We start from the raw sequence: 56,803 nt of genomic DNA, 5'->3' as shown, positions 1-56,803 counted from the left end.
GCCATCGCCAAGGCCCTGCTGCACCACCGGGGCCTGCGCGTGATCACCAACAACCTCAACGTGGCCGCCATCCTGAGCGGCAACCCCGAGTGCGAGGTGATCGTGGCCGGTGGCGTGGTGCGTGCCCGCGACCGCGGCATCGTGGGCGAAGCCGCTGTGGACTTCATCCGCCAGTTCAAGGTGGACATCGCGCTCATCGGCATCTCGGGCATCGAACCCGATGGCTCGCTGCGCGATTTCGACTACCGCGAGGTGAAGGTGGCGCAGACCATCATCGAACACGCGCGCGAGGTCTGGCTGGCGGCCGACCACAGCAAGTTCAACCGCCCGGCCATGGTGCAACTGGCCACGCTGGCGCAGATCGACCGCCTGTTCACCGACGCGCCGCCGCCCGAGCCCTTCCCCGCCCTGCTCCAGGACGCGGAGGTGATCTGCACCGTGGCAGAGTGAATAAAGCCCTCCCTGAGTCGCCTGCGGCGCCTTCCCCCGGTGGGGGACGACGCCCTCGCTGCGGGGCGGTCCTTGCCCGGCGTCCGAGGGCCTGGGCCACGCGCGAATCGACCGCCGCAGACACTCCATGGATTCACGAATTTCGGAGACCCCGTCACCATGACCTACCTGCTCGCACTCGACCAAGGCACCTCCAGCTCCCGCAGCATCGTTTTTGACGAAGGCGGCCAGATCGTGGCGCAGGCCCAGCTGGAGCTGCCGCAGATCTACCCCCAGCCCGGCTGGGTGGAGCATGACCCGCTGGAGATCTGGCGCACCCAGCTGGCCACGGCCCGCGAGGCGCTGGCCAAGGCCGGCATTGCGGCGAGCGCCGTGCGCGCAGCAGGCATCACCAACCAGCGCGAAACCACCGTGCTGTGGAACCGCAAAACCGGCCAACCCGTGCACCACGCCATCGTCTGGCAGGACCGGCGCGCCGAACCCGCCTGCGCCCAGCTGCGAAGCGAAGGCCATGCCGCCACCATCCAGGCCAAGACGGGCCTGCTGGTGGATGCCTACTTCTCCGGCACCAAGCTGCAATGGATGCTGGACCATGTGCCCGGCGCCCGCGACGCGGCCGAGCGCGGCGAGCTGGCCTTTGGCACGGTGGACAGCTGGCTGATGTGGCAGCTCACCCACGGCAAAGCCCATGTGACGGACGTGAGCAACGCCGCGCGCACCATGCTGTTCAATGTGCACACCAACCAGTGGGACGACGAGTTGCTGGCGCTGCTGCGCATTCCCAAGGCGCTGATGCCCGAAGTGCTGCCATCGAGCGCCCACTTTGGCGACATCGCGGCCGACCTGCTGGGCCACGGTATCCGCATCGGCGGCGTGGCGGGCGACCAGCAGAGTGCGCTGTTCGGTCAGGCCTGCTTCACGGCGGGCATGGCCAAGAACACCTATGGCACAGGCTGCTTCATGCTGATGCACACCGGCGGCAAGTTCCAGACCTCGCAGAACGGGCTGCTCACCACCAGCGCCGCGCAGGCCACGGCACAGCCGGAGTTCGCCATGGAAGGCAGCGTGTTCGTGGGCGGCGCCGTGGTGCAGTGGCTGCGCGACGGCCTGCGCGCTATCTCCACCAGCAGCGAGGTCGAGTCGCTGGCGCAAAGCGTGCCCGACTCGGGCGGCGTGATGATGGTGCCGGCCTTCACCGGCCTGGGCGCACCCTACTGGAAACCCGACGCGCGCGGCACCATCACGGGCCTCACGCGTGGCAGCACACTGGGCCACATCGCGCGCGCGGCCCTGGAGAGCATTGCCTACCAGAGCGCCGCCCTGCTGCTGGCCATGGGCCGCGATGCCGTGGCCGCCGGCGGCGCGCCGGTGAGCGAGCTGCGCGTGGACGGCGGCGCCTGCATCAACGACCTGCTGATGCAATTCCAGGCCGATCTGCTGGGCATACCGGTGGTGCGCCCGGCCGTCATCGAGACCACGGCCCTGGGCGCAGCCTACCTGGCAGGGCTGTCGAGCGGCGTGTATGGCAGCACCGATGAACTCTCGCAGCTGTGGCGCGTCGACCGGCGTTTTGTGCCGACACTGCCTCCCGGCCGCGCCCAGGAGCTGATGGCACGCTGGGAACACGCGGTGCGCCAGACCACGCTGGACTGACGGCGCTGGCCCGGGCACGGGCCGCAGCGCGCTACCATCGCAACCCCGACCGCTGAACCGCCCCACACCATGAGCCAGACCGCCTCCACCGCCCCCCGGAATGCCCCCGCCACCCTTCCCGTGATCGCCTTCATCGGTGGCGGCAACATGGCCAGCGCCATCATTGGCGGGCTGATCCACCAGGGCCACCCGGCCAGCCAGATCGAGGTGGTCGAACCCTGGGCCGAGGCCCGCGAGGCCTTGCGCAAAAACTACGGGATGGAAGCCCAGGCGGAAGCAGGCCCCGCACTGCAGCGCGCCCGTATCGTGGTCTGGGCCGTCAAGCCCCAGACCTTCAAGGACGCGGCAGCGCAGGCCAAGGCCCACACCCAGGAGGCCCTGCACCTGAGCGTGGCCGCCGGCATCCGTTCGGACAGCATCGCCCAGTGGCTGGACAGCGAACGCATCGTGCGCACCATGCCCAACACGCCGGCCCTGGTGGGCAAGGGCATGAGCGCGCTGTTTGCCCGCCCCGCCGTGAGCGAGCAAGAGCGCCAGAGCATCGAGGCCATCATGGCCACGACAGGCGATTTTTTATGGGTGGAGAACGAGCAGCAACTGGACGCCGTGACGGCGCTGTCGGGCTCGGGCCCCGCCTATGTTTTCTATTTCCTGGAAGCCATGGCCCGCGCCGGCACCGACATGGGCCTTTCTGCGGTCCAAGCCCACCAGCTGGCGGTGGGCACGTTTGTGGGCGCCTCGGAGCTGGCCCGCCGCTCCGATGAAACGCCGGCCGTGCTGCGCCAGCGCGTCACCTCCAAGGGCGGCACCACCTATGCGGCCCTGCAGTCGATGGAACACGATGCGGTGGCCGAGAAGTTTGTGCAGGCCATGCAGGCCGCCTGTCAGCGCGCGCACGAGCTGGGCGACGAGTTCGGAAAATAATGCCAGAACAGCCTGCAGCACCTGACATACAAGCGCGCAAAGCTATACATCCAATAGCAAATCAACGCAGCAGGTAGCTGCCGGCAATGCCGGCAAACAGCGTGAACCCCACCCAGTGGTTCAGGCGAAACGCCCGAAAGCACCCCTCGCGCGTGCGCGTGCGGATCAGCCACCAGTGCCATGCCACCTGGGCCAGCGCCGCTGCAATTGCTACATCGTAAATAGCACCTAGCGCGAGCGGTGCCAACGCTACCAGCCAAAAACCCAGGAACAACAGGTAGAACAGCACAATGGCGGCCACGTCGAAGCGCCCCAGCGTGATGGCCGAGGTCTTCATGCCGATCTTCAGGTCGTCATCGCGGTCCACCATGGCGTATTCGGTGTCGTAGGCCAGCACCCAGAACAGGTTGCCCAGCCACAGCAGCCACGCCATGGCCGGCACCTCGCCCTGCACGGCGGCGAACGCGATCACGATGCCGAAGTTGAAGGCAATGCCCAGCACCGCCTGCGGCATGGCAAAAAAACGCTTGGTGAACGGGTAGAGAACGGTCACCAGGAGCGCCGGCACCGACCAGGCCACCGCCACCCGGTTGGTGGTCAGAACCAGCGCGAGCGACACGAGCGACAGCACCGCGCCCACGGCCAGGGCCTCCCTGACCGATACCTGCCCGGAAGTGATGGGCCGCTGCGCCGTGCGCTTGACGTGGCGGTCAAAGTCGCGGTCGGCCACGTCGTTGATGCAGCAGCCGGCGCTGCGCATGAGCACGGTGCCCAGCACGAACACCGCCAGCAGATGCCAGCCCGGAAAACCGCCCGCCGCCACCCACAGGGCGCTGAGCGTGGGCCACACCAGCACCAGCCAGCCGGCCGGCCGGTCCCAGCGGATCAGGTCAAGGTACAGGGAGAAACGGCTGCGCGGGGAGGGGGTCATGCGGAAAAAAACCAAAAACGGACAAAACCGGACGAGAGAAGGTGGCAGCAGGAAAGCGGCGCAAAGTGCCACCCGCACGAAAAAGCGGGCTACCGGGGAAAAAGCGCTTTATACGCCACCCGGCACCGGCGGGGCCGATGGCGCGCCCGCCTGGCCGGCCGCATAGCCGCGCAAAAACTCCACGATGCCCCGATCCACCGCCAGGCGCTGGGCCAGCAGCCCGGCCTGCAGCACATCGCGCGATGCGCCGATGCCGGCCTGCACCTGGCGGGCCTGCTGCAGCCAGCGCTGGGCGCGGGCCGGCAGGAGCGGGCGCAAAGCATCGATGTTGTAGCGCAGGCGCTTGGCCAGAATGCGCGCGCGGTGCTGGCTTTCGGCGTGGGTGCTGTCGCGCAGCGCCTTCTTCCATTGCGCATGCAGCCGCACCATGCGCTGGCGCACCCAATGGCGCACGGCCTTGCCCGAGATGTCCTGCGCCCCCCAGGCCGCGGGCTGCGCAAGCTCGTCCAGCCACAGGGTGATGGCCAACAAGGCCGCGCCCACCGTGGGCTCCTGCAGAGCCCGGCGCACCGTCTGGCGCTGCAGCAGCGCGGCCTGTGCAAACGTCTGCTTCATGGCCTGCCAGCGCGGGGCCCGCGCTGCGGCATCGGCCACGAAGACGCCTTGCAGCGCAGGCAGGGTCTGCGTGCAGGCCACGTCAAGGTCGCGCAACTCGCCCAGCAATACCAGCAGGGGCTGCAGCCCCTGCCGCGAGGACTGCGCCTGCACCGGCAAGACAGTCCTGAACAGGCGCAAGGCACTGCGAAAGCGCCGCCAGCCCACCCGGGCCTGGTGCACCAGCTCCGGGGCATCGCACTGGCCCAGGGCATACAGGTTGGCGGTGAACTGGGCAAACATCTCGCCCAGCACCGGCTGCACCACGCCGCGCAGCGAGACCTCTCGGCCCAGCAACAGCGGGCGGGCACTCCGCGGGGTGTGGAGCGTGCCCTCGCGCAGCGCATGGCCGCGCTGCGCCTTGCTCGCGGCCAGCGGCAGCACGGCGATGTGCTGCGCGATCTGCCGCGCCAGATCGAACAGCGCGGCGGGTGCACCGGCCAACAGTTCCAGCTCCAGCTCGCAGATCGGCGCGCTGCGCTGTCCACTGGTAATCTGCCCGATGTCCAGCGCCACCTCGATGGCACTGCCATCGCGCCGGCGCACCGTCCAGGCGGTGCGCTCGAAGGTCGTGCCAAAGCAAGGCTGCAGTGCGGCGAACATGGCGCCATCGGGGTCCAACTTTTGCCAGGGCGGCACGGCCTGCAAGGCGGTCTGCACCAGCGCGGGCCCGGGCACCGGCACCTCCCACTCGCCACGCAGGCTCAGTGCCAGATCGCCGCCGTCACTGGTCTTGAAGGTCTGCAGCCATTGCGGCGCATCGCCCTCGCCCACACGCCGCAGGCGCAGGGCCATGCGCTGGGCGCGCAGGTCCTGCCCGGGAGTGTCGTAGTAGATGTTGTCCACCCGCTTGTGCACGGGCTTGCACCGCGCCAGGGCCGGCAGGCGCGCCAGCTGCCGGGCCAGGCCCGCGGAGTTGGCGGTGGGCAAGGCCAGCTTGATTTCCAGTTCGGCACCCGGGCCGGGGTAGCTGGTAGATGGCATGGTGTTCGTCTCTCCAGGTCAGGGCGCCACGGGGCAAGCCCGCTGCCAAAAACCAGCCCCGGCAGCAGACCCGCCCCGTGATGGAGCGAGGGGGCTTCAGTCTTCCAGCAAGGAGCGCAGCATCCAGGCCGTCTGTTCGTGGATGGTCAGGCGCTGGGTCAGCAGATCGGCCGTAGGCTCGTCGCTGGCCTTGTCGGCCAGGGGGAACAGGCTGCGGGCGGTGCGGGCCACGGCTTCGTGGCCTTCGACCAGGATGCGGATCATCTCGGTGGCCTTGGGGGGCTCGGCCGGTGCGTCCGGCAGGCTGGTGAGCTGGCCGAACTGGGCATAGGAGCCCGGCGCGAAGTGGCCCAGCGAGCGGATGCGCTCGGCCACGGGGTCCACGGCATTCCACAGTTCGGTGTACTGCGCCATGAACATGGTGTGCAGCGTGTTGAACATGGGGCCCGTCACGTTCCAGTGGAAGTTGTGGGTCGTGAGGTACAGCGTGTAGGTATCGGCCAGCAGGCGCGACAGGCCCTGGGCAATGGCTGCGCGGTCTTTCTCGCTGATGCCGATGTTGATGCGGGGTGCGGCGGTTTTGCTGGAAGCTTTGGCCATGTCATTTCTCCTGGAATGGTCGGGTGGAACAACGGCTGCGGGCGCCAGAAAGGGCGTGCAGCGCACTCATCCACTGTAGCGCAGGAAATTGCGGCACTACCTCCATTCCCCCCCCCCAAAAAAAAAGGCGCGGTGGAATCCGGTCAGGACAGCCGCGTGACGCCCGGCAGTTCGCAGGCATAGATGGCGTTGCGCAGCGCGGCGATGGCTTCGTAGCGCGTGAAGCTGCGGCGCCAGGCCAGCACCACGCGGCGCATGGGCGGCGGGCCGCCGTCTTCCTCGCGGATGGGCAGGTAGCGGATGTAGCTCTCGTCGTTCTTGCGGCGGCGCGACACGGTCAGCAGCGCATCGCGCGGCACCGACAGGCGGGGCACCAGGGTCACGCCCATGCCGGCGGCCACCATGTGCTTGATGGTCTCCAGCGACGAGCCTTCGAACGACTTGCGGATGCCCTCGGCATTGCTGGAAAAGCGCGCGAATTCGGGGCAGACCTCCAGCACATGGTCGCGAAAGCAGTGGCCCGCGCCCAGCAGCAGCATGGTCTCGCTCTTGAGCTCGGCGGCGGAGACGGATTTTTGCGCTGCCAGCGGGTGCGTGCTGGGCACGGCCGCCATGAAGGGCTCGTCATACAGCGGCGCCATGGCCAGGCCGGTGTCCGGAAACGGTTCGGCCAGGATGGCGCAGTCGATCTCGCCGGTGCGCAGCATCTCCAGCAGCTTGACCGTGAAATTCTCCTGCAGCATCAGCGGCATCTGCGGGGTGCGCTGGATCGATTGGCGCACCAGATCGGGCAGCAGGTAGGGGCCAATGGTGTAGATCACCCCCAGCGTGAGCGGCCCCGACAGCGGGTCCTTGCCGCGCTTGGCGATCTCCTTGATGGCCGCCGCCTGCTCCAGCACGCTCTGCGCCTGGCGCACGATGTCCTCGCCCAGCGGCGTCACCGTCACCTCGCCGGCGCTGCGCTCGAAGAGCTTCACGTCCAGCTCTTCTTCGAGCTTCTTGATGGCCACCGACAGCGTGGGCTGCGAGACATAGCAGGCATCGGCGGCATGGCCGAAGTGCTTCTCGCGCGCCACGGCGACGATGTACTTGAGTTCGGTGAGGGTCATGGTGTGTTCCTGCGAGCCACGTCAGTGTTGATCGCAGCGTCTCATGCTTTGAGGTAATCGGATTTTCCACCCAACCAGCGCGCCACGTGTTTGGCGGCCAGTGCGGGGTGGCGGTCCAGCATCTGCGGCGCCAGCTCACGCGCCCATTCGAGCAGGTGCGTGTCGGTGGCCAGGTCGGCAAAACGCAGCAGCGCGTCGCCCGACTGGCGCGCGCCCAGGAACTCGCCGGGGCCGCGTATCTCCAGGTCGCGCCGGGCGATCTCGAAGCCGTCGTTGGTCTCGGCCATGGCCTTGAGGCGCTCCTTGGCGGTTTCGCCCACGCGGCCGCTGTCGTTGGTGGCGTACAGCAGCACGCAGGCCGATGCCGCCGCGCCCCGCCCCACCCGGCCGCGTAGCTGGTGCAGCTGCGAGAGGCCAAAACGCTCGGCATGCTCGATGACCATCAGCGAGGCATTGGGTACGTCCACGCCCACCTCGATCACCGTGGTGCTGACCAGCACGCCCATCTGGCCACTGGTGAAAAGCTGCATCACGGCTTTCTTTTCGGCCGTGGGCATGCGCGAATGCAGCAGGCCCACCATGCAGCCCGGCAAGGCTTCGCTCAAATCAGCATGGGTGGCCGTGGCGTTGGAAAGGTCCAGCGCCTCGCTCTCTTCGATCAGCGGACACACCCAGTACACCTGCCGTCCGGCGGCCACCTGCGTGCCGATGCGGGCTATGACCTCTTCCTTGCGGCTGTCGGCAATGAGCTTGGTGACGATGGGCGTGCGGCCCGGGGGCAGCTCGTCGATGACCGACACATCGAGGTCGGCGTAATAGCTCATGGCCAGGGTGCGCGGGATGGGCGTGGCGCTCATCATCAGCATGTGCGGCTCCATGCCGTGTGCAGCGAGTTTCTGCCGCAAGGCCAACCGCTGCGCCACGCCAAAGCGGTGCTGCTCGTCGATGATGGCCAGCGCCAGGTTCTTGAACTGCACCTGCTCCTGGATCACGGCATGCGTGCCCACCACCAGCGCAGCCTCGCCGCTGGCCACCAGCGCCAGCATGGCGCTGCGGTCCTTCTTCTTTTGCCCGCCCACCAGCCAGGCCACCTTGCGGCCGCGCGCGGCCAGCAGAGGTTCGAGCCAGCCGATCATCTTGGCGAAATGCTGCTCGGCCAGGATTTCGGTGGGCGCCATCAGCGCGCACTGCCAGTCCGCGTCCATGGCCAGGCAGGCGGCCAGGGCCGAGACCACGGTTTTGCCCGAGCCCACATCGCCCTGCAGCAGGCGGTGCATGGGCACGGGGTGGGCCAGGTCGGCCGCGATTTCTTCGCCCACGTGGCGCTGGGCGGCCGTCAGGTCGAACGGCAGAACGGCCAAAAGCTGCTCGTGCAGCGGCAAGGCACCATCGGCGGCGTGCCGGGACCGCAGCACGGGTGCCCGCAGCCGGTCGCGTTCGCGCCGCGACTGCTGTTGCGACAGCTGCTGGGCCAGCAACTCCTCGGCCTTCAGGCGTTGCCAGGCGGGATGGCTGTGGTCTTCGAGCGTGGACAGCGCCACATCGGGCGTGGGGTGGTGCAAAAAAGTGAGCGCCTCACGCAAGCTGAAACTGCGCCGCAGGCCATTGGAACCATCCATCCGGGCCAGCGGAGGCTCGGTGCCGGGCGGCAGGGTGTCCGACAGGTCCACCCGCGCCAGCGCCCCCACCACGGCGCGGCGCAGGTAGGGCTGGGGCAGCCCGGCGGTGGTGGGATAGACCGGCGTGAGCGCGGCGGGCAGCTCGCCGCCCGCCAGCCGGAACGCCGGGTGCAGCATCTGCCGACCCCAGAAACCGCCCTTGACCTCGCCCCGGATGCGCAGGCGCGCACCCACGGCCAGCGTCTTCTGGTGCGAGGGGTAAAAGCTGAAGAACGTCAGATCGCAGGTACCCGTGCCGTCATCCACCTGCACCTTGAGCATGCGGCGCGGGCGCAGCTGCACCTCGCTGGCCGTCACCGTGGCCTCGATCTGCACGGTCTGCCCGTCGCGTGCGTTGGCCAGCGGGGTGATGCGGGTCTCGTCCTCGTAGCGCAGCGGCAGGTGCAGGGCCAGGTCGATGTCGCGGCGCAGCCCCAGCTTTTGCAGGGCCTTGTGTGCCACCGACACCCCGCTCTTGGCGGCCACCGGGGAGGCAGCCCGTGCGGTGGCGGGGGGAACGACTTTGGAAGCGGTGGGCATGGGGGAACAATGGGAGGGGGCGCGCAGGCAAAAGACAGACCAAAAAGGCTACCATGACTGCCTTTGCTCGCAAATTGTTACGGCGAACTGTCGAGTCCGGCGTTTCCGCCATGCTTCAGCGCATTCACATCCAACCTCTCACCCTGGGCATGTACCGGCGCGAATTCTGCGGCCCATGGATGGAGCATTCCCTCTGGCACGCCAGATGCCTGCTCCAGGAGCCCAAGGATCTGGCCCGCATCCCGGCCACCTCCCTCCGCGAGTGCGGGATTGACACCAGCAAGGGAGGTGGACGTGGCACCGGGCACCACCGCGGTATCGCGCGAGGAGGCTGGCGTACAGACCGAGACCGATTTCAGCCACCTGCGGGTGGCGCCATCAGCGTGATGGACCTGCGGTCGGGACGGACCGAACAGGTCTGGTAGTTTCGCCCCACCACCATTGCCAACCCCATCTGCCCGTGCCTGCCCTCATCACCCTTACCCTCAACCCCGCCCTCGACCTGGCCACCACCACCGACCGCGTGGCCCCCACGCACAAGCTGCGCTGCAGTCCGGCGCAACGCTTTGCAGGCGGCGGCGGCATCAACGTGGCGCGGGTGCTGCACCGGCTGGGCGCCGACGTGCAGGCCTGGGCACTGGCGGGCGGCGCTGCCGGTACGCAGATGCGCCAGTTGCTGGCCGAAGAAGGCGTTGCCACCGCCATCCAGCCGATTGCCGGCGACACACGCGAGAATTTCTCGGTGGTAGAGACCAGCACCGGCCAGGAATTTCGCTTCGTGCTGCCCGGCCCCACCCTGCAAGCCGCCGAATGGCAGGCCTGCCTGGATGCCCTGGCAGCACCCACCAACGCACCGCGCTGGCTGATTGCCAGCGGCAGCCTGCCACCCGGCGTACCACCTGATTTTTACGCCCGGCTCGCGCCCCTTGCCCGTGCACGCGGCACGCGCCTGGTGGTGGACAGTTCCGGCCTGCCGCTGGCAGCGGCGCTGCAAGCCGGCGTGGCGCTGGTCAAGCCCAGCCTGCGCGAACTGCGCGAGGTGCTGCAGCAGCCCCTGGCCAGCGCCACCGACTGGTGCGCGGCCGCGCAGGCGCTGGTACACGCAGGCCAGGCAGAGATCGTGGCACTGTCCGTCGGCGAACAAGGCGCCGTGCTGGCCACGCGTGAAGGTGTCTGGCAGGCCCCTGCCCTCGACGTGCCCGCAGCCACCGGAACCACAGGCGCAGGCGACTGCTTTCTGGCCGCGCTGGTCTGGGCGCTGGACCGGGGCGATGCGCCCGCCGAAGCCCTGCGCTGGGGCGTGGCCGCGGGCGCTGCCGCCCTGCTGGCCCCCGGCACCGCCCTGGCCCAGGCCGCCGATGTGCACCGGCTGCAACCCCTGGTCAGCGTGCAGGCATGAAGAGGCTGCGCTCCTGGAAAAGATCAACCGGCGCCTGGTGCGGCGGCGCCAAGGGCATCGGCCACCCAGACGCACCACCCTCACAGCGACGAGGTCCATGGGAAAATCGCGCCTTCCTTTTTTCTTGGCACGGGCCCGTTCGGCCCTCAAGCACATGACCGAATCCCTCCCCCACGCCCCGCGCGTCTTCACCCTCAGCGACTTCGACTTCTCGCTGCCCCCCGAACGCATTGCCCAGCACCCCGCCGCCGAGCGCAGCGCCTCCCGCCTGCTCGATGGCCGCGCCATGCAACCGGTGGACCGCATCTTTCGCGACCTGCCCGGGCAGCTGGCGCCGGGCGACCTGCTGGTGTTCAACGACACCCGGGTGGTCAAGGCGCGCATCTTTGGCGAGAAGGCCAGCGGCGGCAAGCTCGAACTGCTGATCGAGCGCGTACTGCCGGCCGAGGCCGGCAATGACACAGGAGGTACCGCAGGCGGTACGGGCAACGAAGTCGTGGCGCACATGAAGGTCAGCAAGAAGCCCCTGCCCGGCAGCACCGTGCACATGGCCGGCGGCCGCCACGCCGGCGGGTTTGACGCCACCCTGCTCTCCCGCTGGCCCACCGAGGACGGCCCGCTGTTCCGCTTTGCACTGCACGGCCCCACCGGCGAATCCCCCTGGGAGCTAATGGACCGCCACGGCCACCTGCCGCTGCCGCCCTACATCGAACGCCAGCAGCACACCGGCCACGATCCCGACGCGGCCGAGGACAGCCAGCGCTACCAGACCGTCTTCGCCCGCGCGCCCGGGGCCGTGGCCGCGCCCACGGCCGCGCTGCACTTTGACGAAGGCGTGCTGGCCGACCTGGCCGCGCGCGGCATCGAACGCGCCAGCGTCACGCTGCATGTGGGCGCGGGCACCTTCCAGCCCGTCAAGACCGAGAACCTGGCCGAGCACCAGATGCACAGCGAGTGGTACGAGGTGCCGCTGGCCACGCTGGCCGCGCTGGAGCGCTGCCGCCAGCGCGGCGGCCGCGTGGTGGCGGTGGGCACGACCACGGTGCGCACGCTCGAATCCTGGGCCCGCTCGGGCCAGGCCAGCGGCGACACCGCCATCTTCATCACGCCGGGCTTTCGCTTCCAGGTGGTGGACCTGCTGCTGACCAACTTCCACCTGCCCAAGAGCACGCTGATGATGCTGGTGAGCGCCTTCGCGGGCTACGAGCAGGTGATGGCGCTGTACCAGCACGCCATCGCGCAGGAGTACCGGTTCTTCAGCTACGGCGACGCAATGCTGCTGGAGCGCCAGGATTTGAAATAAAAAGGAACTCTTGCGCTTGATGGGCAAGCGCTAGCAGCTATTTAATCAGTAGCATTCGGCGCTTCGTGCGTCTGCCGGAACGCCCGCGCCTGACCGAAATGCCCACACCCGATGAACGGCACCGGCGGCCGCAGCGCCGACAGCGGCGAGGGGTGGTTGGCCGTGAGCACCAGGTGCCCCCGGTCGCGCGGAATCACGGCGCGCTTGCTCTGCGCGTGCGCACCCCAGAGCATGAACACCACGGGCCGCTGGCCCTGGGCCACGTGGCGGATGACGGCGTCGGTCAGCACCTCCCAGCCCTTTCCCGCATGGCTGGCGGGTTGGCCTTCTTCCACGGTGAGCGTGGTGTTGAGCAGCAGCACGCCATTGCGGGCCCACTTCACCAGGCTGCCGCCGGGCTCAGGCATCGCCGGAAAAGGCGTTCCCAGGTCGCGTTGCAACTCCTTGAAGATGTTGCGCAGCGAGGGCGGCAGCGCCACGCCCGGCGCCACCGAGAACGCCAACCCCTCGGCCTGGCCCCGGCCGTGGTAGGGGTCCTGCCCCAGGATGACCACGCGCACCTCCTCGGGCGGCGTGAGCTCCAGCGCGCGCAGCGGGCGCGGCGGGAAGATGGTGGCACCGGCAGCCAGCCGCGCCTGCAGAAAGGTCAGCAGCTTGCCGCCAGCGGCGCCGGCGAAAAAGTCCTGCACCAGCGGCTGCCAGCCAGGCGCCACGGGCCAGTCGGCCGGGTCGGCGTTTTGCAGTTGCGTGGGTGCATTTTGCAGATCATTCATGATCACAATGGATTCCTGCATTTGTCCAGAAAGCGCAAGCAACTATCGACTTTGCAGGTCAGGCGAACAGCTTGGCCAGCTCCAAACCCGGCTCCGGGGCGCGCATGAAGGCTTCGCCCACCAGGAAGGCGTGCACACCGGCATCGCGCAGGGTCTTCACGTCCGCAGGCTGGAGAATGCCCGATTCGGTGACCAGCAGGCGGTCTTGCGGCACCTCCTGGACCATGCCCAGCGTGGTCTGCAGCGTGACCTCGAAGGTGCGCAGGTTGCGGTTGTTGATGCCGACCAGCGGGGTCTTGAGCTTCAGGGCGCGCTCCAGTTCGGGGCGGTCGTGCACCTCCACCAGCACGGCCATGTCCAGGCTGCGGGCGATGGCCTCGAAGTCGGCCATCTGGGCATCGTCGAGGCTGGCCGCGATCAGCAAAATGGCGTCGGCTCCCATGGCGCGGGCCTCGTACACCTGGTAGGCGTCCACGAGGAAGTCCTTGCGCAGGACGGGCAGCTGGCAGCTGGCGCGGGCCTGCTTGAGGTAGTCCACGCTGCCCTGAAAGAACTGCTTGTCGGTCAGCACCGACAGGCAGGCCGCGCTGACCGTGCCGTCGCCATCGGCGTAGCTCTGGGCAATGTCGGCGGGGATGAAATCGGCCCGGATCACGCCCTTGCTGGGGCTGGCCTTCTTGATCTCGGCGATCACGGCCGCCTGGCCTTTGGCGATTTTGGCGCGCAGCGCGCCTTCGAAATCGCGCGTGAGCACGCGGCTTTCGGCGTCGGCACGCATGGCGGCCAGCGGCAGGCGCTTTTTGGCGGCGGCCACTTCTTCGTGCTTGACGGCCACGATCTTGTTGAGGATGTCACTCATGGTTTTCAGCCTTGTGGTTGTCGTAGCCAGGCTCCGCAGAGCCCTGTTTCAGTATGCGGGTGAACACGCGGTGCATTACCAGCCCCACCACCACAAAGAGCGCCGAGACGCCCAGTGCGATCCAGGTGCCGGGGTCGCGCCACATGCTGCGCTCAGGCCACGGGGGCCAGCGCATGCGTGCGCGTGACCAGCTCGCCCAGCTTGGCCTTGGCGGCGCCGCTGTCGATGGCCTGCTGCGCACGCGAAAGGCCGGCGGCAATGCTGTCCACCACGTTGGCCGCATACAGCGCGGCGCCGGCATTCAGGCAGACGATGTCGCGCGCCGCGCCGGGCTTGCCGTCCAGCACATCCAGCACGATGGCGCGCGACTGCTCGGGGGTTTCCACGCGCAGCTGGCGGGTGCTGGTCATGGCCAGGCCGAAGTCTTCGGGGTGCACTTCGTATTCGCGGATGGCCCCGTCCTTGAGCTCACCCACCAGGGTGGAGGCGCCCAGGCTGATTTCGTCGAGACCGTCGCGCCCATAGATGACCAGCGCGTGCTCGGCGCCCAGGCGCTGCAGGGCGCGCACCTGGATGCCCACCAGGTCTTCGTGGAACACGCCCATGAGGATGTTGGGCGCGCCGGCCGGGTTGGTCAGCGGCCCCAGGATGTTGAAGAGGGTGCGCACGCCCAGTTCCTTGCGCACGGGCGCCACGTTCTTCATGGCAGGGTGGTGGTTGGGCGCGAACATGAAGCCGATGCCCACCTCGGCAATGCACCGGGCAATGGCTTCGGGTGACAGGTTGATGTGGATGCCCAGGGCTTCCATGGCGTCCGCACTACCGCTCTTGCTGCTGACGCTGCGCCCGCCGTGCTTGCTGACCTTGCCGCCGGCCGCCGCGATCACGAAGGTGGCGCAGGTGGAGATGTTGAAGGTGTTGGCGCCATCGCCGCCCGTGCCCACGATGTCCACCATGTGGTTGGTGTCTGCGACGTGCACCTTGGTGGAGAACTCGCGCATCACCTGCGCGGCGGCGGTGATCTCGCCAATGGTTTCCTTCTTCACGCGCAGGCCGGTCACGATGGCCGCCGTCATGACGGGCGAGAGCTCGCCGCGCATGATCAGGCGCATCAGGTGCAGCATCTCGTCGTGGAAGATTTCGCGGTGCTCGATGGTGCGCTGCAGCGCTTCCTGGGGGGTGATGGGCATGGTTTTGTCCTTGCTGATGGGGTTTCAGGCCTTGGGGCTGTCAGTGAAGGCCAGCTTGAGTCCGAAGCCGATGAACATGGCACCCGCCACGCGGTCCAGCCAGTGCATGCCGCGCTGCAGTGTGTCCACGCGCCGGCCCATCCAGGAGGCGGCGAACGCCCACCCGGCACAGACCGGCAGCGCATTGACGGTGAACAGCAAGCCCAGCAGCAAAAAGGCCAGTGTCTTGTTGTCGGTGCCCGGGGCAATGAATTGCGGCACGAAGGCCAGAAAGAAAATCACCACCTTGGGGTTGAGCACATTGGTCCAGAAGCCGCCCATGAACACCGCGCGCAGCGATTTGCGAGGCTCCGCCGGACTTTGTGCTGCGGCAACCGCCGGCACGCTGGCGCCCGCCTGCGGCGGCTTGGCCAGCAGCATCCGCACGCCCATCCACAGCAGGTAGGCGGCGCCCACCCACTTGATGGCGGTGAACGCCGTGGCGGACGCCGCCAGCAACGCCCCCACGCCCAGCGCAGCCGCCAGCACGTGCACGCAGCACCCGAGCGCGATCCCGCACGACGCCACGATACCGGCGCGCGTGCCCAACCTGAGCGCATTCGAGATGATGTAGAGCACGTCGGGCCCCGGCGTGAGGTTGAGCAGCCAGCCCGCGGCGATGAACACCAGCAGCTGCTGCGGCTCGATGATCACGCGCGCTGCTCCAGGAAGTTGCGCAGCATGGCGTGGCCGTGCTCGGTGAGGATGCTCTCGGGGTGGAACTGCACGCCCTCGATGGCGAGCTCTTTGTGGCGCACGCCCATGATCTCGCCGTCATCGGTCCAGGCCGTCAACTCCAGCACCTCGGGACAGCTCGCGCGCTCGATGGCCAGCGAGTGGTAGCGGTTGACCGTGAACTTTTCGGGCAACCCGGCAAACACGCCCTTTTGCGTGGTGGTGACGACGCTGGTCTTGCCATGCATGAGCTCCTTGGCGCGCACGATGGTGCCGCCAAAGGCCGCACCGATGGCCTGGTGGCCCAGGCACACCCCCAGGATGGGCAGCTTGCCGGCAAAGTGCTGGATGGCGGCCACCGAGATGCCCGCCTCGGCGGGCGAGCAGGGGCCGGGCGAGATCACCAGCCGGTCGAGCAGCCCGGCATTCAGGCGCGCTTCGATGTCGGCCACGGTGATCTCGTCGTTGCGATGCACTTCCACATCCGCACCCAGCTCGCCGAAATACTGGACGATGTTGTAGGTGAAACTGTCGTAGTTGTCGACCATCAGGAGTTTCATGGCCTCACCCCTCGTGTGCTGCGGTCTGGCGCAGGCGCGCAAACTCGCGGTGTTCATGGGCGATGTAGGCTTCCATCATGCTGCGGTAGATGGCCTCCATCACATCGGGCTCGCCGCCCTCGCTCCGGGTACGCGCCCGCACGCGGTCCACGATGGCCTGGATGCGTTCTTCATCGCGCACCTGCGACGCATCCTGCTTGATGCGCGCGGCCTGGGTCATGTAGCCGCCGCGCGTGACCAGCAGCGGCACCAGCACGTCGTCCAGCGCATCGATGTGGCGGCGCACATCGTCCATGGTCGTGCAATGCTGCACGTTGTTGATGGCCTGGGTCATTCCAGCCCCTCCTCGACAAGTTCGGCGGCGCGCAGCAGTGCGCGGGCCTTGTGTTCGGTTTCCTTCCATTCCAGCTCGGGCACCGAGTCGGCCACCACGCCAGCGGCCGCCTGCACATACAGCGTGCCGTCCTTGATGACGCCGGTGCGGATCGCGATGGCCACATCCATGTCACCCGCGTAACTGAGGTAGCCGCAGGCGCCGCCGTACACGCCGCGCTTGACGGGTTCGAGCTGGTCGATCAGCTCCATGGCATGCACCTTGGGCGCGCCGGTGAGCGTGCCCGCCGGGAACGTGGCCTTGAGCACGTCCATGCTGGTCATGCCCTCGTTCAGCAGGCCTTCGACATTGCTCACGATGTGCATCACATGGCTGTAGCGCTCGACCACGAAGGCTTCCGTTACCTTGACCGAGCCGGTCTGTGCGATGCGCCCGATGTCGTTGCGCGCCAGGTCGATCAGCATCACGTGTTCGGCACGCTCCTTGGGGTCGTTGATGAGCTCCACCTCGGCGGCCTTGTCTTTTTCCGGCGTGGCACCGCGCGGGCGCGTTCCCGCCAGGGGCCGGATGGTGACCTTGGTGCCCGCATCGGTCTGCTCCTGGCGCACCAGGATCTCGGGGCTGGCCCCCACCACATGGAAGTCGCCGAAGTTGTAGAAATACATGTAGGGCGAAGGGTTCAGCGAGCGCAGCGCACGGTACAGACTCAGGGGGCTTTCCGTGTAGCGCTTGTGGATACGCTGGCCCACCTGCACCTGCATGAAATCACCGGCGGCAATGAGCTCCTTGGCGCGGCCCACGGCCGCCAGGTAGTCGGCCTTGGCAAAGCTGCGTTGCGCGGGATGGCTTTCGGTGGCCTTGACCACGGGGGCGCTCACCGAATATTTGAGCTGGTCCTTGAGCGCGCGCAGGCGCTTTTTGGCCCGGGTATAGGCCTCGGGCTGGGCCGGATCGGCATAGACAATGAGATAGAGCTTGCCCGACAGGTTGTCGATGACCGCCAGCTCCTCGCACTGCAGCAAGAGGATGTCGGGCGTTTCCAGCGAATCGGGCGGGCAGGTGGTTTCGAGTTTCTTTTCGATGTAGCGCACCGTGTCGTAGCCGAAGTAGCCCGCCAGGCCACCGCAGAAACGGGGGAGTCCCGGGCGCAGGGCCACCTTGAATCGTTTCTGGTAAGCCTCGATGAAATCCAGCGGATTGCCCCGCACGGTTTCCACCACCTGGCCGTCGGTGACGACCTCCGTGCGCGCATCGGCCCCGAACCCGCTGGCGCGCAGCAAGGTGCGGGCAGGCAAGCCGATGAAGCTGTAGCGGCCAAAACGCTCGCCGCCCACCACCGATTCGAGCAGGAAGCTGTGCTTGCCCCCGTCCTTGCTGTGGGCGAGCTTCAGGTACAGCGAGAGCGGGGTTTCCAGATCCGCAAAGGCTTCCACCATGAGCGGAATGCGGTTGTAGCCTTCGCCGGCCAGGCTTTTGAATTCAAGTTCGGTGATCACGGGGGAGACTCCCTGCTGGGGTGGCGCGCAGACCGCAAGAGAAGGGTCGGGCGCCGCTGTTCATCGGCGGGCCCCAGGCGGGGCCCAGACTGCACGCCGGGAATTACCCCAGGTGCCATCAGGTGTTCAGGCAGACAGGCTGACGCCAGGGCCAGGCTCCCCGGTCGCTGCGACCTGTGATGAACACGTGGTGTATGAACATGCCCAAAGTGTAGCAAAGGTCCTTGACCCACTGGAGGGCGCTGCATTGATTCCCCGGACATAACCTCTCGAAAACCCTGTGGTGACAACAAGCGCTTCTTGCAACAATTAAAAACGAACGATCGTTCACTTTCAGGAGTCCCGCATGAAATTCCTCCATCGATGTGCCTTGTCTGCCAGCACCTTTCTCCTGGCGACCGGCGCAGTGGCCCAGCCCGTCACCGTCGCCGACGTGAAATACGAAGAAACCAGTGTGGTCGCAGGCAGCACCCTGCAACTCAATGGGGCGGGCGTGCGCTACAAGACCGTCTTCAAGGTTTACACGGCCGGGCTGTACCTCGAAAAGAAGGCATCGACCCCGCCGGAAGCAGCCTCCGTTCGCGGGCCCAAGCGCCTGAGCATCACCATGCTGCGCGAGATTGACTCCGCCGAGCTGGGCAAGCTGTTTTCACGTGGGATGGAAGACAACATGGACCGGGCCGCATTCTCCAAGCTGATCCCCGGCGTGCTGCGCATGAGCCAGATCTTTTCGGAGCACAAGAAGCTGCAGGCCGGCGACCAGTTCATGATCGACTGGATTCCCGGAGCGGGGACGGTCATCACCGTCAAGGGCAAGCCCCAGGGCGAACCTTTCAAGGAACCCGAGTTCTTCAATGCGCTCCTGGGTATCTGGCTGGGCAACGTACCCGCGGACTGGAAACTCAAGGATGCCTTGCTGGGCAAGCCCGCCTGAGTCCCGCGGATTCACCAGCCCCCTCCCACCCTCCCGTCCCGCCAGGGCGGGCACCTGACGCGCCAGGTCAGGCCAGCAGCAACTCCAGCGAGTCCACATAACCGTCCGCATCCACGGCCTGCACCGGCAGGCCGTGGTTGTAGCCGTAGGTGACCAGCACCACGGGGCAGCCGGCGGCGCGAGCGGCCTGCGCGTCGTTGGAAGAATCACCCACCATCAGCGTGCGGGCGGGCTCGGTCTGCAAGGCCTCACAGGTTTTCAGCAGCGGCAACGGGTCGGGCTTCTTCCTGGCAAAACTGTCGCCACCGAACACCTGCTCAAAATAGCCGTCCAGCCCCTTGGCACGCAGGAGGGGCAAAGCAAACGCGGTCGGCTTGTTGGTCAGGCAGGCCAGCCGCAGGCCGGCATGGCGCAGGGCCTGCAGGCCCGCCACCACGCCGGGATACACCTGCGCATAGTCACCATTGATGGACAGATAGTGCTGCTGGTAGCTGGGCCAGGCGCGGGCGTAGAACGCGTCGACTTCAATCGCTGTTGGCGCTTTACCTGCCAGGCCTAGAACGTGATGGAGCACTGAACGCAGCAAATGCTCGGAGCCCTTGCCCACCATCTGCTCGATGGCCGGCGCGGCAATCGCTGGCAGCGCCAGGTCGCTCAGCATGCGGTTGAGGGCCTCGGAAAAATCGCCCAAGGTGTCCACCATGGTGCCGTCGAGGTCGATGATGGCGGCGCCGAGGGTGGCGTGGTTCGATCCAATAGAGTTCAGCATGGGCCGGCAGGGTTCGAGACAAAGCGCAGGATGTTACTGCGCCGCGCGTTCATCTGCCGGAGTGCCGCGCCATCAACTCCAGCACATAACGGCTCGGAATCGCATACGAAATGCCCGAGGGCTGGCTCAGGGCCGATTCGCGCGTGCTTTTGACCAGCACCATGTTGATGACGCCCAGCACGGCGCCGCTGCGCGGATCGAACAAGGGGCCGCCGCTGTTGCCCGGGTAGGCCGTGGCGTCGAGCTGGAACACCTGCAATGGCCCGGCGCGCAGGCTGCGGATGGCGCGTTCGCTGAGCTGCTGCCCCGTCGGGCTGGGCAAGGCCATGGTGGTGATGGACGAAACAGTGGCGCGGTGGGTGACGCTGGAAAAGCCCAGCACCCCGCCAATGGGGAAACCCATGAAAGCCAGATCGTCGCCCTCGCGCACCGGCTCCGACGCCACCACGCTCAAAGCCGCCGCAGCCGGCCCGTCGATCTGCAGCAGGGCGAGATCGTGCTCTGGGACGCTTTCCAGCACCCGCGCGGGGCGCATGGTCCACAGGCCCGCTCCCGCGCGCAGCTGCACGACCAGCGCCGGTCTGTCGGCCCCCGCGGCGCCGATGGCAGACACCACATGGGCATTGGTCACCACGCGCAAGCCGTCGCCCACCACGAAGCCGGTACCCCCATAGCGAAACCGCGGCGTGTCGGTCGCCTGGTAGGTGCCCACCAGCACCACGGCAGGCTTGACCCGCTCCACCGTGTCGGGCAGCTGCGCCAGTGCGCTGCTGCTCCATGTCCCGTGGAACAGGAGCACGAGTGCCCAGCGCATCCACCAGCGTGTGTGGTTCATGGTTTTTCCTTGGGAAAGAGGCCGCGCAGCGTCTTGCGCAACAGGTGCGGCAGCAGCAGGTGCGGCGGCATGCGCAGGCGGTGACCGTGCAGGTAGAGCATGCTGCGCGCCAGTGGCGTCCACGCATCCGCAGTGGAGGCGTGGTCGGGTCGCAGCATGCGCAAATACAGAGCGTCGCGCCAGCGATGCATCCAGGCCTGCTGGCCCACGCTGCCCGCCAGCGCTGCCACGGCGCCAGGCGGCACGGGGGTGTCCATGATGGTGTGCGCATAGCGCAGCGCATGGTGCAGCGGCCACTGCAAGTCCAGCTCTGCCGAGCGCGCCAGCAGGCCTGGCCAGAAGCCGGGCACGGCAGCAAACTCGCGCAGCAAGGCATCAAGGTCCACCACGCCCCTGAATCCGTGCGCGAAGTCGCTTTCGTGGAACAGGTGGGCAGCACTGTGCAGCACCATGTCGGACGGGGCAAGCACGCACACGCCCGGGTGACCGGGCAGCGCCTGCGCCGCCTGCAGCAGGCGCTGCGTGCTGGGCCGGGCCCTGGCGGTGAGTGGCACCAGGGCATGGTGCACATCCAGCACCGTGCCGCGGCGCAGGTGCCGCAGCGGCGGCAGCTCGTGCATCCAGGTGCGGTAGTAGTGCTGGTCGTAGGCGTCGCGGTTGGCATGCGCCCAGCCGGCCATCATCAAGGCGGCTTCCACGTCGGCCAGGCGCTCGCGCGGCACCAGAATGTCCACGTCCGAAACCATGCGCCCCAGTGATGCCTGCAGGCCCGCCAGGGCGTAGGCGCCGCCTTTGAGCAGCACCACGGGCAATCCCGTGGGCTGCAGGGCACGCGCTATCTGCGCCACCTCGAAGCGCAGCTCGCGCTGCTGGCGTGCAGCCAGGGCCAGCGCCGACGCCAGGTGCGGACGCGGTGCAGGGGCCACGGCATCCCACGCGCCGTGGGCCTGTGCCAGTGCGGCGATGCGTGCCAGCACATCGGCGCGGCGCGCTTGCCGCACCACCACATCCCATTCGGTCAGCGTCAACCGGCCGGGCTGGGGCGCCGGACCCAGCAGGTTCAGCAGCGGCGTCATGGCATGGTCCTGCATCAAGCCCTCCCTGTGGGCGGCGGCTGCAGCGTGTCGAACCAGGCCAGGGCCTGGTCGAGCTGGCTGTAGCGCAGATCAAAGCTGTCGCAGGCATCGACCAGCCGCACCAGGGCCTCAAAGCCTGTGCGGCCATGCACATGCTGGTTGAAGCTGTTGCGCGCCAGCTCCACCACAGTGGTGGCTTTGGTGCGCGCCTGCACCTGCAGCGTGGCGCCGCGCTCGTACCGGGGAAAGACCACCCAGGCAGGCAGGGCGCGTTCGCCGGCGCGGGCCAGGCTCTCGGGCAGCACCTTGAGGTGGGCGACCGTGCCTTTTTGCGTATCGTGCGCCACCGGCCCCAGGACGCAGCCAGGAGCGCGATCGCGGATCACATCGATGGAATCGTTCTTGAGGCCGATAGGCCGCGGCGAAGGCATGACCCAGCCACTGCCGGGCTCCAGCAGCGTCAATTCATCGGACAGCAGGCGCCAGCCATGGAGCATGAGGGCCGCGCACAAAGTGCTCTTGCCCGCGCCCGGTGGCGCCGGCAGAACCACGGCGCGCCCGCCCCTTTCCAGCACCGCCGCATGCAGGCTGATCCACTGATGGCAATGGCTGGTCACGCACCAGTTCAGGCCCCACTCGAAAAGTGCAAAGGCTTCGCCCTGCGCCAGCGGCGTGAAAGGTTGGCCTCCATCCAGCTCGAAAAAGCACAACGGACGAAACCACGGGCGGCACGGCTGCACTGCCACATGGAAGTCGCTGAAACTGCCCCCCTCCAGCGGGACCAGTGGGTGGTCTGAATAAAGGCGTTCCAGACCCTCGGCCACCACGGGAATCCGGCTGCGCACCCGCACCACAAAGGGCGGGATAACGATCGCCAGGCCCTCTCCGCCCAGCAGCCTGCCGAGCTGGCGCCTGGACAGTGAAGACAACAGGGGTTGGGTGTTCACGCGCCGCAGGGTTCGATAAAACCCAGGGATTCGAATGCACGCAGCATCCTGTCCACGCTGCAAACATCTTCCAAAGCAGGCGGCTCACCCAGCAGCGTCCGGGCCAGGCTCTCGGCGCAAGACTGCGGCACCGTCAACAGATGGCGCAGCACCTCGCCCGCAATGGGGCTGAGCGCATGGATATCGCCACTGGCTTCGTCGTACACCACAGCGCCGTCGGGCCACAGCTGCAGCCCGTAGTCTGCGCGCCGTGGGCAATGCCAATGCGTTGCAGGCCCACCCGGCGAGGGTCCCGCATCAGCCGTAATGGCGCGCACCGTAGATGGTTTCAAAATAGGCGGTGGTTTGTGCATAGTCCCACTGGGCACCGGCAAACGGACTCCAGTTGCCGCGCCCGTTCCAGATGGCATTGCATTGCGCGGTGGAGAGCGCCAGGACGTCGCGATCATCGTGGAATTCGAGCGCTGTCAGATAGGCCGCCACCACATAGCGGGCCAACACGGTATCGCGGTCATGGCCCTCGTAGCCCAGCACATCGCCCAGCGTCACGCGGCGCCCATATCTGCCCTCGGGATTGGCGGCAAAGCCGCACTCCTGAAATTTCCTGGTCTTGAGTTCGCTCTGCCTGACTTGCCACTCTGCAGGTGTGCGGACTTCGCAATCGGTCTTGTAGCGGGCGTTGCTGACCCGCCCCTGGTTGGCTTGCAGCGACGCAAAGGCCGATGTGGTCACACCACGGCCCTGGCCGCCACCCGTGGCTCCGGCCAGAACGGTATTGCTCTTGAGCGCCACCACCACCGGCGCTGCGCTCAGACCCGCACGAACCATCTGACGGCGGCTGATTCCGCGTGCCTCCTTGTCTGGTGCCGCACCAGACGGTGTCGATGTGCTTTCGGGTGTTTTCATGGCTGCCTCCAAAGCAGTTCAGTTTTTCTCGCCGGCGATACCGTGTTGCACCAAGCTTCCCAAGCCGATCGCCCGTCCAGCGCGCAACGGCGATTCACAATGTTTTCTTGAGGCGGTCCACCTCGGCCTGGGAAGAAAACTTGTCTCCTGCCGCACCGAGCTCGTCGAGCAATGCACGGGCGGCATCCTTGTTGCCGGCCTTGATCTGGATTTTGGCCAGGTTCAACTTGAACTCCAACACTTGCGGCTGCAGCTGAACCACCTTCTTCTGCAACTCCACGGCGCGCTCATGCTGGTTGGCGGCGGATAGCAGCATGGCCCAGGTATCCATGAACGCGGGTTGATTGGGTGCCAGGGCATTGGCACGCTCGACATCGGTCAGGGCACCGTCCCGGCCGAGCTGGCCCTTGATCCAGGCCAGATTGTTCAAGGCGGCCGCGTTGTTGGGCTGAAGCGCCACCACGCGCTCAAACTGGCGCAGGCTCTCTGGCAACTCATGGAGGGTGAGCGCCCGGTTCCCCAGGTAGAAGGGGAAGGCAGCATCCTTGGGCTGGGTGCGCAGCCACTCGGCCGCCCATCGGTCGGCTTCGGGTTTCTTGCCGGCCGACAGCAGCACGTTATGCAGCCGCACCGCCAAATCCGGGCTGGCCACCTGCTTGAGCCCTGCGCGCAAAGCATCCGCGGCCTTGTCCCAGGCCTTGCCGGCTGCGTGGATCTCCCCTTCGAGCACGTAGCCTACCGCTTCCTTGGGTCTTTGCTTTTGCACCGTGCGGCTGATGGCCAAGGCATCGCCGGGCTTTTGCGCCGCCATCGCCAAACTGACCTGTCCTTGCTGTGCCTCCAGCGCGTTGGGCTCAATCTCCAGCGCCTTGCGCAGGTTCTGACTGGCCCCGGCACGGTCACCCGCCACCAGGTTGGCGCGGGCCATGCGCAGGTAGGGCAGGGGAGACTGCGGCTGCAGCGCGGCCATGCGGTTGAAGCTGGCCTGCGCCTGGTTGTGTTCGCCATTGGCTGACTGCGCGCGCCCCAGGGCATCGAGCAGCTGCACGTTGTCAGGCAGTGCGGCCACCGCTTGCTGCGCCACCGTCAGCGCATCTTTCGGCTCGCTGTTGCGCAAGTGATGCTCTGCCAGAAGCAGGCGCGGCAGCGGACTGCTGGGTGTCGCATCCACCGCCTTGCGCAGGAGACTCGCCAGCTCCGACTTGTCCGCGCCATTGGCCGCACGCAGCTCCACCAGCGCCAGATGTGCCTGCACATTGCCCGGCTGCCGCTTGAGAGCGGCCTCCAGACGTGCGCGCGCATCGTCTGGCCGCTTGTCGGCGTTGTCAAGCGCTGCCAGCACACCCACCGCAGGAAAATAATTGGGGTCGATCTCAAGAACCCGCTCCATGGCCTTGCGTGCACCGGCGGCGTCACGTTGGAGCAACAAGGCGCGGCCACGCAAGAAGACGGGCAGCACGTCCGCTGGACGCTTTTTTTCCAGCGCATCAATGGCCTTGAGGGCCTGGTCTACCTTGCGCGCCTGCAGCAGGGCATTGATCAGGGCCATGTCTGCCACCACACCATCGTCAGATGCCGCAATGCTCTGCAATTCCCCCAGCGCGGCATCGCCCTGCCCCGATGCCAGGCGGCTGACAGCCAGGGATGTGCGCTTAACCGGGTCTTTCGGATCCAGACTGGACGCCCGGGCAAAGTAGCGCTGCGCGCGATCGACCTCGCCATGGAGCATGTACACCTGCCCCGCCAGGGCCACCATGCCGGGGTCGCGGTCGTTGTGATCGACATCGGCCGGCAGTGCCGACAATGCCTTGTCCAGCCGGCCCAGGCGCACGTAGGCCGTCACCAGGCCGCGCCGGGCCATGGGCAGCCCTGCCTCCAGCTGCAGGGCCTTGGCCAGCAAGGCCTCGGCCTGCACGTAGGCACCCAGGCGCAGCTCCGTCATGCCGGCCAGCTCAAGCGCCCGAAAATTGTCGGGTGTGAGGCTCACCAGCTTCTGCGCCTGTTCCTGTGCCGCCTTGAGATCATTTTTTGCGTAGGCCAGCATGGCTTGCAAATACAAGGTCTGCGGCTTTCCGGGCGCCGCCTGTGCCAGCCCCTTCAAGGCGTCAGCGGCAGCATCTGTCTTGCCTTGAAGCAACAGCAGCTGAACAACCGCGGCCTGTCCCTCGTTGTAGGAGGGATGGATCTGAAGCGCATCCCGGTACGCAGCCATCGCCGCATCCATGTCGCGCTTGCCATACAGCAGCAAATCACCGCGCAGCTTGAGCGCCTCGCCGGCGGCAGCAGACTGCCGGGGAATCTTGTCCAGCCCCTGCAGCGCCGCATCCACATCGCCGCGCCGGGCGCTGGCGCGGGCCTGCTCAATGAGCGCTGGCGCGTGATCGGCCTTGGCCTGGAGCGCTTCGTCGAGGCTGGCGCGGGCCTTGTCCTCCTGGTCCTGGCGCTGCCACGCAATGGCCACGGTGGTCTTGAGACTTGCCTGCGCCTGGGCACTGGCCAGCTGCAGGCCGGCATAGTCGGTCGTGATCTTGCGGTACTGTCTGCCCAGCAACAGGGCTTCGGCCAGCTGCGGCACCACTTGGTCCGGGGACACCCCCAGATCCTGCGCCTTCCTGAACTCGGTTTCAGCGCCCGCCATATCCCCCGAAAGCTGCAAGGCCTGGCCCAGCAGGAGGCGTGCCTTGGCGGAGTCCGGGTGGTCCTTCAGCACATTCTTGAGCTGGATAATGGCCGCTGGCGCATCATTGCGCGCCAGGTAGTCCTGCGCCGACGCCATGAGCGCATCCGGATTGCCGCTACCGCAAGCCGAAACCAGCAAGGCCACAGCAAGCGTGGCGACGGGAACCATGGCGCGGAAAAGGGGAATCTTCATGGATGTTCTCCAGAGAAATTTTTCAGGGCTTGAGGCCCAGCCGGTGCATCAGGTCGTACAGCGTGGGACGGCTGACACCGAGCAGGTCGGCCGCCTTGGCCACCGTTCCGTCCGCCCGGGCAAGCGCCGCGATCACCGCCCGCTGCTCGGCCGCCTCGCGCGTCACGCGCAGGTCCAGCGATCGATCCCCCTCCGCGCCATCGGTGCCGGCAAACCCGACATCTTCGGCAGTGATCTGATTGCCATCGGCCATGATGGTGGCCCGCTTGATGCAATTTTCGAGCTCGCGGATGTTGCCCGGCCAGGGGTGCGCCTCGATGGCACGCAGCGCATCATCGGCCAGCGCCAGGTTGCGACGGTGCTCCTGACCGAACCGGCGCACGAAGGCGTGTGCAAGCAATGCCGCATCTCCCACCCGCGCGCGCAGGGGTGGTATCTCCACCACGATCTCAGCCAGGCGGTAATAGAGGTCTTCTCGAAACCGCCCCTCTTTGACGCATTGCGTGAGGTTCTGGTGGGTTGCACACACCACGCGCACATCGACGGCAATTTCCTGGCGACCGCCCACGCGCTCGACCACACGCTCTTGCAGGAACCGCAGCAGCTTGGCTTGCAAGGCCATGGGCATGTCCCCGATTTCATCGAGCATGAGCGTGCCTGCGTGCGCTGTCTCGATCTTGCCCGGCGTGGTCTTGGCAGCGCCTGTGAAAGCCCCTTTTTCGTAGCCGAAGAGTTCACTTTCCAGCAGGTTTTCAGGAATGGCGGCACAGTTGATGGCCACGAACTTGCCATTCCTGCGTTGGGACTGCTGGTGCAGGCCGCGCGCCAGCACCTCCTTGCCCGTGCCGCTTTCGCCCAGCAGCATGACAGAAGCATTGGTGTTGGCGACCTTTTCGATGGTGCGGCAAACGCGCAGCATCTGCGGGTCACGGGTCAACAGGCCCGCAAGCGCATCGGGTGTCTGCATCGCCTGCAACCGCCTGTTCTCGGCTTGCAATTGGTACAGCCTGAAGGCACGTTCCACGCCCAGATGGAGGACTTCAGGCTCAAACGGTTTGGCCAGGAAATCGTAGGCCCCCATGGCAACGGCCTTGAGCGCGTTGGACTGGTCATTTTGTCCGGTCAGCACGATTACCTTGATGTCGGGATCCGCGCCAAGAATCTGCTCCAGCAGCTTGAACCCTTCGGTGACCGAGTCGGCATCAGGGGGAAGGCCCAGGTCCATGGTCACGACAGCTGGCGCGTGCCGGCGCAATTGCGCCATGGCGCTTTCGCGATCATGGGCGGTGACGGATTCGAAACCATCCAGCGACCATTTGATCTGCTTTTGCAACGCCAGGTCATCCTCCACAATCAGCAGAGGCTGCAACTTGTCCGGACTCATGCCCCCTCCTGTGGATGTAAACCGAAATCACGACCGATCTCAAACAAGGGAAGCAGCAGACGCACCACGGTTCCCTTGCCTACCTTGCTGTCCACGGAAACCTTGCCGCCGAGTTCCTGCACGTACTGGAAACTCTCGTAAGTTCCAATGCCCATGCCTGCCTCCTTGGTGGTTTGAAACGGCTTGAACAGACGCGTCTGGACAAACTCCTCGGACATTCCCTGACCCTCGTCTCCCACCTCGACACGGGCATGGCTACCGAAACGATCCACTTTCACCCATACCCGGTCACCGGTATCCGTAGCGTCGAATGCGTTGTGCACCAAGTGCCCGATGATGCGCTCCAACCGGTCAGCCTGTCCACGGGTAAAGATCTGTGGCGCGACCTCCAGCTGCACGGTGCGCCCGCGGCGTAAGGCATTGGCCGCCAACCGTTCAGCGATCTTGCACAAATCCACGCCCACGGTCGCATCGCCGGACGCGGTGTCTCCGCGCAATTGCAGCATCAGCTGGCGCATGCGGTCCAGCGAGTTTTCTACCGTCATCAGCATGTCGGCCTGAAACTCCGGGTTGTTCTGCAGTCGCTTCGCGTTCTTGACCATGAGCGACAGCTGGGCAACGATATTTTTCAGATCGTGCACCACAAAGGCCGACATGCGATTGAACGCTTCAAATTTGCGCGACTCCAGCAGCGCCTCGGTGGCCTGTATTTGCGCAAGAAAGCTCGCAGCCTGGCGTCCGGCAGTTTTCAAAAGATCGGTGACCTCCCAATTGACGTCCACCAGCGTGCGCGGACTGGCCAGCAACACAAAGCCCAACAAATCGTTGCCTTGCCACAGCGGAACCAACAGCCAGGCCTGCGGGTACTCGGCCAGCCACTCGGGCAAACGCAAATCGCGGTAACGCCCGGGCGAAGCGCGGAACTCCTCCAGGTTGACCACCCACCCGGTGGCGCGCATGAAGGTGGGGAGTTCTGCATTCTTGTCCAGGGTCTGGGTGGTGGAGGCCAGATTCCACCGGGCCGCCTGCCGGTACTGCTCGTCTTCCGGGCGCAGCAGCCACAACGCGCCTGCGGGACTCTCCAGCATATCGGCAAGGCCCCGCACCACGTTCTGGCCCGCCTCCTGGGGGTGCGCCTGGCTTGACAGCGTGGCGGTGAACTTCAGCCATTCGTCGCGGTAGTCAAAACGGTAGCGGAAAAAATGCTTGCCCAGAAAGACGCGCAACTTGGCGCGCAAAGAGCCCGAAAGCGCCAACGCAAACGCAAGCACCAGGCCCACAAAAACCAGCCCCAATTGCAAGGCGCCACCCCATTCACCACCAAAATAGCGCACGTAGTAACCAACACCCGCCATAAACAGCAGGTACAGCCCCACCAGCGCCAGCGTCGCGGAGTGAAATACGACCTTGCGGGAGACGCGTATCTTGGCGATCCAGTTGCGGTGCCGCGTAGTGGCCAGCAGCAGAAACGGCACCATCAGCGCGTGCACGAACGGCCTCGCAGCAAAGGCATCAGGGTCCACCCCCTGAAAAAGCACACCTTGGGAAAACAGGTACAGGTCAAACAGGAAGATGCCCGCCAGTCCCAGGCAAACCGGTTTGGCGCTCCACAGCGAATCGTCAGGAAGATTGCGGAACAATTGTTCCACCAGGACCAGTCCGCCAAGTGCCAGCAACACCATGAGAAACATCTGCCCCACCACCCCGGCCAGGACACTCATGATCACCATCAACGCGGGCACACCCAGCAAGCCCGCCGCCGCAAACCCGGGCAACCACCGATACCACGGGCTATCCACCACACCCGCATCGGGCTTGAAAAAAAGGGCCAGAAAGGCACCCCAGCAGAGATAGCGCAGCAAGTCGGCCGACTGGGCCGCCAGCCACCACGCAGCGCTCACGGTCAGCGCCAGCCAGCTGAAACCACTCCAGATCACCGTCAGCAATGCAGCAGCAAGCATTGCCGCACCAATGCGATTGACCGGCACACGCAGATATTTCTGGCGGAGCAAGCGCAGTGCCAGCAAGGCGTAGGCCCCTGCCGATAAAGTCAAGCCCCAGTAAACCAGGGTAGCTTCACTGTTGTTCATGGCGATGCGAGGTGGGCCGATTTTTACTGCGCACCTTTGCCCGTCAGAACCACACCCACCGTTTCGAACAGAATGACCAGATCAAGAAACCAGGAATGGTTTTTGACGTAGTAAAGGTCGTATTGCAACTTGTGCTGCGTATCCTTGATCGATGCTCCATAGTGATAGCGAACCTGGGCCCATCCGGTTAATCCTGGTTTGATGCCATGCCGCAATGCGTAGTAAGGAATTTCGAGCGTGAGGCGGTCCACAAAATAGGGGCGTTCAGGCCGGGGCCCCACCAGGCTCATGTCGCCCTTGAGCACGCACAACAGCTGGGGGAGTTCATCGATGCGCAATTTTCGAATGATTTTTCCAACGCGCGTGATCCGCGCATCTTGGGCACTGGCCCAGCGGGGCGTGCCGTCTTTTTCCGCATCGTTGCGCATGCTGCGGAACTTGATCACATTGAAAATCCGGCCGTTGAGTCCGACGCGCTCCTGGCGATAGAGAACAGGCCCACCACTTTCGAGATAAATCAAGAGCGCCGTGACAAGCATCACGGGAGAGGAGAGTGACAGCAACACCATCGCCCCCACCATGTCAAACAGCCATTTGACAATCGAGCGCACCCATCCCTGCTTGAACCCGTCGCCAAAAATCAGCCATCCTGCAGACACTGCATCCAGATGGATCTGCCCCAGGAACTGCTCGAAATGGGTGGCGATGTCGATGACCTGAATACCATTGAGCTTGCAGTCGAGCAATTCACGCATCGGCATACTCCCGCCGCGGCGCTCATTCAGGGCCACCACAATTTCATCCACATGGTGATTTTTCACCACATCGGTCAGTGTTTTCCCGGAAGAAAGAATGTTGCGCTCGGAAACGCTGGGTTCTTTTTCCTGGGGCCCGGAAAAATAACCGACCAATTCGATCCCCGGATCATTGGCCTGTAACGATTGACCCACGATGCACGCACGTGGCCCCGTGCCAAACACCAGGACACGCTGGTGCGTGTACGACACAGGCAATATTTCGCCCCCGAATAATCGAATGATCAGCAGCCCGCTGACGATCAACAGCAGTGCCACCAATGCCTGTTCATTCTGGTAAGGGGACTGCAGCGGCAAGAGGAACAAGATCCCGCTGGCAATCGCCATCGAGAACAGAAAGGAAAGCACAGCCCGCGCCCGGACCTGACCCACGGTCAGTTTGCTGGGGCGCTCATACAGGCCAAGAGCGAAATTCACGGTGAGAATACCGACGGCCATCAACCCCCCCCGTATGACTCCCGAGGCGATCGCAGCAACATTGAACATGCCCATCCCTGCCTGCATCGTCAACGAGACAATCAACGTGCCGACGATCAGCACCGAATACAGCAGGACCTGCAACATGGTGCGCCGGTGAAAATAATGGCTGAAAATTTTGATCATTGCCACGCCCTGCCAAATCCGATTGCCGGATGCCAAAACACGTGCCAGTAAATCGCCCTCGTTCGGCAATTCATGAAACAAGGCGTTTGCGCTGCATCCCAATGCTCGACATGTCAAAAGTTGCTTGACAACCCAATGAATCCGAGTCAATCACTATCTCTCATCGGATTCAATACACTGTGGTTCAGTGATGGGTCGCGAACCAGGGTTGATACGATAAGCAACAGCCAAAGCATAATGGATACGCGTGGAATTTCAATGGTGCTAATTACCGCTCCAATCAGGAGGGTAGTAGCCATTGAAACGCCCGCCACAAGGGCCAAAGCGTTTTTCCGGGCAACACCTTGAGCGGCCCGCATCAGCGCCCCAACCGCCAATGCGGCCAGCACCACCCATCCCAGCAACCCACGTTCGATCAACAGTTCCAGCAGCATGTTGTCGATATGCCAGGGCAGGAAGTTCGCGTGGGCGATGCTGCTCCAGTGCCGCGGCCCTTGTGCAAAAACTGCATTCTTGAGCATCTGCCGGCCCTGTGGATCGATCAGTTCCACCGCGTCCAGGCGCACAGGCGTCTTTGCCTGCACCACCGTGATCGACAGCACACCCTCTCTCCAGGCAGAAAGGGCCCCCTCCGGCGCAAAAGCGGGGCCCTGCAAACGCCATTCCAGCCAGCCGCCCGCTTCATCGCCCGATGCAAGCACATGGTGCATTTGCTCCTGGCACCGGAAGGAGTACAGCAGATGCCGCTCACACAGCTGAACCTTCAACAGCGCGGACGCCCCGGCGTACCCGTGCAAGCGAACGCTGTAGGCGCCACCCGGCGCCAATGCCACGCGCTGGGTGAGCGCCAGCTCGCCCCTGCCCCCCGGTCGTGCGGGCCCCGAAAGCCACACCTGGCTGCTGCCATTCGTACCGCGCACCCAGCGCACCTGGCCTGGCAAGGCCCCCTCCATGGTCTGCGTGCTGGAATGCGCCGGCAACCGCCCCACCCCCAGCCCAAGGACCCACTGGCTGGGCGTCTTCAACAAGTCCACACCGCGCTGCCAATGGGCCAATCGCTGGTAGAGGTCTTTATCGGATCGGGCCAGCCGCCCCGGCATGAATGAGCCGCCCAGCAAAACACCCAGCGCTTCCACCACCAACGCCACCAGCAGGCACACCATTGCCCGCCGATGCCCTACAGAACCATCCGGCGCAACAAGGCGATATTTGTGAGCCAACACGGTCAGTGCCATCCATGCCAGCGCCACAGACAGATAAACGCCGCGTGAGTACGTCATGAGAACCGCATAGATCGACACCAGCACCAGCGCCGCCGCCGCGCACCAGCGCCAGCCATGGGGGGCAGTCCATGCCGCCCACCATGCGAACGGCAATGCCAACGCCAGATAGACGTCGATGGCGCCGCCGCCGACATGCATTTCCCAGAACCAGGCCGTAATGCGATAGTGGTCGCTAAAGTCCAGACCACCCACGTAAACGCCGCGCTCCCACACCACCGCGGCGCAGACCAGTGCCAGCCCGGCGACCATGCCCCGCGCCAGCCGCAGGGGGGCACCCTCGCCCGCGCGGTACAGCGCGGGCATCAGCAGCAGCCCCCACACCAGGCTCTTGGCCACACGCAGCGTATTGCCGGGCAGGTCGTAGTCCCCATAAACCCCGTGGGCCCACAGGTCCGCCAGCAATGCGGTCCACGGCGCGGCGCCACGCGCATCGTCCAAGCCGCGCCACACGCCCAGCAGCAGCACCGGTGGCAGCACCCGGTACACCCAACGCATGCTGCGCGGCGTGCAGTGGAAAACGGCGGCGGGTCTGCGCCATGCATCCAGGCTCCAGCGCAGGTAGGCGCCGCCCATGGCAGCAAGTATCAGCAGGTCGGATTCGTCCACCAGCCACCAGCCCGTCCAGGGTGCGAAACTGGCCACCGGCAAAAACGCTGGCAACAGGAACCACAGGTCGCCAGGCCGCCAGGCGGCCCAGGCCACCACGGTGCACAGCACCACCACGGCCAGAGCGGGCGCCACGGGGTGCTGACCGGCGACACCCAGGGCTGCTGCCGCGAAGCATAAGCCGCACAAGCCCGGCATGCCCGCACGGACAGCGGCGGACGTTGCGTTGCGTGCTTCTACACCAGCACTTCGGGACATGGCGGATGCCCCAAAAAGGCCTGCGGGCTGGCCGTCGCGCCATAGGCCCCGGACTGGAACACCACCACCAGGTCACCGGGCTGCGCCACAGCCAGTTCCATCCAGTCGGCCAGCACATCCAGCGGGGTGCACAACGGCCCCACGACGCAGGCGCTCTCGCGCCCGGGCGCCTGCAGCCGGTTTCCAATCACCACCGGGTAGTTGCGCCGGATCACCTGGCCAAAATTTCCCGACGCAGCCAGATGCTGGTGCATGCCACCGTCGGTCACCAGGAACACTTGTCCACGCGACACCTTGCGGTCAATCACCCGCGCCACATAAATGCCCGCCTCGCCCACCAGATAACGCCCCAGTTCCAGCACCAGCCGCGCCGCAGGCAGCGCACGCCCCAGGTCGGCCTGCACCCGTGCCAGGGCATCGGCCACGGGAGCGAGGTCCAGCGCGTGCTCGCCCGGGAAATACGGTATGCCCCAGCCGCCGCCCAGGTTGACGTGGCGTACGGGGGCGGGTGCATCCTGCGCCAGGCGCAGCACCAGGTCGAGCGAGCGGCGCAGGCTCTCCGCAATCACGTTGCCACGCAGGTTCTGCGAGCCCGGATAGAGATGGAAACCCTCGAACGCCACGCCGTGCGGCACCATGCCGCGCAACAAGGCCGGCACCTGCTCGGCGTCGATCCCGAAGGGCTTGGGGCCGCCACCCATGTGCATGCCGGCACCGCGCAATTCGAAATCCGGATTGATGCGCAGTGCCACGCGCGCCGGCCGCCCCAGCGCCTGCGCGGCATCGGCCAACACCCGCAGTTCGCGCGCCGACTCCACATGCAACAACACCCCTGCGGCCACGGCCCGGCGCAACTCGGCATCGCTTTTACCCGGCCCCGCAAAGCCCACGGACTGGACATCCGCGCCGGCATCCAGCGCCAGCTTGAGTTCGCCAGCCGAAGCCACGTCCATGCCATCGACCAGCGGGCGCACAAAGCCCACCAGGGCCGGCATGGGGTTGGCCTTGATGGCGTAGTGCAGGTGCACGCCTTGCGGCAGCACCTGCCGCACGGCTGCGATGCGCGCCGCGATCAGCGCGCGGTCGTATGCGTAAAAAGGCGTCTGGCCGACCCGTTCGGCCAGCAAGGACAGCGGCATGCCGCCGACCTGCAGTTCATCGCGGGAGGTGTCGAATCGATCCATATTCCTGTATCCAGCGTTGGCGGTCCAGCTTGCCATTGGGGCTGCGCGGCAGGGGTTGGCGGACCCATTCCAGTGCTTTGGGCAGCATGTACGCGGGCAGATGCGCGCGGCAATGCGCCAGAAGGGCCGCGCTGTCCGCGCCGGCGTTGCCGCTGGCCTCGGGCGAAGCCAGCAACGCCGCACAGATGGCGCTGCCCAGCGCCTCGTCGGGCACCGCATGCACCAGCGCTTCGGCAACCAGGCCGCTGGAATACAGCACCTCTTCCACCTCGGTGGGACTGACGCGGTAGCCCGATGTCTTGATCATCTCGTCGCGCCGGCCCACAAAATACAGGAACCCATCGGCATCGCGACGCACCGTATCGCCCGAGTACACCGCCCGCTCTGGCGCCCGCCAGTCGCCACCCGCAGGCAGCAGATCCGCAGGCCAGGGCCTGAAACGCTGCACGGTCGCCTCGGGTTGCCGCCAGTAGCCCAGGGCCACCAGCGGGCCGCGATGCACCAGCTCGCCAGGCTCGTTGACGGCACACTCGCTGCCGTCTTCGCGCAGCACGCGCACATCGGCATTCGGTATCGCCCGCCCGATGGAATCGGGCCGCCGGTCCACCTCGTCGGGTGGCAGAAACGTGGAACGAAACGCCTCGGTCAGTCCATACATCAGAAAGGGCGAAGCTGCGGGCGCCAGGTCGCGCAAGCGCTGCAGCGTGGCCCGGGGCATGCGCCCGCCGGTGTTGGCCCAATAGCGCAGATGTTGCGCGGCACCGGCCGGCCAGTCCAGCGCCGCCAGCTGCATGTACAGCGGCGGCACTGCCGTCAGGCCCGTGACCCGCTCGCGCACCATGGCCTGCAACACATCGCGCGGCAACAGGTAGTTGAGCAGCACCACGCGCGCGCCCACCAGAAAGGCCGTGGTGAGCTGGCTGAACCCGGCATCGAAGGACAGTGGCAGCACTGCCAGCAAAGTGTCATCGGCGTGGTTGTGCAGATAGCTCGCAACACTGGTGGCGCCGGCCACCAGATTGCGGTGCGACAGCACCACCCCCTTGGGCTGGCCCGTGCTGCCGGAGGTGTAAAAAATCACCGCCACATCCATGTCCAGCAACCGGGGCGGCGCAACCGGCTGACTGGCCAGCACATCGGACCAGGCATGCACGCCAACGTGCACCGAAAAAACATCTGGAGCGGCCGGCGGGTGCCCATCACACAGCACCACATGCCGCAGCCCGGGGCAGTTGGCCAGCACCGGGGCCAAAACCGCCAGGCGCGCAGCGGATGTCACCAGCACCTGCGCTTGCGCATCTTGCAGAATGTGCGCCACCTGCCCCGCCTTCAGCAAGGGATTCACGGGCACCAGCACACCGCCTGCGGCAGGTGCAGCAAAGCTGGCCACCACGGTTTCCACCCGCTTTTCGAGGTACACCACCACGCGGGCCCCGCGCTCCAGCCCCAGGGCCAGCAGGCCCGCCGTGCAGCGCTCCATCTGCGACTGCAGGTCGCCATACGACAGGTGCACCCCCTCCACCGTCAAGGCCCGGTGATCCGGCCAACAGGCGGCCGCCCGGGCCGGCAGCTCGTGCAGCAAAACGGGGGGCACTCCGCTGTGAAAATCCGGCGCTTGGGGCATGTGGCGGATGGTAAGTCATTGCCATGCTTCCCAGTGGCCCGCCCCACGCAACCCGCGGCCTGCCTAGAATCCATCCGCAACCCCGCCACACACCCCACCCGCCATGAACCTGACCGATCAAGTCCTTCACGTGCTCGACAGCGCACTCAGCCTGCAAGGTCGCACCGCGGGTTTCACGCGCGACACCCCGCTGCTGGGCGCCCTGCCGGAGCTCGACTCCATGGCCGTGCTGGCACTGCTCACCGGTCTGGAAAACCACTTCGGCATCACCTTCAGCGATGAAGACCTCCGTGGCGCGGTGTTCGCCACCGTGGGCAGTCTGAGCGACCTGGTGGGGCAGGCGCTGGCCCGGCAGGACCCATGAGCCTTGTCGGGCGCGCCACCCTGCCGCAGGCATTTTTCTTGCCGACCGACACCGGGCTGCGCTTTTGCCTGTTCCACCCTCCGCAGGGTGATGCCCGCCGGGGTTGCGTGCTGTATCTGCACCCGTTTGCCGAAGAGCTCAATGGCACGCGGCGCGTGGTTGCTCAGCAAGCGAGGGCGCTGGCGCAAGCCGGCTACGGCGTGCTGCAGATCGATCTGCTGGGCTGTGGCGACAGCGAAGGCGACTTTGCCGATGCCACCTGGCAGGCCTGGCTGCAGGACGCGCGGCTGGCCCACCGCTGGCTGCAAGAACACGCCAGGGGCCCGCTGTGGCTATGGGGCCTGCGCGCCGGCGCCCTGCTCGCCACGGCGCTTGCAAGCGAGCTGGCCGATCCTTGCCATTTGCTGCTGTGGCAGCCGACCCTCAGCGGGCAGCAGCAGCTGCAACAATTTCTGCGCCTGCACACAGCCAGCCAGTGGCTTGGCACTGGCAACGCCAACGGGCCGCCGCCAGCGTACCTGCTCGACAAGGACCAGTCCGTGGACATTGCCGGCTACACCCTGACACCAGCGCTGGCGCAGGGTCTGGCTGCGGCGCGGCTGCAGCCCTCCCAGCGGCTCCCAGGTCGGCTGGTCTGGCTGGAGTTGTCAGCCCAGGCAGAGCCCATGCTGACTCCGGCCTCAGTCCAGCAGCTCGCCCTTTGGCGCGACGCAGGCTGGGCGGTGTCTGCACTGGCGCTCACGGGCCCGCTTTTCTGGCAAACCGTGGCCCACGATGAAGCACCCGCCCTGTTGCAGGCAACGCTCGACATGCTCCACGGAGCAGGCACGCAGGTGAAGACGCCATGAACTGCCAAGAACAACCCCTGGTCATCCCCGGCCCCAACGCGCAAGACATGCTGGGCATCGTCAGCCTGCCCGCACCGGACACACCCCAGTCCAGCATGGGCGTGGTGATTGTCGTGGGCGGCGCGCAATACCGAGCGGGCAGCCACCGGCAGTTCGTGCAACTTGCCCGATTCCTGGCTGCCGCAGGCTACCCGGTGTTGCGCTTTGACTTTCCCGGCATGGGGGACAGCCCAGGCGATCCCGTGCCCTTTGAAGACTCCGCCCCCCACATTGCCGCAGCCATCGACGCCTTGTGCAGCCACCCCGTGAAGGTGAACAGGGCCGTGCTCTGGGGCCTGTGCGACGGAGCCTCGGCCAGCCTGCTCTACCTGCAGGCCAGGCATGACCCGCGGGTGACGGGACTGGTGCTGCTCAACCCCTGGGTACGCTCCGACGCCGGACTGGCCCGCGCACGGGTCAAGCACTACTACCGCCAGCGCCTCCTGGAACCCGCTTTCTGGCGCAAACTGGTCGCCGGCGGGGTGGGCTGGCAGGCGCTGCGTGGCCTGGGGAGCAACCTGCGCACCATGCGGAAAAAATCGCCCCAAACGATCACATTTCAAGAGCGCATGGCGCAAGGTTGGCAGGCGTTTCCTGGGCCTATCCTGCTATTGCTGAGCGAGCGCGACCTCACGGCACTGGAATTCGTCGAACACGCAAACACCCGCAGCGGCTGGGTCGGCTGGTCCCGAAAAGCAGCACTCATCCGGCACACACTGCCCCTGGCCGATCACACCTGCTCCACACCCCAGTCACAGCAATCCGTGCAAGCCCTGGTACGGGACTGGCTGGACCCACTCGTACGCCCATTCACTTGAGCGCCTCATCGGTGGAAAAACCGATGGCGGCTTGGCATCTGCGGATCTTCTGGGGTAACCCGCCTGTGCACGCACACCACCCAGATTCGAACCACGCTCGCAGGCATGGAGGGAAAAAACAGCCCTGGTGGCGGGCAATCAACACGCCCACCGGGACACCGTCGAAATTTATTACATCCGAATGGATAGACAACACGAAATTTATCGCAAGTCCTTGATTTTATTTGATTTTCAAAATTGGCATGCAACATGCATTCTCAGCGTAAACCGCAATCCCGCGGTCTCTGCAGCACCTTTTGAACTCAAGGAGCACGATATGAAATTCCTTCGCCAAACCCTGTCAGCAGGCGCACTGGCAGTGGCCGCGCTGGTTGCGGCACCTGCCCATGCAACGTTCGTCGGATCGATTCCCGGAGGAGCCGCCACCAACGACTACCTTGCGGCCATTGGCAGTGGTCCCGTGGAGGGTTGGTTCAACGCAAACCTCTATCTGCTCGGAGGTCCCGCCAACATTTCTGTGCAGTATTTCGGCGCAGAAGCTGGCTATAGCAACTCCTTCGATTTTGGGGCCTGCGGATTTGACCACCTTGGAGGGAACACAATCACTGGAGCCCAAGTCGGCTCAACTTGCAACTTGGCCAATGTTGCCTCTGGCCTGCTCAACTTTTACTTCTCGGGGCTGGGCGGTGCACCGAATCTTGTCAACGGAGCCAACGACGGCAATGTGGCGTTGGCGGTGCCCAACTTTTTCGTCACACTCGGCAATACCTTCGACACGACCATCAATGGCAGCACCCCTGGCTCAGGTCAGGTTGCCTGGCTCTTCCTGGATGACGGCGGCGCCAGTGGTGACGACAACCACGACGACATGGTCATCAGGCTGGCCCTTACAGGAGGCAGCTTCCAGGTTCCGGAACCAACCAGCCTCGCACTGCTCGGCGTTGCCTTGCTTGGCCTGGGTGCTAGCCGCCGGAAATCAGCTGCCAAATGAATAGCAAGGAGTCTCTCTGCGCCCGCTCTCCAAAGGCCTGAAAACAAAAAGGGAACGCGAACACGTTCCCTTTTACGTTTCACGAGGTGCCCATGGTTTCTTTTGCTTGACCACAACCGGCAGCCGCTGGACCATCCGCCCCATCCACGCCCCCATAGAATGCCGACCACCCGCCCATAAACCGTGCAAACTGCGCGGATCGAAAGCCACCAGCCCCACACGCTCGCGGCGCTGGGCCATCCAGTCGCGCTTGTAGGCGTCGTCACCGCTGAGATAGTCGACCTCCCGCACCCCATCCACGTCCATGGCATGCGCCATCAGTGCCGCCGTGAGGACCGAGCCGGGCGACAAGCGGTCTTGCCCCTTCACATAAGCCAGTTTGTAGATATTGGCCTTGCCGCCATGCACCAGCCAGACCTGCGCGGCCAAGGGCTGCTCGCCCAGCCACAGCACGCCCAGCCGCAACCAGCCTTCGTGCGCGGCAGTGCGTACCAGCCCTGGCATGAAGCCGGGACAAGGCTCCGGCTGCTTCCAGCTTTGGGCATAGACCGCCTGGTACGCGGCCAAGGCCCGGTCCACGTCGGTCGATGCCCCGGTATGGATGTCGATGCGCCAGGTTCCCGCACGGTCGAGCCGGCGCCGGCCCCGCTCCACACTGTGGCGCAGCGCCGACGGCCGCTGCTGCCAATACGCAGCAAACCCGCCTTGCGGAACGATTTGGTAGTGGTTACCGAAACAAAAAAACCGGTCGGTCCAGTATCCGGCAGCTTGCAGCCCGCCCTGCAGCGCCGCCAGCCACGCGCTGTCGGCATCCAGCGGCTGCAGACGCAGCACGGCGCCACCCGGCAGTTGCCGCAGTGCCTTTGCAAACGCTTGCCACTGCTGGGCAGAAAGCTCGCCAACCGCTTGCGCCGAGCCCACCGGGCCATAGAGGCAACTGTAGTAGTTGCCCAGCGCAGCCAGCGGCTGACCGGGCGCCTGCTGCATCAGGTGCAGGTGTGCAGTGCCCGCCCCCAACGACACAGGCAGCGAACATGTCCAGTGCCGGTGGGGCGCCCGCTCGAAACCATGGGCCCGCAAATTGGCAAACCAGGCCTCGGTCTCGAACACGTCGCCGGGCATGCCGTCGCCCTGCCCTGTTCGCTCAGCGGCCGATGGCCAGGTAGTCGAACCCCCGGCTGCGCACCCAGGCAGGGTCGTAAAGGTTGCGGCCATCCACGATGAGTGGCTGCTTGAGCCGCGCCTTGAGAAGTTCAAAGTCAGGGCTGCGGAACTCTTTCCATTCCGTCACGATGACCAGCGCGTCCGCCCCCTCCAGGGCCTCGTTGGGCGTCTGCGCATAGCGGATGCGCGGCTCGTCCCCCAGCACGCGCTGTGCCTCCGACATTGCCACCGGGTCGTAGGCGGTGACGGTGGCCCCGGCAGCCAGCAGGTCGGCCAGCAGCTCCAAACTGGGCGCTTCGCGCATGTCGTCGGTATTGGGCTTGAACGCCAGGCCCCACACCGCAAAATGCCGACCCGAGAGGTCTTCACCCAGCCGCCGCTTGATCTTGTGGCCCAGCACATGTTTTTGCGCGGCGTTGGCGTCTTCAACCGCCGTGAGCACCTTCAGGCTCAGGCCTGCATCGGCCGCCGCGGTCTTGATGAGGGCTTTCACGTCCTTGGGAAAACACGAACCGCCGTAGCCGCAGCCCGGGTACAGAAAGTGATAGCCGATGCGCGGGTCTGAGCCCATGCCCTGGCGCACCATTTCAATGTCGGCACCCAGCTTTTCGGCCAGATTGGCCAGCTCGTTCATGAAGCTGATGCGCGTGGCCAGCATGGCGTTGGCGGCGTATTTGGTCAGCTCGGCGCTGCGGGCATCCGTCACGACCAAGCGATCCCGGTTGCGCTGAAACGGCGCGTACAGCGCACGCATGAGCAAAATGGCCTGCTCGTCGGAGGCGCCGACGATGATGCGGTCCGGGCGCATGAAATCCTCGACCGCCGCACCTTCCTTGAGAAACTCGGGATTGGACACCACCGCATAAGGTGTCTGCGCGCCACGCTGGCGCAGTTCGTCGGCAATGGCGGCATGCACCTTGTCGGCCGTGCCCACAGGCACCGTGCTCTTGTTCACCACGACCTTGTAGTCGGTCATGAGGCGGCCGATATTGCGCGCCGCAGCCAGCACATATTGCATGTCGGCCGAGCCGTCTTCATCGGGCGGCGTACCCACCGCAATGAACTGCAGGGTGCCATGCTGCACGGCGCGCGCCACATCCGTGGTGAAGTGCAAGCGGCCGGCCGCTACATTGCGCTGCACCATGTCCTGCAAGCCGGGTTCATAAATGGGGATCCCCCCCGTCTCCAGCACCCGGATCTTCTCCTGGTCGAGATCCAGGCACAGCACATCGTTGCCCACCTCGGCGAGGCAGGCCCCGCTGACCAGCCCCACATACCCTGTCCCGATGACTGTGATTTTCATGACGCCTCATTAAAAAACTGTGCCGCGCTGGAATGCCAAAAGGCATCATAGCGACGCCGCTCCATCCAGCGGCCGGTGGATTTTCAGGACTGTGCCACCAGAAAAACCCCCGCACAAATCAATGCAACCCCGCCCGCGCGCAACGGGGATACCTGCTCGCCCAACGCGAACCCCACCACCACCGTGAGGGCGAACCCCAGACCGACGAGCGGATAGGCCTTGCTGACATCCCATTTCGACAGCACGCCCAGCCAGATGACGGCCCCCAGGCCATACAACACAAATCCCCCCAGCACATATTGGTTGGCCATCACCGAGACCAGATGGACCAGCGAATGCGGCTGCGCCATCGCATCCCGCACCCCCGGGTCCGACATGCCAGCCTTCAGCAAGAACTGCGCAGCCACCGACAGCGCGACGCTCAGCAGGGCAATCGCAAAGGTGTTCATGGATAAAGCTCCCAAGTGAAAAAATGCGCTGCCATGGCTGCAGCGATCATGGCCAGCACCGTCAGGCGGCTGCCACGGTTCTTGAGGGCATAGACAACCGGGTCATCGTGCATCTCCCCACGCGATGTCTTGATCCACAGGCGTGCCATCCAGTACACCAAGCCGATGGCCACGAACCACAACATTTGCGGGGTGGCGTAGCGCGCCTGGGTCTCGGGCGCGCTGATGAACAGGCCGAACACCACCACGGCACACAGCGCTGCGCCCACACCCAGTGGCCACAGCACCACCAGATCGCTTACCCGGTAATCGCGTCCACGGGTCGCACCCGCGCCGGCGTCTTTCAACGACACCAGTTCCGCACAGCGCTTGACCAAGGCCAGGCTCAGAAATATGAATGCCGAAAAGGCCAACAGCCAGGAACTGGTGATCGCACCGATCGCCACCGAGCCTGCCAGTATGCGAATGGTGTAGAGAAGCGACAGCATGAGCACGTCCATCAACACGTATTCCTTGATCACCCAGCTGTAGAAGCTGGTCAATACCAGGTACGTCACCAGCATCCCGAGAAATCCTTGCGACACGGCACTGGCCAGGCCAAGGGCCAACACCAGCGCGATGCCCGCCACCAGCAGCCCCTGCAGAATCGGCAGCGCGCCGCTGGCAAAGGGACGCAGGCGTTTGCGGGGGTGAGCGCGGTCACTTTCGAGATCCCACAGGTCGTTGACGATATAGGTGGCGGATGCGGCGAGGGAAAACGCGGCAAAGGCCAGCGCCATGCTGGCCAGCTTGTCCATGCGGGTGAATTCGAACGTGGTGAGCAGCGGAACGAACAGCAACAGATTCTTGATCCACTGGTGTACCCGCAGGGCCCGCAGCCACACTGCCATGCCGCTGGCCGGCTTCGGGTACTCGCGCTCGATGGGCACTGCGCGCCGCACCTGGGCCGCTGTACGGTGCGCCACACCCACCAGAATTGCCGCCTGGGCCTGCTTCCAGATCGGCAGATCGGCGCTGCCATCGCCGGCATAGACAAACGCCTCGCCCACTTGTGCCTGAATCGCCTGGAGTTTCGTCCGGCCTTTCAGATTGTTGCCACCGTGGGTGGAAAGCACCTTGTCGAAAATCCCCAGGTGCCTTGCCACCCCCTGGGCGGTGGTGTGGTGCGCCGCCGTGGCAAGGACGATTTCCCGCCCCCTGGATTTCTCTGCGCGCAGGTACTCCAGCAGCGGTGTGCAATAGGGAATGTTTTCAGCGTCGAGGGTGACGCGGGACGCAATGGCCTCCTTGAACCCTGCCCGGCCACGCATCAGCCACAAAGGCAAGCGCAAAACGCTCCACGGAGAACGCTTGAGCAGTCGGACCAAGGACTCCAGCAAGGTGTCCGTGGGCGTAAGGGTGCCGTCCAAGTCCACGACCAGAGGCAAGTTCGATGTCTGGACCACTCTCCCCTCCTCCATGAAGTGAGGCCCGTTGTAGCAGATAACCCTTCAGGCACATCGCTCTTTTTGCCTGCCACAAACAATAATTCAAAAGAAACAGCAACTAATGCAGAACAGCAAAGCACCAACAGCTATTTAATCAATAGCAATGGAAGCGCACTTTTAGACAAATTACCGCCCTCCAGCAACGCCCTGGGCTGTTGGCGCCGCATCGAAATGCGGCGCAAAGCGCAGGTTTTTTGTTCCGGTTCACGGGGATATGTTTGAAAATGTTTCCATTACAGGGTGCAGCGCAAACCTCCCACACGGCCCCAGCAAACCCGCCCCAGCCGCAAGGTCCACCGAAGATCCCGATACCTCGCTGTTGCTGCGCAAAACTGCCCCCATTGGCACCATCTATCATGGTTCTTCGCTATTGATTTTGCTTAATTTTTAAGCACATCAAAAGCCCATCTGCAAGCGCTCCGAGCCGGCCAGCCAACGAAGCCACGGTACCGCCTCACGGTGCTGCCGGCTGTGACATACGGTTTCTTCTTTAGATACGCCCTCCCGGACAATTCCTGGTCTGCCGAAGACCCGCACGGTCTGCGTCCGTGGTCAAGACCACCACACCAACGCTTGTCGCGCAGCTCTTTCACCCCCGATGCGCTCAAGGTAGGCCGGGTTTCATGGCCCTACCCTGCGGCGGCGCAAGCCACCTGCCAGCACATACCAGCAACCCCTTCCCATCGGATGCCCCGAAATACATGAGCACTTCAGTTTTCCAGAAAGACACAATTAGAAATAATTGTCGCAACGGGCTTACAGGCCTGCTTCTATTGGCCACCTTATCGGCCTGCGGTGGCGGCGGCGACAGCGCCACACTGGGCATCGAGTCCGCGCAAGCGTCCGAGTCCAACATGGAACTGGCGCGTCAAGGCCAGCGCCAGCGGCCATCGGCGACGGCATCAACCCAGTCCACAACGACCTCGGACACCGTGACCACCACGGAGACCGTTACAACCGATGGCACCGTATCGACCACGACAGTTTCCACCCTGCCACCAGCGCCCACGCCCATCGCCAATGTTCCATTCAGCTGTGCAGCAGGTGCCATCACCTGCGTGGAAGTGGCCTCCACCAGCTCCCAGGCGCAGGCCAGCCTGCCAGTCACCTTTGGTCAACCCTTCAAAGCGGGCGACTGGCAGCACACGACGCAAGGACTGGTCGCCCAAGTGGGCGGTGCGACCATTCCCTTGCAGGCCGACGAGATCTCGTCCCACCGCGATGGGTCTGCCAGATTCGCCGTGCTCAGCGCCCAGTTGAGCAATGTGCAGCCGGGTGAAGCACGCATCATCAACATCTTTCCGGGCGCCAAGTCCAGCAGCACCCCCAGCGTGCCCGCTTCCCCCGACTGGAACCTGGAGCTCGAAGCACAGGTGTATGACGCCAGTGGCAACGTGACCGCCACGCTGGTGGCACAACCCCAAGCCCAACTGGCAACGCAAATCACCAACAACACCGGCCGCCGCCTGGCCGGCGCCGTGGCAACCGAGTACACCGTTGCCCTGCCGTTCAAGAACAAGGCAACGGGCACGCCACACCCGCACCTGAGCGCCCGGCTGCACACCCGCCTGCTGGACGGCGGCCAGCGCATCCGCACCGACGTGGTGATGGAAAACACCCGCACCTGGACGGCAAGCCCCGGCAACATCACGTATTCGTTTGCCGTCAAGCGCAACGGCAGCACCATCTACACCCAACCCAAGTTCACCCACTACCACCACGCGCGGTGGCACAAGGTGCTGTGGACCGGCGCGTCGGCCGAACCGCTGGCGCGGGTGCGGCACAACATGCCTTACTTCTTGGCGAGCAAGGCAATCTGGAACTACAACCTGAATCTCACCATTCCAGAGACCGTTCTTTCTTCCCTCTATTCGCAGTACACCCAAGCAAAAGCCAATCAAGCCAGCCTTGGCCCGATGGCCAACTTACTGATGACGGCCTATTTTCCGACCACGGGCGGTCGTCCGGAAATCGGGCCGGTGCCTCAATGGACGGCCATGTATCTCATCTCTCAAGATGAGCGAATGAAAGAGGTGATGCTTGCCCACGCCGATGTTGCAGGTGCCGTACCCGTTCACTACCGCGACGAATCTTCTAGCCAGCCGCTGGACCTGGATCGATACCCCAATGTTTCCACGATGCGGGGCACCTCGCAGCCTGCACTTCCAACGCTTGTTAATGCAGCCACCATCTGGGAACCCGACACTGGACACCAAGGCTCCTATGCTTATGTGCCTTACCTAATTACAGGGGATGCATTTTTTCAAGAAGAACTGATGTTCTGGTCGGCTTGGAACCTGACGGCGATGAGTCCTGGCTACCGAAGCTTTGGACAGGGTTTGCTTTGGGAAGACCAAGTGCGCGCTCAGGCGTGGATGATGCGTGCATTGGGTGATGCCTCGAGAATTCTTCCTGACAACCACGCAATGAAGACCTACTTCAAAAGCAGACTCTCCAATAACCTAGAGTGGTTCTATCAAAACTGGATTGCATCGCCTGCAACCGATGTCTCGCCAATGGGATCCCCTGTTAATCCCTACGCAACAGCTCAAGCCGGCCCATGGCAAAACGATTTCTGGGCAATTGTGATGGCGCAACATGCAGAAGCAGACGAACCACGAGCTAAAGATCTGGTGAATTTTGTCAGCAAGCTTGGAGTTGGTCGGTTTATGAATGAGTCTCAGGGATTCTGCTTGTCAAAGGCAGCCGCCTATTACTTGGAACTAAAGAATTCTGGCGGCAACTGGATCACGGGATGGAACGAACTTGCTCAGATCAACTTCCCAGGCGTCACTTGCTCTGATACAGCCACCTATGATGGCTACCCTGCGTGGGCCGGGGGTTACGCAGCGAACGCAAGAGCCATGTTGGGGGCAGTTTCAAGCCTTGGTGTTCAAAATGCATCGACCGCCTATGCACTCTGGAAATCGAAGACACCTTTGATGGATGCGGATTTTGCAAACAACCCGACTTGGGCGATCGTTCCCAGGTAAATAAAAACCCCGCATGCGCGGGGTTTTTTTCGCCTCAAAAAGCTTAGCGGGAAAAATTCCTATTCAAGCAAAGGCAATCGAACTCACGAACTCGTCCAGCATCGTCCCGCGAGACGGGAAACATGCCCAGTACATCAAAGCCAACATCGTCCAACAATGCCAATGATTCATGATAAGACGGCATGTTCTGATAGATAGGAAGAAATGAAACCTCGGTTTGCAGCAAAGGCACAATCTTAAGTCGATCAAGCCCACCATTGATCACCGTGCGATCATGCCCCTGGGTATCGATCTTAACGAACGCCTTACTCCAATCGATCGGAATATCAAGAGCATCAAGGGACGATAGCGAAATCACCTCGCGCCCGATCAACGACATGCGCTCGCTGCTCTCCGCTGGACTAAGAAGCGAATTCAACTCGCTGCCTGCCATGAGATTGATCTCGGCTTGCCCCACCTTATCGCTCAGTCCCATTTTGTGAGTTGACCACTGGCTATCTTCTGATGCTAGCCTCACCAGCTTTTCGTATGGTGCAGAACAGGGCTCAAACGAATGAATTTTTCCGGAATAGCCAATTGACCTGAGCAGTTCGCCATATCCTCCAATATTGGCACCAATATCCAGAACTGTCGAAACGTTGTAGCGTTTGAGCGCAGTTTTCAAATATCTATCATAAATGTAGTCTTGGCTGTAGGCAAGAGACATGACGTCGTACCCAAAGAACCGAAACGCATTGCGAATTGAATTTTTGAATTCCATCAAAAGCTCCTTGCAAAATAGAAATTAAAAGATATAAATTAGCAAAAATATCAACTCTCACTTTGCACCAGAGTCATGGCTTGGAATGTGAGGATGAAGAGGCACACGTTGACCGCAATGCAGCAGCAAAGCGCATGGCATATGGTTCGGCCGAATACAACTCAACAGCTCTGGCGCGAGCCAAACTGCCCATGGTTCGCATCCGCTCTGGGGCGGCCTTGAGCGCCAACACCGCTTGTCGCAGTTTCACGGCATCACCAACCGGAACCACCTCAGCAGTTCGCCCCGGATCCAGATAATCGCGTATGGGCGGGTTATCGCTAATCACCAAGGGCTTTCCCATCGCCATTGACTCCAGAATGCTGCCCACGCCGCTGACGTTAAGGGTTTCAGAAAGTGGAATGACCACTAGGCTGGCCTTGGCATAAAGCTCACGGAGCTCTGGAAAGCTCATTCTCGACGAGATCTGCTTGAGCCTCATGCGTGCATTGCTCGGCACCTCCAGCTTGGCCCTTGTTTTGACAATCACCTCTACATCGAGTGGCGCAAGGGCCCCGATCAGGGTAGGCCAATCACGACCATGGTCATCACCAATCGCCAGAATAGGGCCATCTATATTAAAGTTCTGCGGCTGGTAAAACTCGGTATCAATCTCTTGCCAAACTGGAGTCGCCCGCTCGCCGATGCCCCAGCGCTTACCCAAATAATTAATCTGATTCTCCGAGAGCACCAACAAACTATCCACCCTTGGAAACGCAATGTTCTGGAGCCATTTTCTCGGCCTCCATACTTCATCGGGAATTACATCCCAAATTGCAAGTTTTGGCTTGTAGTGCATGAGTTGGCGCAACAAGGTCATCACAGCGACCGAACTCTCAAAAACAGAAAGCACCAAATCAACATCTCGGCGGAGCAGCAAAATCTTCAGGGCACGAAATGGATCAATTCCTCTATACACCATATGGCGTCTAAGCAGTGGCAACTTGCTAGACAAGAACGGATCGATGATCTCGACATCAATGCCGTACCGCTCCGCCAAAAGTCGATACAAAGCAACTGGATCAGGACGACTACCATGAACGTGCGACCGGATTCCCGGAAGCCAATCCTCGGAAGCTATCAAAACCACCTTTAACCGGCGACTATCCATCAATACACCTCACGCAATTTTCAAAAATCACGACACCCGTTTTGCAATAGCAGGAAATTGTCGCACCACTGTTCGCCAGACTGCAATGCCAGCACTTAACGCAATCAAATCTCCCATGCACAATCGGAACTGACTCATTTGCCGATACAATTACGAAGTTCAAATTCGTTAAAAATTCCAAAAAGATTGCGGCCCAGCACACATTGATAGCAAAGACTCTTGTTTAAGATGTGTGCCGAAGGCATTAATTCCGCCATTCGCTCGCCGGTGACATGCGCATAAACACCCAACCCGTTGACAACCATCATTATTAAAGCCGCGAAAGAAACCAACAATACCCCCCAGTTTTGGCGTAACTTCCCGGATGGCGCAAGAGACTATCAACACAACAGCGGGCGAAAATTGAAGCACAAAAAGAAACACACTCCCTTTGCTATGGAATCCATAGTGCAGAAGAATAAAATACAAAAATACCAAGACACCTACCAATCCATAGGGATCTCGCCTCATAATGGAAAAAACAATCCCAACAAACAAGATCAACACCCACAACACAGCAGCCAAGTAGCCCACCAATGAGTAATTTGGTGATTGAAAATCGTAAATAAAAGATTCGGAGGAAATTTCAATTAATTCGTAGACCGGGGGCTCACCACTGCAAACAAGAAAAGTGAGCAGATACCGAGATAAGTCGCTCTTGATATTGTCAACCAGAACCCAGTAAGTTCTCCGAGCCCCATTCAAAAGATCGATCTGCAGCGGAAACAACCAGATTAAATAGCGCAAAAATATCAGAACCCCAAGGAAGACAAAAAGAAAAATCGTTTCCCTTAGATTTTCCGCACCAAGCATCTTGCGTCCCTGCAATCCAATTCGAACAAGCCATATTACAAGATACAAACCAGTATTGGTTACCGTGACCATTGTCGCGATTGCCGCGATTGCCGCCAGCATGACGAATCTCCAGGACGCCCCCCTCTGGCTCCTTGATATACTGATTAACAATGGCAAGCTGAAGCGGAAGACTGAGCGTAAACTTATCTAGCGTCAGGTTCGCAAAAATAAAAGCCCCGCTCAATGTCGTTACCAAAAACAAGATGACTTTTGGACCGATATCCGACTGTAGGCGACAACATATTTTCCAAACCAAGTACAAATTAGCGACACCAATCGTCACCAAAAATACCGCCATCGCCAAATCGGGACCAAAGAGGCTTACGAGGGGCCGCAGGATCAGCCTAGGGCAATATCCACTCGAATGGCGAAACAAAAATTCTGCATGGTAATCAAGTTCGGTGACAAACAACTCCCACGGCGGCAACCATCTCTTAATTTGTATTTCCTGATCCAAATCAAAGAAGGTATCATAACTACGCTCCAATGGAGTCATTGCATAGGAATGATAGAAGGCCAGCAGCGCCAGAAACACGCATCCGAATATTAAAAACCGACTACTCAGACGGTGTCTTACACCTAACAGAAAGCGCTGCAAAGTGTGATTAATTGTATGCACAGACACCTCTTGAGACCATTTGGTTATTTCACCCTTTGATTCGATATCAATCAGATAACCAAGAAATCCAACGGCGACAAATTATGGGGGCCCTCCGGAGATTGCGTCGGGAATGGGCGTGGACCGGGGAGGGAGAGGGAGTGCAAACCCTTCAAACGCCCAAGATGGTTCGCTACCACAGCCCGAGACACCACATTTGAGAGCCCTTCATGAAGAGGTCTTATGTTGTTGGTTTTTCATCATTCACATCTCCCAGATCTGCGCCCCCCAAGGCTGCGGCGATTTCGGCTTCAGCATTGCGCCTGCGACCAAGAAAACCTTCGAGGCTACGAAAATGAGAAATGCGTCCCTACGTCGCCCCGGTTGTCACCACTTTACTCAGTAAGCAAACATGTTGTGCAAAATTTAGTAGAAGAACAGAGAATTGTTCGTGATAAGACGCATACACGAGGCTTAGACTTGAAGCACTATCGGCTTTCGCGCAGCAGTACGAGGTGGATACCGCCGAGTCAACTTGCTTGAGACCTACCCGCCTCGCGCACGCCAGTCGGCACCTCAAAATAAAGCCTTCACGTGTCCTCAGTCCGCCAAAAAGTCGCCCTTCAGTTCGTCGTCAGCAACCTGGCCCTGGTCGCCAACTTTGTGCTGACCATCGTACTGGCCCGCCTGTTGAGCCCGCAAGACATTGGTATCTTTTCCATGAGCGCGGTGCTTATGGCCGTGGCGCATGTGTTCCGTGATTTTGGGGTCACAGCCTTCATCAAGCGAGAAAAAGATCTCACCCCTGAACATCTGCGCAATGCGCTCGGGGTGTTGCTGGTTACCTCTTGGAGCGTAGCCTGCGCCATGTTCTTGAGCGCACCGTATTGGGCAGAGTTCTTCCGTGAGACGCGGGTGGCCCATGTGGTACAGGTGCTAGCACTCGGGTTCGTGTTTATTCCGTTCGGATCTATTCCGCTTGCCATCATCACGCGAGAGATGGCAGTAGAAAAGTGGTCTCGCATCACAGCGGTCGCAACGTTGATCTTCTTCGTCTCGTCAGTGCTTCTTGCGCTGGCAGGCTTCGGCCCCATGACCATGGCCTGGGCCAACCTGATCAACATCATCGTCACCGGCGCCATGGCGCGTTGGGCCTTGGGTCGGCCGCTGCCCTGGCTGCCGGCCTTTGGCCAGAGCAAAGGCATCGTGCACTTCGGCCTGGGCAACTTGCTCACTGCTCTGCTCAAGGCTGCCGACAATGCCTTGCCCGATATCTTGCTTGGCCGCAAGATGACGCCGGCCGATGTGGGCTTGTTCAGCCGGGCCAACTCCACCGTGAACATGGTGAGCACAGCCCTGCTGCCCACCGTGAACTACTTCGCCCTGCCCTACCTGGCCAAGGTTCATCACGCCAATGGACCGGTGGCTGGGGAGTACCTGCGGGCCACCTCTCTCATCAATGCCCTGATGTTGCCGGCCTTGGTAGCCATCGCGGTGCTGGCACGCGACATCGTGAGCTTCCTGTACGGCAACGCCTGGTTAGACGCCGTGCCTGCCATCCCCTGGTTGTGCCTGGCCTACGCGGTAAGCAGCCTGTTCACACTGAGCGCACCCGCCCTCATGGGGGTAGGCAAGCCCTATGCCGCCATCGGCCCCACCGCCTTGCTGGTGGTGGCCAAGGTCACGTGTGCGCTGTGGCTGATGGATGGCACGCTCAACACCTTTGCGCTGGCCATAGCGATGGGCCAACTGGTGAGCATCCCCTACCAGCTGTGGATTCATCAGCGCGACCTGCAACTGCCATGGGCCGATTGGGCCAAGAGCACCTTGCCGCTGCTGCTGCAAGCGGCACTGGTCGGTACGGTCTGCTTCGGCATTCGCGAAGCGTTGCCCGTGGACACGCCGGCATGGGCCGCCATAGCCATCGTCGGCATGGGTGCCTCGGTGTCTTTCCTGGCCGGCTGCTTTCTGTTGTCTCTTCCCATGGCAGACGAGTTGAAACGGCTGCAGCAAGCTCTGCTGCACCGAACGCGCGGCAACACATGAGCACACAACCGGCTCGAAACACGCTGCAGCCCAAATCGCCAAGCAGCGACTTTCGGCTGGTGATCGGTCACACAAACCTGGATGTCGCCTGACAAGATGGTGCCCCACCTCTTTACTGCCATGAAACACCCCCGCGTCTCCGTCATCATCCCTGTGCGCAATGGCAAGGACTACATCCAGGAAGCACTGGACAGCGTGCTGCAGCAGTCGTTCACCGCCCTGGAGTTGCTGCTCATTGACGACGGCTCCACAGACGACGACTACGACCGCTACGCCCCTCCAGACCAACGCGTCCGAGTGATCCACCTCACGGGAACCGGCGTCTCGCGGGCACGCAACGTGGGCATGGCACAGTCACGAGGAGAGTTCATTGCCTTTCTGGATGCCGATGACGTGTGGTTCCCCGGCAAGCTGGAGGCACAGGTGCGCTACTTTGATGCGCACCCTGACGTGGGCGTGGTGTTCGGTAAATTCATTCGCTGGCCCGCATTGCCTGGTGGCGGGTTTGCTCCGGCTAGCTCGCTGATCCAGGACGTATCCCAGCTGAGCAAGACCGAAGAAGAACGCTCGGGCTGGCTGTACACCCGGCTGCTGAATGGCTTACTGGTGGGCATGAACACTGCCGTGGCGCGGCGCCCGGTATATGAGGCCATTGGTGGGTTCAACGAATCCATGCGGCAAGGCGAGGATTACGATTTCTGGTTGCGGGCTTCGCGAGTTGCCGAGATGCATTCGCTTGATGGAGCAGTGGCGCTCTACCGCATCCACTCGGCCAGCGCCATGCATCGGCTCTCCTCAGACAACCATCTGGCCAACTTACTGAAGGCAGCGTCGATGCGCTGGGGCTTGGTCACCCAGGGTGGCCTTGGGCTTTCACACAAGGCATTTGATGAACGCCTGGGCAGCGTTTATTTTGATCACGCCTATTCGCACTATTGGCATGGCGACCGAACGGTTGCCAGGGCTGCTTTCTGGCAGGCCTTGAAAAAGGGACACCGCCCACTCCGTTGCCTCGCCTACATCACCTTGTCGTTTTGGCCAGGGTACACCAAAGAACCAAGCGCCTGATCAGCTTGCCAAACACCAGTGCAAACGCTGGCTTGCATCCAGCACTCGACCACGCAGTCCCGTTGCCACAAGGCCCTTGAAGAAGTGATGCTCTTCATTCGCGAAGTCCCGCTTAGCGGCACTGTCGCCCTCTCCCCTGTCGATACAGGCAATGCCTTCTTCCCGTGCCCCCAGCAGAACATAGCGGTACAGGATTCGCCCGGGTGAATAGGCCGAATAGCGGTTGTCGTACACGGGAAACCAGTAGTGCAAGAGCGGCCCGCACTGCAGCCCGAAATGCCCGGCCACCCATTGGTCCCCGCAATGCAACACGCTGAGCAGGGGATGGCAATTGGGGGATTCGGCTTTTAGAAGTTGCGCCAGCAGGCGCGCATTCACCGGGTCAAGCAGCGCACCACCGTCATGGCCAGTGCGCCTGTACTGAGAGTTCTTCAAGGCCACCAGGCAGCCGAGGTCTTGTTCAGGCGTGCTGGATTGCATCTCAAACCGGATAGGGCCGTGCTCGGCCACCAGCTTGCGCTCACGTCGCTCGGTGTCGCTCACCAGCTTTTTGTCTTGGGTACGCAACCATTCCCAATGAGCTTCGCCACCATCGGGGTGGATGCGCGTGCGAAGCCCTTTTCTGGTGCTGTCGCCAGTTAGTCCATGTATCGCCTGGCTCTCGTCCAGGTGGGTGAAATACAGACAGGGCACACGGGCTTGTCGCAGAAGCTGGCCCCAATCAAGCGTAACGTCTGGACGCGCCAGCAAGCCGAAGTAATCGGTCATGTGGCGGCCCACGGGTTCGCGCATGCCCAGTCGCCCAAGCCAGCCAGCAACTCGTTGCAAGGGCATCACGCCCACCAGCTCATCGGCCTGCCAACACAGCAGCACGTCCACTGACCCGAGCGTTTCATGCACTGCCTCGGCATACGTGGGCGACAGGAAGGCCCAGCGCGAGGTGGTGCTTTGGATGAGCAACTGAGCCCAGCCAGAGCGCTCGGCAGGTGTGAGTGCCTCGAAGGGCTTACGCTGAATGCGAAGGTGGTGGCGGCTCATGCGTGAACAAGCCCCTGCACCGGTCGGAAGAACAAGAACATGGCCAGGCGAGCAAAGTCGATTCGCCCGTTGCGGGTCGTCCACGCGTTTTCCGGCAAGTGGATACGGGGCACGTCGAAGCGCAGGCGCGGCAGTTTGGCTACATTCGCCAGGCAGGGGTTGCTGTCGAACACCACCTCGAACCCGGCGTCCTTCAACAACTCACGAGAAGCGTCGTTCTTCACGCCGTGCGGATAAGACAGCGAGAGGTCTTTCAACCCCAGGGCGCGCAGGTGGCTTCTGCAATCAAACACCTCGACCCGGGGGTCGCGGGCGTAGGCGATGGGTGAATGCGAATGGCCATGGCCTCCCAGGTCAAAGCCGTTGTCGGTCCATTGGCGCAGATCGTCAGCGCTCACCATTTGCCGATCGGTAATTTCTTGCAGCACGCGGGGGTCTGCCTGCTGGATCACCTGGCAGCGCTGTGCCTCTGGCATGCCCGCCAGCTTGGCGGCCACCTGCTGGCTGTAGCCGGGTTGGGTGGATGCATCCGCCGGCATGCCCAGCGCTTGCAGCAGCTTGCGTGCGGTTTGCGGGTTGGCCAGCACGGCCACTGCCGCGTCTTGCCACCAGCGGGGCTGCTCCAGGGCCATCACCTCGGTGGCCAGGAACAGGAGCGCCGGCAGCCCGCGCTTCTTCAACTCGGGCATGGCGAACTCAATGGTGTCACGCCAGCCGTCGTCAAAGGTGATCAGCAACGGACACTCGGGCAGCTTTCCCTGGCCGTCGATGGCGGCCTTGACCTGGGCGAAGTTGACAACCTGGTAATGGCGAGCCACGAAATCCAGCGTCCGCCCGAAGCCCTCCACGCTGAATGCAAACTCCCGCTCGGATTGCGCCAGCGCGTCCGAACCGGCCGGCAGCACCCGGTGAAACATCAGCACCGTGAGCGTATGCTTGTTGCGGCGCCTGTGCCATTCGCCCAGCACGCCAGAGCGATACAGCACGGTGCGAACCGCGTCTTTGATGGTGCTGGCAACACTCATGCGGCCACCTCCGGCACCTGCATCGGCTCTGTCATCAGGTTGCGCACCAGTTGGAAGGTCACATGCCAATCGCGCTCTGCCCAAGGAGTGAAACGGGGAATCTGGTAGGGCGAGGTGCTGGCGTCGGCCACGCCCCAGTGGGTGGTGACGGCATAGCGGTAACCGGCGCGCTTCACCGCGTCCACATGCAGGCGCGAAAAGTCTGCATAGGGCCGGCCATTGGGATAGGCGAAACCATTCACCGGCCCGCGCACGATGGCCTGAAGGCGCTCGCGGGTGCCGCCAATTTCGCGCTCAACCTCTGCAGGGTTGCAATAGTCAAGGATGGGATGCAGCGCGGTGTGTGCGCCAATGCCAAAACCCTGGCTGTGCAGGTCGCGCAGTTGCACCTCGGTCATCACAGGCACCGCAGTGGCCTGTACGCCAGCGGTAGCCTCCAGTTGCTGCAGGATCTGTTCGCGGCGATAGAGCGTAAGGTACTTCAGCTCTTGTTCCAGCCGTTGCACCTGGCGGCGCCGGTCGTCGGTGCTGGCCACCGGCTGCGCCGGCAAGAAGGGAATGCCCAGGTCAAGTGCCGGTCCGGGCAGGCGGCGCACCGCCGCCAGGATGCGCTCGTGCCACAGCGGTACGCCATCAAACTGGCCCGAGGTGATGAAGAAGGTGGCGTGCAGCTTGCGCCGGCGCAAGGCCAGGGCAACGCCCGCCAGCCAGTCGGGGTAGCCGTCGTCAAAGGTGATACAGGCGGCTCGCCGTGGCAGGGTGCCGGACTGCAGGCGCCCAATGGCCTCTTCCAGCGGCAGCACATTCAGTTTGGAAAAGGTCTGGTCCAGCAGCTGCTCAAACCGCGCCATGTTCACATCGGCCGGCACCAGCGGGTCGCATTGCTGAGGCACCTTGTGAAACAGAAACACCGATAGCTTGTCTTTGGACAAGGATTGCAGGACAAGTCGGGAGATCACGATTTCTCCCTTGAGCCAAGAGCTGTTGACTCGCGCGCAACCGCCGCCAGTGCACGTGCCACGTGCACGCGCAGCAGTTCCATGAGCATCACGACCATGTAAATGACCTCCAGGTAGCCCAGGCTGACAGATGCTCCGCCCACCATGTAGGCCAGCACCGCCAGCATGAGCATATCGGCCATGTCTCGTGCCCATTGGTAGGGTGCGCCAAGCTGGATCGTCATCCGTTTGATGGCCTGCCGGCTCCAGAGCGCACGCAACAAAATGAACAGAAAGAGCCCCAAACCCACCAGACCGATGTCACCCATTACCTCAAAGTAGATGCTGTGGGCCGCCTTGGCGGAAAACTCCGGAACGGGCAGGTTCAGAAAACCGAGCAAGCCCGGGGACATTTTGAATCGGTCCCAGATCGCCTGGACCTGGACGGCATGAAACCCGCCACCAAAAACCGGGTTCTCCAAGGCAATGGCAGAGCTGATCTTCCAGGCGATC

General features: G+C 63.5%; 52 protein-coding genes (2 of these 52 running past the window's edge). 15 read left to right on the top strand and 37 right to left on the bottom strand.

The window, feature by feature from the left end; translation table 11 throughout:
- The 3 genes from AC1Q5S_RS11365 to proC all read left to right on the top strand — a co-directional run.
- A protein-coding gene (locus AC1Q5S_RS11365; RefSeq protein ID WP_303835190.1) for a DeoR/GlpR family DNA-binding transcription regulator crosses the window boundary here: on the top strand, positions 1-450 show its 3' portion. It extends 315 nt beyond the left edge of the window; only the last 450 of its 765 coding nucleotides appear in the window; its start codon lies off the left edge, out of view; it ends in the stop codon at positions 448-450.
- Positions 451-609: 159 nt separating this feature from the next.
- The gene (gene glpK, locus AC1Q5S_RS11360; protein ID WP_303835192.1) at positions 610-2,103 is read left to right on the top strand and encodes a glycerol kinase GlpK; all 1,494 of its coding nucleotides are present in this window, start codon (positions 610-612) and stop codon (positions 2,101-2,103) included.
- A gap of 69 nt (positions 2,104-2,172) precedes the next feature.
- Positions 2,173-3,027: a pyrroline-5-carboxylate reductase gene (proC, locus tag AC1Q5S_RS11355; RefSeq protein WP_303835194.1), complete on the top strand. Its 855-nt coding sequence runs from the start codon at positions 2,173-2,175 to the stop codon at positions 3,025-3,027.
- A gap of 61 nt (positions 3,028-3,088) precedes the next feature.
- On the opposite strand, the gene ubiA is transcribed toward proC, so the two are convergent.
- The 5 genes from ubiA to recG all read right to left on the bottom strand — a co-directional run bounded on the left by ubiA (position 3,089) and on the right by recG (position 9,503).
- A complete protein-coding gene (ubiA, locus tag AC1Q5S_RS11350; RefSeq protein WP_303835196.1) occupies positions 3,089-3,958 on the bottom strand; it encodes a 4-hydroxybenzoate octaprenyltransferase in 870 nt (289 codons plus the stop codon).
- Positions 3,959-4,066: 108 nt separating this feature from the next.
- Positions 4,067-5,596, bottom strand: coding sequence for a CYTH and CHAD domain-containing protein (locus AC1Q5S_RS11345; RefSeq protein WP_303835198.1), 1,530 nt, complete (start codon positions 5,594-5,596; stop codon positions 4,067-4,069).
- A 96-nt stretch (positions 5,597-5,692) separates the two neighbouring features.
- Positions 5,693-6,196 (bottom strand): Dps family protein, encoded by a 504-nt coding sequence (locus tag AC1Q5S_RS11340; RefSeq protein WP_303835200.1) that lies wholly within the window; start codon positions 6,194-6,196, stop codon positions 5,693-5,695.
- A 143-nt stretch (positions 6,197-6,339) separates the two neighbouring features.
- Complete coding sequence (locus tag AC1Q5S_RS11335; protein WP_303835202.1) at positions 6,340-7,305, bottom strand: LysR substrate-binding domain-containing protein; 966 nt, start codon at positions 7,303-7,305, stop codon at positions 6,340-6,342.
- A gap of 41 nt (positions 7,306-7,346) precedes the next feature.
- Positions 7,347-9,503, bottom strand: a complete 2,157-nt coding sequence (gene recG, locus AC1Q5S_RS11330; protein WP_422203079.1) for an ATP-dependent DNA helicase RecG — start codon at positions 9,501-9,503, stop codon at positions 7,347-7,349.
- A gap of 53 nt (positions 9,504-9,556) precedes the next feature.
- On the opposite strand from recG, the gene AC1Q5S_RS11325 reads away from it, so the two are divergent.
- The 3 genes from AC1Q5S_RS11325 (at position 9,557) to queA (ending at position 12,205) form a co-directional block, all read left to right on the top strand.
- Positions 9,557-9,928, top strand: a complete 372-nt coding sequence (locus AC1Q5S_RS11325; RefSeq protein WP_492238896.1) for a DUF3391 domain-containing protein — start codon at positions 9,557-9,559, stop codon at positions 9,926-9,928.
- A gap of 35 nt (positions 9,929-9,963) precedes the next feature.
- Positions 9,964-10,902, top strand: a complete 939-nt coding sequence (locus tag AC1Q5S_RS11320; RefSeq protein WP_303835206.1) for a 1-phosphofructokinase family hexose kinase — start codon at positions 9,964-9,966, stop codon at positions 10,900-10,902.
- A 154-nt stretch (positions 10,903-11,056) separates the two neighbouring features.
- Complete coding sequence (gene queA, locus AC1Q5S_RS11315) at positions 11,057-12,205, top strand: tRNA preQ1(34) S-adenosylmethionine ribosyltransferase-isomerase QueA (protein ID WP_492238894.1); 1,149 nt, start codon at positions 11,057-11,059, stop codon at positions 12,203-12,205.
- A 41-nt stretch (positions 12,206-12,246) separates the two neighbouring features.
- On the opposite strand, the gene AC1Q5S_RS11310 is transcribed toward queA, so the two are convergent.
- Genes AC1Q5S_RS11310 through trpE form a run of 8 tightly spaced genes read right to left on the bottom strand, consistent with a single transcriptional unit; the run spans position 12,247 to position 18,131 of the window.
- A complete protein-coding gene (locus AC1Q5S_RS11310; RefSeq protein WP_492238892.1) occupies positions 12,247-12,978 on the bottom strand; it encodes a uracil-DNA glycosylase in 732 nt (243 codons plus the stop codon).
- Between the two features lie 58 nt (positions 12,979-13,036).
- Positions 13,037-13,837 (bottom strand): indole-3-glycerol phosphate synthase TrpC, encoded by an 801-nt coding sequence (trpC, locus tag AC1Q5S_RS11305; RefSeq protein ID WP_303835211.1) that lies wholly within the window; start codon positions 13,835-13,837, stop codon positions 13,037-13,039.
- Complete coding sequence (locus AC1Q5S_RS11300) at positions 13,830-13,982, bottom strand: hypothetical protein (RefSeq protein WP_303835213.1); 153 nt, start codon at positions 13,980-13,982, stop codon at positions 13,830-13,832. The genes trpC and AC1Q5S_RS11300 overlap by 8 nt, the downstream gene beginning before the upstream one ends.
- Before the next feature lie 7 nt (positions 13,983-13,989).
- Positions 13,990-15,027, bottom strand: a complete 1,038-nt coding sequence (gene trpD / locus AC1Q5S_RS11295; protein ID WP_303835215.1) for an anthranilate phosphoribosyltransferase — start codon at positions 15,025-15,027, stop codon at positions 13,990-13,992.
- 24 nt (positions 15,028-15,051) lie between these two features.
- Positions 15,052-15,720, bottom strand: coding sequence for a LysE family translocator (locus AC1Q5S_RS11290; protein WP_492238891.1), 669 nt, complete (start codon positions 15,718-15,720; stop codon positions 15,052-15,054).
- Entirely contained in the window at positions 15,717-16,301 is a 585-nt protein-coding gene (locus tag AC1Q5S_RS11285; RefSeq protein ID WP_492238890.1) for an aminodeoxychorismate/anthranilate synthase component II, read from the bottom strand. Before AC1Q5S_RS11285 ends, AC1Q5S_RS11290 begins: the two co-directional genes overlap by 4 nt.
- Before the next feature lie 4 nt (positions 16,302-16,305).
- The gene (locus tag AC1Q5S_RS11280) at positions 16,306-16,635 is read right to left on the bottom strand and encodes a chorismate mutase (protein ID WP_422203958.1); all 330 of its coding nucleotides are present in this window, start codon (positions 16,633-16,635) and stop codon (positions 16,306-16,308) included.
- Positions 16,632-18,131: an anthranilate synthase component I gene (gene trpE / locus AC1Q5S_RS11275; RefSeq protein WP_492238889.1), complete on the bottom strand. Its 1,500-nt coding sequence runs from the start codon at positions 18,129-18,131 to the stop codon at positions 16,632-16,634. Before trpE ends, AC1Q5S_RS11280 begins: the two co-directional genes overlap by 4 nt.
- 346 nt (positions 18,132-18,477) lie before the next feature.
- Between trpE and AC1Q5S_RS11270 the strand changes: the two genes are divergently transcribed.
- Complete coding sequence (locus AC1Q5S_RS11270; protein WP_492238888.1) at positions 18,478-19,065, top strand: chalcone isomerase family protein; 588 nt, start codon at positions 18,478-18,480, stop codon at positions 19,063-19,065.
- A 67-nt stretch (positions 19,066-19,132) separates the two neighbouring features.
- On the opposite strand, the gene gph is transcribed toward AC1Q5S_RS11270, so the two are convergent.
- From gph to AC1Q5S_RS11205, 13 genes are all read right to left on the bottom strand, one after another.
- The gene (gene gph / locus AC1Q5S_RS11265) at positions 19,133-19,834 is read right to left on the bottom strand and encodes a phosphoglycolate phosphatase (protein WP_492238887.1); all 702 of its coding nucleotides are present in this window, start codon (positions 19,832-19,834) and stop codon (positions 19,133-19,135) included.
- A gap of 49 nt (positions 19,835-19,883) precedes the next feature.
- Entirely contained in the window at positions 19,884-20,669 is a 786-nt protein-coding gene (locus tag AC1Q5S_RS11260) for a trypsin-like peptidase domain-containing protein (RefSeq protein WP_492238886.1), read from the bottom strand.
- Positions 20,666-21,760 (bottom strand): nucleotidyltransferase domain-containing protein, encoded by a 1,095-nt coding sequence (locus AC1Q5S_RS11255; RefSeq protein ID WP_492238885.1) that lies wholly within the window; start codon positions 21,758-21,760, stop codon positions 20,666-20,668. Before AC1Q5S_RS11255 ends, AC1Q5S_RS11260 begins: the two co-directional genes overlap by 4 nt.
- Positions 21,760-22,692 carry an HprK-related kinase A gene (locus AC1Q5S_RS11250; RefSeq protein WP_492238884.1) on the bottom strand — a complete coding sequence of 311 codons (933 nt, stop codon included), beginning with the start codon at positions 22,690-22,692 and terminating at the stop codon, positions 21,760-21,762. Before AC1Q5S_RS11250 ends, AC1Q5S_RS11255 begins: the two co-directional genes overlap by 1 nt.
- The gene (locus AC1Q5S_RS11245; RefSeq protein ID WP_492238883.1) at positions 22,689-23,045 is read right to left on the bottom strand and encodes an HPr-rel-A system PqqD family peptide chaperone; all 357 of its coding nucleotides are present in this window, start codon (positions 23,043-23,045) and stop codon (positions 22,689-22,691) included. The genes AC1Q5S_RS11250 and AC1Q5S_RS11245 overlap by 4 nt, the downstream gene beginning before the upstream one ends.
- Positions 22,990-23,598, bottom strand: a complete 609-nt coding sequence (locus tag AC1Q5S_RS11240; RefSeq protein WP_492238882.1) for a hypothetical protein — start codon at positions 23,596-23,598, stop codon at positions 22,990-22,992. Before AC1Q5S_RS11240 ends, AC1Q5S_RS11245 begins: the two co-directional genes overlap by 56 nt.
- 94 nt (positions 23,599-23,692) lie before the next feature.
- A complete protein-coding gene (gene prsT, locus AC1Q5S_RS11235; protein WP_492238881.1) occupies positions 23,693-26,470 on the bottom strand; it encodes an XrtA/PEP-CTERM system TPR-repeat protein PrsT in 2,778 nt (925 codons plus the stop codon).
- 22 nt (positions 26,471-26,492) lie between these two features.
- The gene (gene prsR, locus AC1Q5S_RS11230; RefSeq protein WP_422203939.1) at positions 26,493-27,854 is read right to left on the bottom strand and encodes a PEP-CTERM-box response regulator transcription factor; all 1,362 of its coding nucleotides are present in this window, start codon (positions 27,852-27,854) and stop codon (positions 26,493-26,495) included.
- Positions 27,851-29,944, bottom strand: a complete 2,094-nt coding sequence (gene prsK / locus AC1Q5S_RS11225) for an XrtA/PEP-CTERM system histidine kinase PrsK (RefSeq protein WP_422203937.1) — start codon at positions 29,942-29,944, stop codon at positions 27,851-27,853. Before prsK ends, prsR begins: the two co-directional genes overlap by 4 nt.
- Positions 29,945-29,967: 23 nt before the next feature.
- The gene (locus tag AC1Q5S_RS11220; protein ID WP_492238911.1) at positions 29,968-31,362 is read right to left on the bottom strand and encodes a TIGR03013 family XrtA/PEP-CTERM system glycosyltransferase; all 1,395 of its coding nucleotides are present in this window, start codon (positions 31,360-31,362) and stop codon (positions 29,968-29,970) included.
- A 146-nt stretch (positions 31,363-31,508) separates the two neighbouring features.
- Complete coding sequence (locus AC1Q5S_RS11215; RefSeq protein WP_492238910.1) at positions 31,509-33,140, bottom strand: O-antigen ligase family protein; 1,632 nt, start codon at positions 33,138-33,140, stop codon at positions 31,509-31,511.
- Between the two features lie 347 nt (positions 33,141-33,487).
- A complete protein-coding gene (locus tag AC1Q5S_RS11210; protein ID WP_422203931.1) occupies positions 33,488-34,693 on the bottom strand; it encodes a pyridoxal-dependent decarboxylase, exosortase A system-associated in 1,206 nt (401 codons plus the stop codon).
- Positions 34,665-36,317: an acyl-CoA ligase (AMP-forming), exosortase A system-associated gene (locus AC1Q5S_RS11205; protein ID WP_422203929.1), complete on the bottom strand. Its 1,653-nt coding sequence runs from the start codon at positions 36,315-36,317 to the stop codon at positions 34,665-34,667. The genes AC1Q5S_RS11210 and AC1Q5S_RS11205 overlap by 29 nt, the downstream gene beginning before the upstream one ends.
- 103 nt (positions 36,318-36,420) lie before the next feature.
- On the opposite strand from AC1Q5S_RS11205, the gene AC1Q5S_RS11200 reads away from it, so the two are divergent.
- From AC1Q5S_RS11200 to AC1Q5S_RS11185, 4 genes are all read left to right on the top strand, one after another.
- Positions 36,421-36,681 carry an acyl carrier protein gene (locus tag AC1Q5S_RS11200; protein ID WP_303838198.1) on the top strand — a complete coding sequence of 87 codons (261 nt, stop codon included), beginning with the start codon at positions 36,421-36,423 and terminating at the stop codon, positions 36,679-36,681.
- A complete protein-coding gene (locus AC1Q5S_RS11195) occupies positions 36,678-37,529 on the top strand; it encodes a hydrolase 2, exosortase A system-associated (protein WP_422203926.1) in 852 nt (283 codons plus the stop codon). The genes AC1Q5S_RS11200 and AC1Q5S_RS11195 overlap by 4 nt, the downstream gene beginning before the upstream one ends.
- Positions 37,526-38,386 (top strand): hydrolase 1, exosortase A system-associated, encoded by an 861-nt coding sequence (locus AC1Q5S_RS11190; RefSeq protein WP_422203924.1) that lies wholly within the window; start codon positions 37,526-37,528, stop codon positions 38,384-38,386. Before AC1Q5S_RS11195 ends, AC1Q5S_RS11190 begins: the two co-directional genes overlap by 4 nt.
- A 181-nt stretch (positions 38,387-38,567) precedes the next feature.
- On the top strand, positions 38,568-39,377 hold the full coding sequence (locus AC1Q5S_RS11185; protein ID WP_492238880.1) for a PEP-CTERM sorting domain-containing protein: 810 nt from the start codon (positions 38,568-38,570) through the stop codon (positions 39,375-39,377).
- 72 nt (positions 39,378-39,449) lie between these two features.
- Here AC1Q5S_RS11185 and AC1Q5S_RS11180 read toward each other — a convergent pair whose 3' ends face one another.
- The 4 genes from AC1Q5S_RS11180 to AC1Q5S_RS11165 form a co-directional block, all read right to left on the bottom strand.
- Positions 39,450-40,499, bottom strand: coding sequence for a GNAT family N-acetyltransferase (locus AC1Q5S_RS11180; RefSeq protein WP_422203920.1), 1,050 nt, complete (start codon positions 40,497-40,499; stop codon positions 39,450-39,452).
- 22 nt (positions 40,500-40,521) lie between these two features.
- Positions 40,522-41,844, bottom strand: a complete 1,323-nt coding sequence (locus tag AC1Q5S_RS11175; protein WP_422203918.1) for a UDP-glucose dehydrogenase family protein — start codon at positions 41,842-41,844, stop codon at positions 40,522-40,524.
- Between the two features lie 83 nt (positions 41,845-41,927).
- Positions 41,928-42,293, bottom strand: a complete 366-nt coding sequence (locus AC1Q5S_RS11170) for a DMT family transporter (RefSeq protein ID WP_422203916.1) — start codon at positions 42,291-42,293, stop codon at positions 41,928-41,930.
- Positions 42,290-43,738, bottom strand: a complete 1,449-nt coding sequence (locus AC1Q5S_RS11165) for a UbiA family prenyltransferase (RefSeq protein ID WP_422203914.1) — start codon at positions 43,736-43,738, stop codon at positions 42,290-42,292. The genes AC1Q5S_RS11170 and AC1Q5S_RS11165 overlap by 4 nt, the downstream gene beginning before the upstream one ends.
- A 743-nt stretch (positions 43,739-44,481) precedes the next feature.
- On the opposite strand from AC1Q5S_RS11165, the gene AC1Q5S_RS11160 reads away from it, so the two are divergent.
- Positions 44,482-46,773, top strand: a complete 2,292-nt coding sequence (locus tag AC1Q5S_RS11160; protein WP_492238879.1) for a hypothetical protein — start codon at positions 44,482-44,484, stop codon at positions 46,771-46,773.
- Positions 46,774-46,816: 43 nt separating this feature from the next.
- Here AC1Q5S_RS11160 and AC1Q5S_RS11155 read toward each other — a convergent pair whose 3' ends face one another.
- Positions 46,817-47,533 (bottom strand): FkbM family methyltransferase, encoded by a 717-nt coding sequence (locus tag AC1Q5S_RS11155; RefSeq protein ID WP_492238878.1) that lies wholly within the window; start codon positions 47,531-47,533, stop codon positions 46,817-46,819.
- 73 nt (positions 47,534-47,606) lie between these two features.
- Entirely contained in the window at positions 47,607-48,683 is a 1,077-nt protein-coding gene (locus tag AC1Q5S_RS11150) for a glycosyltransferase family 4 protein (protein WP_492238877.1), read from the bottom strand.
- 294 nt (positions 48,684-48,977) lie between these two features.
- Here AC1Q5S_RS11150 and AC1Q5S_RS11145 point away from each other — a divergent pair, with 294 nt between their 5' ends.
- Complete coding sequence (locus AC1Q5S_RS11145; protein WP_492238876.1) at positions 48,978-49,262, top strand: hypothetical protein; 285 nt, start codon at positions 48,978-48,980, stop codon at positions 49,260-49,262.
- Positions 49,263-49,389: 127 nt separating this feature from the next.
- Here AC1Q5S_RS11145 and AC1Q5S_RS11140 read toward each other — a convergent pair whose 3' ends face one another.
- Positions 49,390-50,175: a hypothetical protein gene (locus AC1Q5S_RS11140; RefSeq protein WP_492238875.1), complete on the bottom strand. Its 786-nt coding sequence runs from the start codon at positions 50,173-50,175 to the stop codon at positions 49,390-49,392.
- 594 nt (positions 50,176-50,769) lie between these two features.
- Between AC1Q5S_RS11140 and AC1Q5S_RS11135 the strand changes: the two genes are divergently transcribed.
- Together AC1Q5S_RS11135 and AC1Q5S_RS11130 are read left to right on the top strand one after the other, a co-directional pair.
- A complete protein-coding gene (locus tag AC1Q5S_RS11135) occupies positions 50,770-52,221 on the top strand; it encodes an oligosaccharide flippase family protein (protein WP_492238874.1) in 1,452 nt (483 codons plus the stop codon).
- A 120-nt stretch (positions 52,222-52,341) separates the two neighbouring features.
- Positions 52,342-53,289, top strand: coding sequence for a glycosyltransferase family A protein (locus AC1Q5S_RS11130; RefSeq protein WP_492238873.1), 948 nt, complete (start codon positions 52,342-52,344; stop codon positions 53,287-53,289).
- Here AC1Q5S_RS11130 and AC1Q5S_RS11125 read toward each other — a convergent pair whose 3' ends face one another.
- The 4 genes in view from AC1Q5S_RS11125 to AC1Q5S_RS11110 are tightly spaced (each overlapping or abutting the next) and all read right to left on the bottom strand, a layout consistent with a single transcriptional unit that may run on beyond the window.
- Positions 53,290-54,327 (bottom strand): GNAT family N-acetyltransferase, encoded by a 1,038-nt coding sequence (locus AC1Q5S_RS11125; protein ID WP_492238872.1) that lies wholly within the window; start codon positions 54,325-54,327, stop codon positions 53,290-53,292.
- Positions 54,324-55,352: a polysaccharide deacetylase family protein gene (locus AC1Q5S_RS11120; protein ID WP_492238871.1), complete on the bottom strand. Its 1,029-nt coding sequence runs from the start codon at positions 55,350-55,352 to the stop codon at positions 54,324-54,326. The genes AC1Q5S_RS11125 and AC1Q5S_RS11120 overlap by 4 nt, the downstream gene beginning before the upstream one ends.
- Positions 55,349-56,311: a polysaccharide deacetylase family protein gene (locus tag AC1Q5S_RS11115; RefSeq protein ID WP_492238870.1), complete on the bottom strand. Its 963-nt coding sequence runs from the start codon at positions 56,309-56,311 to the stop codon at positions 55,349-55,351. Before AC1Q5S_RS11115 ends, AC1Q5S_RS11120 begins: the two co-directional genes overlap by 4 nt.
- Positions 56,308-56,803 carry the 3' end of a putative O-glycosylation ligase, exosortase A system-associated gene (locus tag AC1Q5S_RS11110; RefSeq protein WP_492238869.1) on the bottom strand. 836 nt of this gene lie beyond the right edge of the window, so only the last 496 of its 1,332 coding nucleotides appear in the window; its start codon lies off the right edge, out of view; it ends in the stop codon at positions 56,308-56,310. The genes AC1Q5S_RS11115 and AC1Q5S_RS11110 overlap by 4 nt, the downstream gene beginning before the upstream one ends.

This window comes from Acidovorax sp. GW835-FHT14B10, assembly GCF_058793725.1.
This window is presented reverse-complemented; position numbering and strand designations above follow the sequence as displayed.

Excerpts from the sequence above, each read along its gene's own strand:
- AC1Q5S_RS11170 (WP_422203916.1), bottom strand. The coding sequence starts at position 42,293 with ATGAACACCTTTGCGATTGCCCTGCTGAGCGTCGCGCTGTCGGTGGCT.
- AC1Q5S_RS11155 (WP_492238878.1), bottom strand. The coding sequence starts at position 47,533 with ATGGAATTCAAAAATTCAATTCGCAATGCGTTTCGGTTCTTTGGGTAC.
- recG (WP_422203079.1), bottom strand. The coding sequence starts at position 9,503 with ATGCCCACCGCTTCCAAAGTCGTTCCCCCCGCCACCGCACGGGCTGCC.
- queA (WP_492238894.1), top strand. The coding sequence starts at position 11,057 with ATGACCGAATCCCTCCCCCACGCCCCGCGCGTCTTCACCCTCAGCGAC.
- AC1Q5S_RS11335 (WP_303835202.1), bottom strand. The coding sequence starts at position 7,305 with ATGACCCTCACCGAACTCAAGTACATCGTCGCCGTGGCGCGCGAGAAG.
- glpK (WP_303835192.1), top strand. The coding sequence starts at position 610 with ATGACCTACCTGCTCGCACTCGACCAAGGCACCTCCAGCTCCCGCAGC.
- AC1Q5S_RS11210 (WP_422203931.1), bottom strand. The coding sequence starts at position 34,693 with ATGGATCGATTCGACACCTCCCGCGATGAACTGCAGGTCGGCGGCATG.
- ubiA (WP_303835196.1), bottom strand. The coding sequence starts at position 3,958 with ATGACCCCCTCCCCGCGCAGCCGTTTCTCCCTGTACCTTGACCTGATC.
- AC1Q5S_RS11300 (WP_303835213.1), bottom strand. The coding sequence starts at position 13,982 with ATGTGGCGCGACCCCGGCACCTGGATCGCACTGGGCGTCTCGGCGCTC.
- AC1Q5S_RS11345 (WP_303835198.1), bottom strand. The coding sequence starts at position 5,596 with ATGCCATCTACCAGCTACCCCGGCCCGGGTGCCGAACTGGAAATCAAG.
- AC1Q5S_RS11285 (WP_492238890.1), bottom strand. The coding sequence starts at position 16,301 with ATGAAACTCCTGATGGTCGACAACTACGACAGTTTCACCTACAACATC.
- prsR (WP_422203939.1), bottom strand. The coding sequence starts at position 27,854 with ATGAGTCCGGACAAGTTGCAGCCTCTGCTGATTGTGGAGGATGACCTG.
- AC1Q5S_RS11130 (WP_492238873.1), top strand. The coding sequence starts at position 52,342 with ATGAAACACCCCCGCGTCTCCGTCATCATCCCTGTGCGCAATGGCAAG.
- trpC (WP_303835211.1), bottom strand. The coding sequence starts at position 13,837 with ATGAGTGACATCCTCAACAAGATCGTGGCCGTCAAGCACGAAGAAGTG.
- AC1Q5S_RS11340 (WP_303835200.1), bottom strand. The coding sequence starts at position 6,196 with ATGGCCAAAGCTTCCAGCAAAACCGCCGCACCCCGCATCAACATCGGC.
- AC1Q5S_RS11310 (WP_492238892.1), bottom strand. The coding sequence starts at position 12,978 with ATGAATGATCTGCAAAATGCACCCACGCAACTGCAAAACGCCGACCCG.
- proC (WP_303835194.1), top strand. The coding sequence starts at position 2,173 with ATGAGCCAGACCGCCTCCACCGCCCCCCGGAATGCCCCCGCCACCCTT.
- AC1Q5S_RS11190 (WP_422203924.1), top strand. The coding sequence starts at position 37,526 with ATGAACTGCCAAGAACAACCCCTGGTCATCCCCGGCCCCAACGCGCAA.
- AC1Q5S_RS11240 (WP_492238882.1), bottom strand. The coding sequence starts at position 23,598 with ATGAAAACACCCGAAAGCACATCGACACCGTCTGGTGCGGCACCAGAC.
- AC1Q5S_RS11205 (WP_422203929.1), bottom strand. The coding sequence starts at position 36,317 with ATGCCCCAAGCGCCGGATTTTCACAGCGGAGTGCCCCCCGTTTTGCTG.
- AC1Q5S_RS11125 (WP_492238872.1), bottom strand. The coding sequence starts at position 54,327 with ATGAGCCGCCACCACCTTCGCATTCAGCGTAAGCCCTTCGAGGCACTC.
- AC1Q5S_RS11280 (WP_422203958.1), bottom strand. The coding sequence starts at position 16,635 with ATGACCCAGGCCATCAACAACGTGCAGCATTGCACGACCATGGACGAT.
- trpD (WP_303835215.1), bottom strand. The coding sequence starts at position 15,027 with ATGCCCATCACCCCCCAGGAAGCGCTGCAGCGCACCATCGAGCACCGC.
- AC1Q5S_RS11200 (WP_303838198.1), top strand. The coding sequence starts at position 36,421 with ATGAACCTGACCGATCAAGTCCTTCACGTGCTCGACAGCGCACTCAGC.
- gph (WP_492238887.1), bottom strand. The coding sequence starts at position 19,834 with ATGCTGAACTCTATTGGATCGAACCACGCCACCCTCGGCGCCGCCATC.
- prsK (WP_422203937.1), bottom strand. The coding sequence starts at position 29,944 with ATGAACAACAGTGAAGCTACCCTGGTTTACTGGGGCTTGACTTTATCG.
- AC1Q5S_RS11150 (WP_492238877.1), bottom strand. The coding sequence starts at position 48,683 with ATGGATAGTCGCCGGTTAAAGGTGGTTTTGATAGCTTCCGAGGATTGG.
- AC1Q5S_RS11175 (WP_422203918.1), bottom strand. The coding sequence starts at position 41,844 with ATGAAAATCACAGTCATCGGGACAGGGTATGTGGGGCTGGTCAGCGGG.
- AC1Q5S_RS11160 (WP_492238879.1), top strand. The coding sequence starts at position 44,482 with ATGAGCACTTCAGTTTTCCAGAAAGACACAATTAGAAATAATTGTCGC.
- AC1Q5S_RS11120 (WP_492238871.1), bottom strand. The coding sequence starts at position 55,352 with ATGAGTGTTGCCAGCACCATCAAAGACGCGGTTCGCACCGTGCTGTAT.
- AC1Q5S_RS11185 (WP_492238880.1), top strand. The coding sequence starts at position 38,568 with ATGGATAGACAACACGAAATTTATCGCAAGTCCTTGATTTTATTTGAT.
- AC1Q5S_RS11260 (WP_492238886.1), bottom strand. The coding sequence starts at position 20,669 with ATGAACCACACACGCTGGTGGATGCGCTGGGCACTCGTGCTCCTGTTC.
- AC1Q5S_RS11220 (WP_492238911.1), bottom strand. The coding sequence starts at position 31,362 with ATGATCAAAATTTTCAGCCATTATTTTCACCGGCGCACCATGTTGCAG.
- AC1Q5S_RS11180 (WP_422203920.1), bottom strand. The coding sequence starts at position 40,499 with ATGCCCGGCGACGTGTTCGAGACCGAGGCCTGGTTTGCCAATTTGCGG.
- prsT (WP_492238881.1), bottom strand. The coding sequence starts at position 26,470 with ATGAAGATTCCCCTTTTCCGCGCCATGGTTCCCGTCGCCACGCTTGCT.
- AC1Q5S_RS11325 (WP_492238896.1), top strand. The coding sequence starts at position 9,557 with ATGACTGCCTTTGCTCGCAAATTGTTACGGCGAACTGTCGAGTCCGGC.
- AC1Q5S_RS11245 (WP_492238883.1), bottom strand. The coding sequence starts at position 23,045 with ATGCACAAACCACCGCCTATTTTGAAACCATCTACGGTGCGCGCCATT.
- AC1Q5S_RS11195 (WP_422203926.1), top strand. The coding sequence starts at position 36,678 with ATGAGCCTTGTCGGGCGCGCCACCCTGCCGCAGGCATTTTTCTTGCCG.
- AC1Q5S_RS11215 (WP_492238910.1), bottom strand. The coding sequence starts at position 33,140 with ATGCGTTGGGTGTACCGGGTGCTGCCACCGGTGCTGCTGCTGGGCGTG.
- AC1Q5S_RS11255 (WP_492238885.1), bottom strand. The coding sequence starts at position 21,760 with ATGCAGGACCATGCCATGACGCCGCTGCTGAACCTGCTGGGTCCGGCG.
- AC1Q5S_RS11270 (WP_492238888.1), top strand. The coding sequence starts at position 18,478 with ATGAAATTCCTCCATCGATGTGCCTTGTCTGCCAGCACCTTTCTCCTG.